This window comes from Methanomicrobiales archaeon (assembly GCA_030019205.1).
Lineage (GTDB): Archaea > Halobacteriota > Methanomicrobia > Methanomicrobiales > JACTUA01 > JASEFH01.
Map to the genome: position 1 here is coordinate 1 of JASEFH010000009.1, position 57,671 is coordinate 57,671.

Consider the following 57,671-nt stretch of genomic DNA (forward strand, 5'->3'; position numbering starts at 1 on the left):
TCTTCAGCAGCAGGATCTCGTCGGTGTTCGGCCTTCCTCCGATCTCATCATTGCTTTCGTAGAGATTGCTCAGGATTGGTCTGAATGACTCCCACTCGATCAACGATTCGAGCTCTGCAAGCCTGTCTCCCAGTCTCTGGATGCGCTTGTACTCCTCGTTCAGGGTGAAATCGGTGAAGGAATTCATTGTTCAGGAGATCGACGAGCTGAGATAAAGCTTTAACGGTTTGAGGTGGGGGTTTATCGCAATTCTCTTTTGGATGATCTCCCAGAGATCGTCATCAATTTCCTGGAATGCCATGACCCTCGCCCTTGTAGATCAGGGGTCTTATAATTTAGGGATGACCTCTATGTGTATCTGATTGTCGTGAAGGTCGTTGCGTCCCGGATCAGACGCAGATCTTCAAAGACGCTGATATTCAGACTCCAACTTAGTATCTATTGAACATAAAACATATAATACGAATTTTTAACACCGAACGTTGAACATAAGTAATACAGGAAAAATATTGTGTTGATATATGTATAAGCCTTAAGTCAATTGCCGCATGAATGAGTCCTCTCGGAAAAAATCGTGAAAACCTACTAAATATATCTGAAAAGTTACAGGCATCCATGTCGCTTCCCGATATTCAGAAACTATCTATTCAGGGACTATTGCTGGGAGCAGGTCTGGTTATTCTCGCTTATACAATATTGAATTCTGGAATTATCAATAATGTCCGGATAATCTTGGGCGCCAACATCTTACTGCTGCTAGCAGCATTTTGCTTTTCTATTGGCAATATCTTGATAAAAGTCTATCGATGGAAGTATCTCAGTTCGAAATACGATCTAGATCTCTCCTGGTACGAGTCAGCTTTAGTTAGCATTTCAAGTTTCTTCTTTGCGAATATTACACCAGGAAAAATTGGAGATGTCTATAAAGCCTATTTCATGAAAGAAAAATATTCATTATGTTATCCCGATGGTGCATCAATGCTTTTTTATGAGAGGTTCTTTGAACTGGCAATTCTATTCGTATTTGCTGCTTTGATGGTCTTTATAGAAATCCAGCAGTCATTATTAATAGTGTTAGGAGTCTCTTTATTATTGCTCGTAGCGTTGGGTCTTTTTTTTATGAAGGCAAGCAGTTTTGCAGATTTAATACAGAGATTAATTGTAAAAATCCCTTCATTCTCGAAAAATGAACTATGCCGGATCAATATACGGAAGCTGTCCATTGTGCCCGTAACTGCAGTATTTTTCATCACTCTAATCTCTCTTGTGTTCGAATTTCTCCGTCTCTGGTGTATCGCTCTTGCTTTTGGATTCTATATGCATCCCTTATCTGCAGCCACTTTTTTCAGCCTCTCGATTATTGCAGGATTGGTTTCTCAAATACCCCTAGGCATTGGAATCACCGAAGGATCACTGAGCTACCTCATCACCCAAACGGGTTGTGATACGGTGACTTCGATGGCGATTGTACTTACAGACAGACTGTTATCGATGTATTTTGCTCTCCTATTAGGTATAATTTTCTCGAGATTTTCTATGAAAGAGCTGAGAGAGGTGAAAAATGATCTCGATTGTAGTTCCCCTTTACAATGAGAGAGAGAACGTCCTAACCTACGACTCCTTACTGTTCCCTGTTATCGACTCGATCGCTGAAAGTGCGAGATTAGCTGTCGAATATGTTATGGTAGATGATGGGAGCCAGGATGACACTCTCCTGCAGCTGCAGATGATTGAAAGTATGCGAAAAGACGTGCGTGTCATTGCACATGGTACAAATAAAGGGATGGGTGCTGCAGTTCGAACTGGAATTAATCATTGTACTGGAAACCTCATCGTTACGATAGATTCCGATCTTACATTCAAGCCAGTGGAGATCGGTAAATTGATTGAGGCATACAATCGAACAGGAGCAGATTGTGTTTCTGGATCGCCATATTTGTTAAAAAATTCTGTAAAGGATGTATCCTTATTTAGGCTTATTTTAAGCTGTATAATTAATTCACTTTATAGAATGATGCTTGGCTCGAACATTACCAGCGTCAGCCCGATCTTTCGGCTTTATAAAAGAGAAGTGCTCTGTTCAATGGATATTGAGAGCAATGGATTTGATATTAATGCAGAGATCCTTGCGAAGTTAATTATAAATAACAAGAAAGTTGTTGAGATCCCGGTGGCACTTCATCGACGTGAAAGGGGGGAATCGAAAATTAATGTGAAGAGAGAGATTATCAATCATGTTAGGCTCTTGCTAAAAATTTTTAAGGTAAAATATTTGGGAGTCCGTTGGAGTTGACGATTCGTATCAACCTTACCTTAAAGTAAACATATGAATCCCCGTGTGGCTCCAGATCCTCCTGCTCTTATCCTGCAGCCATGCCAGTGCATCTCCCTCTGGATTCTGAGCAATAATATCCGCGGTTACAACATAGAAGACCTTATTGTTACCCTTTTTATGCTGGGATATCTGCTCCAGCTCGGCAGCAGAGGATGCTCCAAACTGGAGAGTGTTATCGCTGATATTGCTATAGTAGTAATCCAATGGAAGATGGATATAATCAGGGACAGTAATAACAATATCACCATCCCCTGTCATCGCGGCTAATTGATCGGAGAATCCTCTCCAGTCCTCTTTTTGATAAGTTGTATAATATCCTTGCAAATAGGGCAGATTGACGGCAACCAGACAAAGAATAAGCAGATAGACAGGGGTTTTATGAGAAAGAAAGCGCATAAAGAGGTATGAAAAATATGCAACGCCAATCAGGAACAATGGTAATAAGTATAGTAGATGGCGGGGTATGAAAGGCATTCGGTAGGACATAAGGATGCTCATCGCGAGAGGGACGCAAATAAAAATTAGTATAAAAGCTGCCTTTTTCTTATCTGAGGAAAACCAAAAAGTCAATCCCAAAATAAACAATAACATGAAAGCAACGGCAATTGCATTGTTAAATCCAGAAAATTGGCTAAACGTCTGCTGGATAACCAGCCAACCCTGATAGCCGAATGTAGGTGACGAAGCTGTCCGTTTTGCAAACAACGGAATGGCCACAAGGATTATTGGCAGAGTGAGGAGAAGAATCGTTGCTAGAGAAACTGCAAGATATCGGATGCGTTCCTGGATTTGTTTGGCACTAACCAGGAGTGCATGCATAAGAATCGCAGCTATCGCAAGGATCGTGTAAAAATGCAACCAGAACGATACAGCGGCAGCAATTCCAAACAGCATCCAGAGCCGATAATCCTCAAGCTCCATCGCTTTTATGTAAAAAAGTGCCGCAAGAATCACGAAAAATACAGAGATGGTGTATGCCCGTGCATCCTGGGAATAAAATATATGCATCGGAGAGAATGTCAACAATATTGCTGCAATTAATCCTGTGGATTTATCTGCGAGCTCCTTTCCGAGACTGTAGGTTAGCGGTATTGTCAGAACTCCAAATAGAGCAGGAACAAACCGAAGAACGAACTCTGAATCCCCGAAAATGAGCATTAAGTGTTCTATCCAGTAAAAGAGTGGGGGGTTGAACTCCCCACCAGCAGCGATCTGCCAGATTTCTGCAGGGGATTGGCGTGCAAAATTCAGCGTTGCCGCTTCGTCCAGCCACAGCGAGTTGTAATCGAGGTGATAAAATCTCAGGAACGCACCAATCAGGGTCAACACGAAGAGGGCCTGGAGATACCGATCAGCTTTAACTTGGGCAATAATACTGGTTCCCCAGCTTGGCGTGGACGTTGGTGTCTCAGGCGGCGGCATCTCCTCATTCTGTTTTTCAATCCTTTTCACATGGGTCCTTTGTCGCTTTCCCGTATACGATTTGCCCATTCCGATCGAATTATTATTTAAAAAGTCAGTATAAAAGGTCTATGAAATGACAATTTGAGAATACAATCGCATCCTTATGACCGCTCAAACGCGGATAATTATGAATATTTCAGAATGAACCCCCGGTAGATCTCCACCGCCTTCTCCAGTTGATGTACGGCCACCCGCTCGTCCACCGCATGGAGCGTGGCGAGCTCCCCCGGCCCGTACTCCACCACCGAAAAACCGGCTTCTCGGAGGAACTTGGCATCGCTGGCGGCCCATTGCACGATCGGGACGGCCCTCTCCGCATACACGCGCTCGATCTCCGCCGACAGGACAGCGACGATGGGAGCGTCGGGCGCGGTGAATACCGGCTCCGCGCAGTCCATCACGGTGACCGTGGCACGCGGCGCATGCCGCGCGACATACTCCATGAGATCCCGTACCGAACAGCCGAACGGCACGCGCATGTCCAGCTCCAGGCTGCAGTGCTGGGCGACAACATTCGCCTTCTCTCCGCCCTCTATCCGCCCGGGATTGAAGGTGACTCTCCGCATGACATCCTTCACACCGAAGATTCCCTCCAGCACCCGCGACGACTGGTCGACGATGCCAGCGAGTTGGGGCGGACCCTCGAACTCCTTTGCATGGATTACCTTCACGCGCTCCAGTAGCGCAAATGCCTCCATCACCGCCGATATCCCCACCCGCGGATACAGCGATCCGTGGCCCGGCTCCCCGGCAAACTCCAGGTTCAGGCGGCACAGCCCTTTCTGCCCGATCACCGGGCTCAGGGGCGGAGTCGGCTCCGCGATCAGGCAGTCAGCGGGAGGGAGCAGATTCTTCCGGAGCAGCTGGCGGATGCCGTACTTTCCCCCGCTCTCCTCGTCACAGACGAACGCGACGTTCGCCTTCGGCTCCCGCCCCGCATCCAGAACGGTCTTCAGGGCATGCAGGAGCGCAGCGCAGCCCCCCTTCATGTCGCTCGCACCCCGCCCCCAGACGAACCCCTCGTGCAGGCAACCGGCATACGGGTCGAACTTCCACCCGTCCCGCAGGGCCGGAACCACATCCACATGCCCGCACAGCAGGAGTCTGTTCTGGGGCGAGACCGCGATCAGATTGTCGCGCCCGCCCGAGTTCCGGATCACCGTGCTCTGGATTCCCAGGGCATCCAGGTAGCCGCAGATGTACTCGATCACCTCCGCGGTCCTCCCCGGAGGATTCTCGCTTTCTATCTGGATCAGATCCGAGCAGAGGCGCGCCACATCCATGCCGATCCACCGTCAGGCAGCTCTCTTAGCCAGGAAACTCTCGAATAGGTTGGCAAGCGAAGCGCCTTTGTACAGGCTTTTAATAAACGATTTGTCGAAGAACTCATCGATGGCATCGATGAAGAACCGCGCCGGTATGGGCTGCGTGCTGTCCGGATCGATCACCAGACGGAAACTGCGGTAGCCCCCGCTGCTCTCGCGGTCGTATACAAGCTGCCATACCATAGGCAGGGACTCGAACATCTCCTCATCATTTTCCTTCAGCCAGTTGATGAACTCGGGGAAATACGCCCGCTCCCCTTTCTTCTCCTCGTCGATGCGCCACCGCAGGTATTCCCTCGACATCTCGTTCTTGATCGACATGAAGTTGAACGCCTGCACCCCCAGGGTATAGTCCAGGTGCGCCAGCGAGTCCATCAAGAAAAAATGCAGCACCGGATGAAAATCGCTGGGACTCTCCAGCATGAGGGATTTCTCGTAGAGGTGCCGCAGCGCGTTGAAATATTCGTTAACGATTTGCATACACTCCCGTAGGAGTCGGCTTGATAAAACCGTTGCTGTGCGCCGGGGCTCGGATAGTGGAAGAGCGCCGCTACCGGAAAAACGGCGCTCTCCTCGCGGTCGCCGTGCGGAAGAGCTCCTCGAGCTCCGCGCCCCGCCTGCCGCGTACGTCCACCAGGTTATCGTTGCGCAGGAGACAGGGTTTGAGTTTCCCGTCCGAGGTGACGCGCAGGCGGTTGCAGAAGGAGCAGAACTCGGTGTTGTGCAGTGGCCGCACCACCTCCACCTCCGCACCGTCGAGGCAGTACTTCTTGCGGTGGTGCATCCGCCGGGTTAGAATCTCACGCGAACGGTTCGCCAGATCGCTTTCGATGGCATCGATGTTGCCGTGCAGCTTGCAGTCGTTGAACTCCATCAGCTCGATCAGCTGGAGGATGAGATCGCGGTTGCCCCGCACGAACGCCAGAAAGTCCGGGATCTCGTCCTCGTTCATCCCCTCGATGAGAACCATGTTCAGCTTTACCGGTGCCAATCGGGCGTCGAGCGCAGCGTCTATACCCTCGAGCACCTGCGAGAGGCAGTCCCTGCCCGTGATCTCTCGGTAGCGATCTGGATTCAGGCTGTCCAGGCTGATGTTCACCCGCGAGAGCCCGCCCTCCTTCAGCTCGTGGGCGCGGTCAGCGAGAAGCGTCGCGTTGGTGGTCATGGACGACTCCATCGTCTCCGGAACAGATTCGATGATCTCGACAAGATCCTGCCGGAGGAGCGGTTCGCCGCCGGTGAACTTGACACTTTTTATGCCCAGACCTGCAGCTACGCGCAAAATCTCTCCGATCTCGTCGGCAGCGAGCTCGGACGCGGGGGAGACTTCCCCTTCTGCGTGGCAGTATATGCATTGGAGGTTGCACCTCTGCGTGAGGCTGACGCGCAGGTTCGTCACAGGCCTGTTGTAGGAATCTCTGAGCACCGTAGCCTTCTCCTGGTGAATGGATGGGGAACGAAAGTGCCATGCCGGCGAATCGCATGCCAGCTCAGCACCAGCCCACCTGTCAATACACGTCGGTCGTATGAGAGCATAAACCGTTGTATCGGAACGAAGAACCGTCAAACACGCGTGCCCTCTCCGAAGGCGGTTTGAGGCCGATACAGCTCCGGTGCCCCTCGGGTTCCGCCCCACCGGATACGGGCAGGGAACACGTGGAGGGCAGGGGCTGCCATATCGTCAGGCGCCGTGAGACCGGAAGGGATGCTGCCTCCGAAAAATAACACGGATATGCTGACCCGGTCTTGACGGGGGATATGGGCGAGGCAACTCGCGGTGCCCCGGTGATCTCCCCTCCGATGCGGCGCATCGCTGGTGCATTCCCCCATGCTGAAGATGGGCGCAGATCTGGTTTGAGAGCTACCGCCCGCTCGATGGCCGAAGGCATCCCGATCTTCTGCCTGCGTCGGGCAGCCGAGTCTGGCCACCTCGGGCCTACCGGCCGGAACGGAGGGGAGTGGGTGCACGGAGTCCGGGCGACCACCTGCCGGGGCAGACCCGCAATCAGGGTCCCGATCCCTGCATCCCGGATCCCTCCATGAATCCGTCCCCGACCGCCACGGGCAGACTCCAACCAATTTCCCGGGCGGCATCCGATTTCAGGTTGCCATCGATCGATTAGCATTTGAAGCCGCACGTCCTTCGAGGGCACCCCATGAAGGAGCTCGAGGGCTCGATCGAGATTGATGCGCAACCCGATACGGTCTGTCACTTTATGGCCGATTCCGATAAGATCAGGGCGAGATCCGGCGAGACCCGGGAGTTTCCGTAAGCGGGTCCGCAGATAGGGAGTCCGAACCCTCTTTTCGATCCGGGAGAGACGGGAAGACGGATATACACCCTGCACTCATCGCCACGAGTGGCTCGGGCCCGTATATGTGTGTTCCGCAGAGTCTCCGGGGACTTCTTCGAGGCCTGCGAGGTGCGATGGCTCATCGAACCGAATCTCTCCACGGCACCCGGTTCTGACTCCGGGCAGGATCGAGCTCCAGGGCGGGCTGATCGGATGACTGCTGGAAATTGGTGAATAGCCGCGATCCCTGGAAAACACTCGCGAGATGCTGTGCAGTTTCCAAAAACAGGGGGAGAGCAGCACACCCGGAGCTCGGATCCCCGTCCCGCGTGACGGTCCAGGCGATCCGGCAATCGATCGGACTTCACGCCCCCCCAATCGCAGAGAGGGGCTTGTGGGTGCTTGCGCGGGATCGATCCGAATGGTTCAATGCCGCACCATCCATCCCAGTCGTGGCAGCCCGAGCCGGTTTTACCGGAGACGTCCCGGGAGATTGGGCTGCCGGTGCAGCCCTTCTGGCCAAACCATACACATGTACCGAAAGGTGCGGCGATCTGTCGTGGCCGGCATGTGGTCGCATGAGAGGAATTCGGCTGACCGGGATCGGACACCACCGGCGCGGACGAGACCGCGACACATCTCTCTTGAGGTCTCTTACCGGGCTGACCGCCAGGCCATCGTGTTGCATTTACTCGATCCGAGCGGGGGCAGGAGAAACCTCCTTCTTCCGGATAGGGAATGAACCGCCACAGTTCGAACCGGATTCCTGGAAGGCGGCAGGGGCAGGACGATGCTTTCCCCGGTGCGTGGGAGAGCCCGTGCTGGGTGAGTGGAGACCCCCCGCCCGGTGCAGGGGGCTGAAAGGAAGAGAATGGCGGGATGACCGTTAACCTGGATCTTCCGGGCGAATATGTCAGGAGAGGTAGGCGCGGAAGGGCGGTCGCTGGATGCCTTCTGCCGCATCCAGAAGCGGATCCGTGGATCGGTGAAGAGGTGTGGAGAGGGGCGCAGCCGTTGATGGGGAAAGCTCCAGCGCGGGTCGATCAGAGCGGGATGCCGTGCGTGGGGCGGTGCGGATCTCTTCACGGAGGCGGCGGACGCACCCCGTCCAGACTCCGACTCCCCGGCATACTGGGCGGGGCGAACGGGGAGGGGAGTGCATCCCCCTCCAACTCCCCCGTTAAGAGCGACAGGATGAGGGTCGGAGAGGGTGAAATCGGTTGCGTTCCGGGAGAACACTGAATCGCACCTCCCCCTTTGCTTCTTCTTACACTGCAGAGGCTCGGTTCGACAAGTGGCGGGAGGGGTTATCCCAACTCCCGAGGTATCCCTGCCGCAGCAGAGCGGTCGAACCAGAATTCGGCGGTTTCTCACGAGGCGGATTTGCCGTCCCCGTCGGACGCTGCTTTGGGAGTCAGCGGCATCTGGCACCGTTCCACTGCGTCGCTCCGAACCGGAAGCGAGGACTATGGCGACAGCCTGTCCCCCGAACTCTGACGCAGGGACGGGTAATGGTATCGCGATCTCACGCTTCGGCGTCTTCTCGGCCGCGGAAATTCTTCGCGACGATGTAGACCTCGGCACTCCCCTTTCGGGATGCGGCGGGGCGAAAGATCCTGACCGAGAGGAAGTGCTTCTTCACCTCGGAGTGGAGCTCGTCGAAGAGCGCCCCCTGGAAAGACTTGACCACGAAGTTGCCCCCACGCTTGAGCGTGCTTCGCGCGAACCGGAGAGCCGCGAGACCCAGATCGATCGCCCGGGCCTGATCGTAGCTCTCGTTTCCCGAGAGCTTCGGGGCGGCGTCGCTCACGACTACGTTCGCCACGCCGATCTCGGATGCCACCCGCTGCTGGACCTTCGGATCGGTGAAATCCCCGGCGATGGTGACCACCCCCTCCACGGGCGCGATAGGATTCCGATCCACGCCGACCACCTTCCCCTGCGTCATAGTCCGCAGCTCCTGCAGCCAGCTCCCCGGAGCCGCGCCCAGGTCTACGACGCTATCATCAGGGCGGATGACGTGGAATCTCCTCTGGATCTCCTCAAGTTTGTATACGGCACGGGAGCGGTAGCCCTCCCGCTTCGCTTTCCTGTAAAACCTATCGGTTGACCAAGGGCGACTCATCGCAACGGGTCCACTCCTTCAGCCGGGTCGGTAAGAGCCCTCCACTATAATTAAAAATATGCTTATATAGTTAATAATAGAGTTTGTTTAGGGAATAACAATGTTCAACGCCACAATTGACGCAGATACATTTCGCGAGGCGATTGATGCGATCGCAGCTCTTGTGACCGAGTGTCGCCTGCATGCCGATCCCAACGGGCTCCGGATGCGGGCCGTCGACACGGCAAACGTGGCCATGGTCTCCATGGAGCTGAGGAAAGATGCCTTTGCCCAGTACGCAGCCAACGCCGAGGAACTGGGCATGGATATCGCCAAGATGAAGAATATCCTCTCCATGATGGGCAAGGGCGATATGCTGACGATGCAGCTGGGAGATACTGGGCACAAGCTGGAGATCGTGTTTCGGAACTACAAGTACTCCATCACGCTCCTCGATCCGAACACCATCCGTAAGGATCCCAACCCGCCGACGATTGAACTTCCCGGCTTCGCCGTTCTCACGGGAGAGGCGCTCAATTCGGCCATCAAGGCGGCGACGGTCGTCTCCGACAAGATTGCCCTGGGCATCGACCCGAAGAGGGAGACCTTCTACATGGTGGCCGAAGGGGACATCGATCACATCCGGCTCGAGCTCGGCAGAGACGAGCTGAAGATGCTCACGGCGGTGGAGGCCCGCTCGCTCTTCTCCCTCGACTACCTGAAGGATATGGGAAAGGTCATGAGCCGTGCGGCGGAGGTCGAGGTGCACCTGGGAATCGACCACCCCGTTCGGTTCGCCTTCGATATCGCCGAAGGGAAAGGCCATGTGGAGTACCTCCTTGCCCCGCGCATCGAGGCTGATTGATGAAGATCGAGCTGGATCTAAAAGACCTCGCCAAATACCCTTTCTTAAAAGAGTCCCAGGATTTCATGGGCACCTTCTCTCTCCAGGCCTTTCTGGAGAGCGATATCGGGAAGAACGCCCTGGAGCGCGCCGTGGAGCGGGTGATCGCCGCGCTCGCCCCGCGGCAGGAGGGGGATGAGAGCAGTTCCGTCTCGTCGGACGAGATGAGCGTACGCCGGGAGGTGGCCGCATACGCGCTGGCCCGCGTGCTCGTCTCCTGCAGCGGGGACCGCTTCCTCATGGATCGTCTCGCCCGCTACGAGGCATCGAGGGCAGCCGCATTCCTGGAGCTGGATGAAGCCGTCGGACGGGGACGGAGCGCTCCCGGCGTGCGGGACTACGTCGCCGGGAGCCTGGGTCTGGATCTCAATGCCACGGATATGCCGGTCACCCAGTATGTAGAGCTGGTCCCGCCCCTGCGCGACGACCGCTGGCGTCTTGTGAACCGCGATGTTCACCATGGGCGGGTGCATCTGGAGAGTGGAGACATCGAGATCCTGCTGCGCGAACGGATCTTCAGCCTCATCCGCCGCCAGCTGCCCCTCCGGGTGCCGGATACCCTCTGCGCCTCGCTCGCTCCCCAGCTCTCCCGAATCACCGCCGCGAACCAGCAGCAGCTGCTTCGGGAATTCGGAGATGTGGACGAAGGAGTCTTCCCCCCCTGCATGAAGGCGTTGATGCATGCGATAACAACCGGCGCCAACCTGCCCCATACGGGCAGATTCGCCCTGACCGCATTCCTCCACACGATCGGGATGAGCACGCCCCAGATCGTGGAGATCTACTGCAGGGCGCCGGACTTCGACCTCCAGAAGACCCAGTACCAGGTGGAGCATATATCCGGCCGAAGCGGAACCGAATATACGCCCCCTTCCTGCGCCACCATGCGGACCTACGGCATCTGCGTTGCCAGAGACGATCTCTGCGGTCACGTCAACCATCCGCTGACCTACTACAAGGTGAGGAAGAAAGAGAGGAAGGAGACCGATCAGGCGGCTTTGTGACTGACGACGTAGCCTGCAACGCTCATCGTGACGACAAACAGCGCAAGTGCGACGATGTAGAAGTAGCCGATGCTCTGGTCCGTGAAGGTGCCGGGAAGGAGACTGGGAAGCGCCAGCAGTGCGATGAACACTGCCAGGCTGGCAACGCCGGTGATGATATCGATGAGACGCGCATCCATACCCTCTACTATCGGACTGCCAACAGATATATTATGGTGATTGCGTAAGGTTCACCCCCCCAACCTTTCGTTAGGAAGGGTGCTAAGGATCGCATGGTTTTCCGGGAGATCAGCAAGCTCGTTTCCGATGACCGATTGTCCCTCGAGTACCTCTGGAAGAAACGGGGAAAAATCGCGTGTCCTTCCTGTTCCCCGCCCGGGTCCTGCTATCACCAGCGATGGAGACTCCGGTACAATGCGTGCAAACGAGACGCCTGGCCTCTCCCGGGAACGAGATTCTCCCTCCCAGCGGCTCTCCCTGGTCAGGTTATTCGAGTTAGCCGTCTCTGCGAGGAAAAGCCTCCCGGGAAGTGCATCTGAGTTCCAGGACGGCCCTGAAAGCTACGACATCCTCCGGAGAGCCCTGGTGGAGGACCTGGCCCGGAGCGATGCGATTCTCAAGGGGGACTCGAAGCCGATGCGGCCTGCTTCGGAGGAAAGCGGAACGGGAAGAGAGGCAGAGGGGGGAGGAACAAGATTATTGTGTATGGGATCCTGGAGCGGGGAGGACCGGTCTCCGTGAGTATCGTACAGGACATTTCAGCGGATAGTCTCATGACCGGGACGGTGAAACGGATACGGCGAGGATCCATCGTCTCTACCGATCCAGGGCGGGGATCCGATTCCCCCATGTTCTGTGGCTACAGGCATCTCAAGATCGATCATCGGTAGACGTTCAAACGGGGAAAGGTCTACATCAACGGGATCGAGGGATTCCGGTCCTTCGCGAAGGAACGGCTGATCGAGTATCACGGGATATCGAGAGAGAAGTCTCTCTACTACATCAATGAGATGGAATGGCGGTACAACAACGGAGGCCAAATTTATGTGAGGACCTGATCGATTTGATGCTTGACGAATAACAGTTGGTGGGGAAGTTATCCAAGCACCCAAGAATAATTATCCGGCGCCATGCACAGTCCCATCCCTGCGACAGTTTGCGTTCCGCAGCTTCTCTCCTGCCCGATGGATTGAGTATGGAATTCAAGACAGCTGACCGGAGATGGGCCACCAGTCCACAGGGAGAATCATACGCGATCTATTCCAGCAGGTGCGGACACCGGCAGACACGGGATCGCATCCCGAGTACACTGCTTCGAAGATCGCACAGATAATGCCCCTCCCTGACGCACTCCTACACGGGATGGAAGACATTGCGGACAGCAACGATTGCCCCCCGCGGAGGCGTCATGCCTATCCGCGACAGCGCGACCGAAGCGTTGCCAGCTCCACCGCCTCGGAGCGGTTCGCTTCCTGCCAGTATGACACCATCCTTATCTGGTGGATATCCTCCGACACAGTGCTGGAACCGGCCTGAATTTTTGCAGAACGTGAATTCCAATGACGATATCCGTATCCTCGCTTCCGACGCCGCTCGGGGGCGGATCGCATGGCTCGACCCGCATGACGGATGGCCTGCCAAGGGGTGAAAAAAGCCTCGATGGTCCCGAGCATCGCAGTCGTGGATACGCTGCCGGAAATACCGTGGCAGGGATTTATGCACCGGTGCCGCGCTCAAAGTCGTCCTCGAAGCGGACGATGTCTTCTTCGGCGATATGCTCACCGTTCTGGACCTCGATGATCTCGAGGGGGATCATCCCCGCGTTCTCCAGGCGATGGCGGACGCCCGCCGGGACGAAGGTGGACTCGTTCGGCCGCAGGAAATACTCCCTCCCGTCCAGTGTCACCCGGGCCATGCCCGAGACGACCACCCAGTGCTCGCTCCTGTGGTGGTGGAGCTGGAGGGAGATGCGGCGCTTCGGGAGGATGGTGATCCTTTTTATTCGGTAGCCGTTCCCGTTCTCGAGCACCGTGTAGGAGCCCCAGGGGCGGTAGACCGTGGTGTGGATCTCCGCCCGTTCGTCACCGTCTTCCTTCAGCTTCTGGACGATCGTCCCGACCGCCTGGGCCTCGGATCGCGGACAGACCAGCAGGGCGTCTTTGGTGTCCATGATCACCAAGTCGGAGACCCCGATCGTGGCGATGAGGCGGTCGCTGACGATGAAGTTCCCCCGCGAGCGGATGGACAGGCACTCGCCGCGGATCGCGTTGCCGTCGGCGTCCTTCTCGCTCAGGCGGTAGAGGGTGTCGAAGCTGCCCACATCGCTCCAGGCGGCGGTAAAGGGAACCACCGCCGCCCGATCCGTCCTCTCCATGATGCCGTAGTCAACCGAGATCTTCGGCGAGCGGCGGAAGGCCTCTTCAGGTGTATCGCTCTCAAAAGCTGCCACGACATCGGCGGCGTGCCGCCGGCACTCCTCCAGAAAGATCCCAGAGTCGAAGACGAACATCCCGCTGTTCCAGACGTAACCATCCCGCACGTACCGCTCCGCCGTGGCGCGGTCCGGCTTCTCCACGAAGGCGTCGACCGAAAACCCCGGCCCGACGGGGCTGCCCGGACGGATGTAGCCGTAACCGGTCTGAGGCGAGTCGGGCTTCACGCCGAAGACGACCAGCCGCTCCCGTGCCAGCTCTTCGGCAGCCCGGATTGCGTCCCTGTAGCCTTCGTCCGCTGTGATGAAGTGATCGGAAGGGAGGATCGCCACCTGCCCGCTCTCGTCCTCTTCGGCGATCCGCGAGATGCCGTAGTAGATGGCGGGCAGCGTGTTCTTTGCCTCGGGCTCCTCCAGGATGGTGCAGCGATCGCAGAGCGCGCCCAGTTGATCCCGCACCAGAAACTTGTGCACGCGGTTGGTGACGATCGTGATCTCCTCGGGCTCCGAGAAGAGGAGGGCCCGCTGCACGGTCTTCTGGAAGAGGGACTCGTTCTGGAAGAGCGGAATGAACTGCTTGGGAAAGAGAGTCCGCGAGAGCGGGAAGAGGCGGGTCCCGCTGCCGCCGGCGAGAATGAGAGTCTTCAAACCTTCCACCCTATAGATCTCTTTTCAGGATTCTGCATCCGGTGCTGATAATCTTTCCAGTTCGATCGGGCATATCGTGAGAATACCCGACAATACAGAAGATAGCATGCATTCTTGGCAGAGTACTTGAACCCCGGCACAGTTCCGGCAGCTGTCGGGCTGATGCTCCGCAGAGCAGATGCTGCGGAAGCCCTCTTCGGCGGATTTTGTGCTATCTCGTGGATATTTTCTCGCATTCGAGCGCGGAGAATCGTGCGATAGGCCTTCAGGAGTAGGGGAAAGAAGAATTTCCGGACTATCTCACGAAGGGGAGACGGCCCTATCCTGCAACGATACCGGCCATCTCGGAGCAAGGACTTGCTTCGATAGGATTTCAACGGAGCCGTTCTGCAGCGTATCCTGCGCACGACGGGTAGGCTTCTGTTTGTACAGTCGCTGCAATCGGGCTACGCTCCGGTCAACCATTCCTCACGGCGCTGCGAGAACTGCTCCTATCCGAATGCGAGATCCATTCGGGATGGCCGCAACGGCGATCATCAGGATGGTTCTGCGATCCTCTGTCGGCTGCGTCCCCTGACCCCGCTCTCCGAAACGCTCCCGGCACGCCATCATGCCCTGAAGGATGACCGCACTGCCGCTATCCGAAAGGAGTCGGTCCGCTGCATCACCGATGCCAAGGCGATTCCCGCGAACGGGGGAGATATCGGCTTTGAAGGCTGTAAGAAGATAACCGGGACCACCTCATCGCAGCAGTCGATCCACAGGGTCTCTCCCAGCCCTGTCTGGTTACCCGGCAAAACATCCACGATTCTCGTCTCCTTGAATCAACGGTTGCAGGATGTATGATTCTCGGAACCACGGAGAAGCCGGCAGTGATTTCGGCCGATGCGGCGGATGATTCTCACGAGATCCGTCTGTCCAAGCGGAAACGGGGGATCATGGACAACATTCCGGTGAATCTTCGATGCCGGAACCATCCGAAGCGAGGACGACCCGTCTGGTTCTATCGAGACCTTTACCAGAAACGAGGGGCGATTGAACGATTCTTCAGCGGGATTGAGGATTTCAAGAGAATGGTTCCTCGATACGAACGCTATGTGCATTCATTCCCGGGGTTTATATATACGCCCTGTGCGATCCTGATCGGGAGATTCTTGGGATGACCTCTGGGTAAGGATATTCGAGTGTACCACTGCACAATCTCACCGGTTTGCCTGCCCCCTCCCGTGCCGGTCCTAGGGGGTCTTCCGGCGGAGGGACTTCACCCATCCCCCAGCCTGAACCCCTGCCCTTCGCCTCTCCCCCGGTACGGGAATGACCGAAAAGGTGCGTATCCCCGCTGGAACAGCTGGATCAGCAGCATGAATCCGTGAAAAGAGATACCGAACCTATACGGCCCTCATCGGAAATGGTCGCTCTCATGATTTACTGCCCGTAACTCTCCTCTTCGGTGTGGTCACCCAGAATCCTCGATCCTCACTGTAGTAAATGCGATCCCCCGGGTGCTTGACCGCTTCGGCCTCTTCGCGGTTCCTGTAGTAGGTCCTCGTGTCCTGGACTTCGTGTCTCTTTCTTGGCTCTTGGATCGTATTCAGCATTTTGCGGGCCAGATCCACGATCCCTTCTCCCTCCTTCACCTGAATCCGCTTTCCCGTGTCCACCAGATACATCTCCCCACCTTCACCCTTCCCCTGGATTCGCAGCGCCGAACGTGCAAACACCGTGTTCCTTCCGACGGATATCGTCACCGTCACCCAAAGATCTTCAAAAGGCGATTTTCCCGTATTCATATAAGAGATTCAATGGAAGCGGCGGATCTATAAAATTCTTTCCCTCGCATTTGTCTTCTGGCAAAATATAATGAATTCGGTCTCTGCATTGCGATCTAAAAACGTATGGGTATTTCCGTTCATGACGGATTGGTGTGGGCCGTACTGCGCTCCGGCAACCGATGCAGAAAGCGTAAGTGCCGGAATATGATCACGATCTGGCAGCCTTATCTCCATACTCGGTCTGCTGCACTCCGTCCCGCAGCCTCTGCGCCGTTCGGGTTCGCTCCTGTGCTGCCGGATCACGTCCGTAGTCTCATTCCATCCGTACCGGGATGATACTGCCGCAGTCCTCCTCCCGCTCGACTCCTGCACCATGGCGGAAACGGCAGGGGGGTTGGAGGGTGCGTGCTTATCCTGCCTTCCATACGGCGAGTCGGATTCTGGGCGATTCCCCCCGGCGGCAGGAAGGGCTATCGCGGAGGGTGAATGGCTCAAGAGACCTGCTCTTTCCTAACACCCGAAGATCGTCCTGCATTCCGGCGCTGGTCTGGCAGGGGAGTCCGGGGCATGGGATCGACTCCCGGGCATGCCGGAGGCGGCACTGGGTTCGAAAATCCAGGCAGATCTAGCGTCATCGGACCCCGGGATCTCGTGATGCCTGCAGACGCTCCTCGGCGACCTTTGCATGCAGAGATCGGAATCGCTCAACTGCCGGGATTCGGTGCTGGTGGTCTCTTCTCTCAAGGGTGCTCCGAAGAAAGGGTGAGCGGATAGGATAATGGGGCACCGGGCGGGAGCGATGTATCACGTATCACGTCCGCTGATCGAGTAATTTCTTCCCGCGGGGAACTCGAACCGCGGAGTGACGCTCACTCTCTGACCCAGGCGGATATCCCGGAGGCGGAAAATCCTGCACCCGGTCTCGGATGCACCTGCGTTCCCCCAGGAGGGAGCACTAGGGGATGCAGCAGGCTAAACGAGACTTGCCTGCCGCTGCGCTGCGAACCAATCGACCGTCCTGGCGAGCCCTTCCTTCAGCGGATACCGCGGCCTCCAGCCCAATCGCTCTCTCGCCCTTGCGATGTCGGCGTAGGAGTCGCGGATGTCGCCGGGGCGGGCAGCGCCATGGACGGGCTCGAGATCGGTCCCGAGAATCTCCTGGATCATCCGCGCCAGATCGTTCACGGACAGCGGGGTGCCGCCGGCGATGTTGAAGATTCCCGTGGCATCCGACTCCATTGCAGCGATGTTCGCCCGCACCACGTCCTGCACGAAGACGAAGTCCCTCGTCTGGCTCCCCTCGCCGTGGATCAGGGGCGGCTCACCGGCGAGGAGGCAGGCGGTGAACTTCGGGATCACGGCGGCGTACTCGGAGGCTGGGTCCTGACGGGGCCCGTATACGTTGAAATAGCGGAGGCAGACCGTCCGGAGTCCGAAGAGAGCGGAGAATGCACTGGCGTAGTATTCGCCGGTCGCCTTCTGGGCTGCGTACGGCGAGAGAGGATTCGGGAGCATCCCCTCGTGTTTTGGGAGGGTCGGGTCGTCGCCGTAGACGGCGGACGAAGAGGCGAGCACCACCTTCGGGACGCCGGCGTCCCGGGCGGCGACGAGCACGTTCAGGGTGCCGGTCGCGTTCACCGCATGGGTGGCGATGGGATCGGCTACAGAGCGCGGCACACTCGCGATCGCCGCCTGATGAAAGATGCAGTCAGTCCCCCGGAAGACATCCTGGAGGAGGTGGAGATCGGTGACGCTCCCTTCGATGAAGCGAACCCGATCCCCGTCGAGGAGGTGGCGAATATTTGCCTCCTTCCCGGACGAGAGATCATCGAGGATGATCACGTCTCCTCTCTCCCGAAGGGCCTCGGAGAGGTGCGAACCGATGAAGCCGGCACCTCCGGTTACTACGAATTGCATGGGATACTCCTGCAGCTAGCAGATCAAGGCGTCCCGGAGATAATAACGTATTGATACTGGGACGTCTCCAAACGGAAAGGGGGAGCACTCCGCTCACGAGCCATGAATTTATTGCGGGGATCCCCCTCAAGCTTTTTAACCTAGCACGATAAGAGTAGATTCCACATGGAAGAACCGAGTCAGTGTGCGCAGAGCCGGGTCGGAGCGGTGAGCCAGCGGGGGATTCCGCTGGATCTGGCAGGCACATACATCTGGACCATCTGCACGCTCATGGTCGTCTACATCCCTGTCCTGAGCGCCACGCCTCTGCGCCTCCTCTTCGGGCTCCCACTTGTCCTCTTCGTCCCGGGCTACGCCCTGATCGCGGCCCTCTTCCCGAGGAAGGGCGACCTCGACGGCATCGAACGTGTGGCTCTCTCCTTCGGGCTCTCCATCGCGGTGGTACCCCTGATCGGCCTGGGGCTGAACTATACGCCCTTCGGGATCCGCTTGGATCCGATCCTGGCGTCCCTGGTGGCGTTCACGGTCGCGATGGCGGCAGTCGCCCAGTACCGGCGGCATCTGCTGGGTCCGGAGGAGCGCTACGAGGTTTCGTCCGGCGCGATGCTGGCCGCCATGCGGGACGGTTTCGGCGGCAAGGGGGGGACCCGCACGGACCGCGTTCTCTCGGTTGTCCTCGTCGCCTCCGTCGTGGTCGCGATCGGCACTCTCACGTATGTGGTGCTGGTGCCCAGGGAAGGGGAGCATTTCACCGAGTTCTACATCCTGGGGGAGGGGGGGAAGGCGACGGGATACCCGACAGCCTTCTCCGCGGGCACACCGCAGAAAGTGATCATCGGCATCGGGAACCACGAGTACCGCACCGTCAACTACACCGTGGAGACCTACCTGCTGGAGAGCCGGTTCGACGAGCGCACCAACCTGACCACGATGGAAGATTCGCGGCGCCTGGACCGGTTCAGCCTGGCGGTCCCCCATAACGCGACAGAGGAGCGGCTCTACACCTTCACGGCACCCGATCCCCGCTACAACCGCATCGAGTTCCTGCTCTTCAACGAGAGCGTTCCCGATGGTGCGATGCCGTTGGCGGAGCGGCTCAACAGCAGCTACCGGGACCTGCACCTCTGGATCGACGTTACCTGAACTCATCTCAAAGAAACTATTTTTTGCATCCCGTAGAGAGCTCGCAGCGCTTCCCGGCGGCCCTGCAGGTTCGGCGAGGCCAGGGATTCCTGCCGATACGGGGGAATCATCCCGCTCTCCTGAGGTATCGAGGTTCGGAGAGGCTGCAGGGTCTTCTGAATGCATGCCGCAGATGGGATTTTCTGTCACAGTTTAATCGCGTTCATATCCCTGGAAGGTAGGGACGGCTTCTGAAACCTGGAGAAGTCCCATCATCCGGGGGATCGGGGAGACAGGCAAGGAACGTTTTATCCAAGCTTGGAAGAGGGCTCCGTCGAAATCCCCCCGAGGTTGACGGCTCTCCGGTCTTCTCAGGGAAGGGGTCGCACTCCTCTCCCACGTCGGGCGATAGAGAGGTTTCTCCTCGGTATTCACCCTCCAGGCCTATCGAACCAGTCCCCTCCCCTCGGAGAGGGGGGGCCGTTCCGGGCCGCGGGGAGGGGAGAGTTGGGTTCGACCCTCTCCCCCTGCGATAGCCCCGGTATCCTGGGAGACTCAAGTGTACCAGAGAGTGAACGACATTAACCTTATACCCGTATACCTCGTGATCCATGAGATTGACGAAAGTCTCAAAGAGCGTTTCGAGATACGACTGTTCTCCCTGCAGACATCCCGGATCGGTGCTTATGACCCTGAGCCCCGAGCGGGGAGGATCGATGCGAGCGCGTGTACCCGCCCCTGCAGCCAGCAGTATCGGCTTCTCAAAATATTTTATGGGACAGCGGGAGGATTTGCAGCTCCCGCCGGCGCCGCACCCGCACCCCCGTCCGGGAGCAGCCGGTACCTCGCGTCCAGCCTTCCCAGCACCTGGAGCGAGTAGTAGCGGAAGAAGGTCTCGAACGGAACGCGGATCAGCAGCACCGCCGGGATCGCCAGAATGAGGAAGGGGATCAGCAGGATGAGGAGAATCGTGTAAAATGGGATCGACAGGGCGAGCACCAGCAGCAGCCCGATCACCAGGAAGGGGAGGGCGATCACCAGGAGAGCGAGCAGGATCAAAATGAACATCAGGATCCCGGCCCCGATGGCGAGCAGGACCTTCGCCGCCACGTAGACGAGCGCCTGCTGCCACTCGCGGCGGAGGAGCGGCGCGAGCCGGCGCCAGGCATCGAGCACTCCGACGTCGTCGCGGATCATGATCGGGACGGCGAAATCGACGGTGAGCATCAGCACCAGAGAGAGCGGGATCAGGAGGACGACGAAGAAGAGGATGAGCAGGAGGAGCGCCGGGAGCAGGGCGGCATTCGGCATCCCAGTGGCGGCGAATAGGGGGAAGAGGAGGATCAGGGCGAGCGCCCCGATGACCAGGAGCAGCAGGAGGGAGAGCCCCGCCTCGAAACCGAAGAGCCGCAGCCCCTTCCTCCATCGGTTCTTCGCATAGGGCAGGATCAGCACCCGCCCGCTCGTTAGGCTGTCCACAAAGACGAACTGCATCACGCCGCGGATCAGCCAGAAGATCAGCCCGAGCGCGATCACGATGGCGACGATAAGCAGGATGAACGGCAGATACGGCATCAGGAATTCGGCCGCGCCCGGCGGTATATCCCTCTCGGACAGATTGTACTGGACCGGAGAAGAGATGGAGCCTCCTGCCGTGAAGAGGGCGATCACCGCGAGCCGCATCCAGATCCCGATCTGCGGCGGCCAGAGCAGTCGCTTTGCATGCTCGATCGCGGTGCCGATCTCGGAGACTCCGTAGTAACCGTCCGTCATACGAACAGATGAGAGGGATGCAGGTATTTATAGGATCCGAGTTGACCGGCACGATAAACAGTATTGCCACCGTAAAAACGCCCGAATGGATCAGCACTTTAATGAGAGTCCATCGCAAAAGATGTAACCAATGATCCCCCTCCTGATCGATCTCGGCGGAAGAAGGGTTGTCGTCTTCGGAGGGGGCGATGTGAGCCTGCGGAAGGCTGCATTCTTCTGCAGGGAGGCGGACGTGGTGGTGGTGAGCCGTTCGTTTGTGCCGGATCTCAGGAGCCTCGCCGTGGAGATGCGTGAGCTGGATCTCGCGGCGGCGTCCGATGCGATGCTGGAGGAGATCCTGGCCGGGGCGTTCCTGGCGGTGGCAGCGACGGACGATCCCGCCGTCAACAACCGCATCGGGCGGATCTGTCGCCAGCTCGGCATTCACTTCAACAATGCCGAGGGGGAGAGCGGAGACGTAATCGTGCCGTCTGTCGTGAAGGGCGAGAACTTCGCCATCGCCATCACCACCTTCGGACGCTCGCCCGCCATCGCCCGCTACCTGCGGATGGCGCTCGAGGAGACCTATCCCATGCTCGACGATATGATACGCCTCCAGGAGGATCTGCGGCGGGAGCTCCGCCGGGTCGAGCCCTCCCGCACGCGGCGTTCTGAAGTGCTCTGGGAGGTGTTGCGGGACAGGGAGGTCTGGGAGGCGATATCCCGCGGGCACGATGCCGCCTGGAGGGTGGTGCGGGGGAGGTACCTTCATGACTGACGCGCCGCTCCTCGCCCCCCTGGCGATCGCGACCATCTCCCACCACACGGCGAAGGGCGAGGAGCTCGAGGCCTGCCGCTTCCCCGACGAGATCGCGTTCCTGCAGGCGGCCGGAGAGCATTTCCGCGGAGTGCTCCTCCTCCAGACCTGCAACCGCGTGGAGGTGCTGGTGCAGGGGGACGCCGCCCGGCTCTCCGCCTACCTCTCCGGGCAGGGGAAGGGGGGTTTCTCCTGCCTCTCCGGGCGCAGCGTGCTCGTCCACCTGCTGGAACTCGCCGCCGGTATCGACTCCATGATCGTAGGGGAGGACCAGATCCTGGGGCAGATGAAGACCGCCCTTGCCACCGCCCGCCAGGCCGGTACGGCATCCCCCCTCATCGAGCTCTGCATCGACAAGGCGGTCCATGTCGGGATCCAGGTGAGGAGGCGCACCCAGATCAACCGGGGGGCGGTATCCATCGGATCGGCGGCGGTGCTGCTGGCCGAACAGCAGCTCGGGAGCCTGGAACGCCGCCACATCCTCGTCGTCGGCAGCGGGGAGATGGGCATGCTGGTCGCCCAGGCCCTCGCCGCCAAGCGGCTGACCGCCATCTACGTGGCGAACCGCACCTACGAGCGTGCGGTCATCCTGGCCGAGAAGATCGGGGGGAGGGCCGTGAACTTAAAAGACCTCTACCACTACATCGCCCTCTCCGACGTCGTCATCTCCTGCACATCCGCCCCGCATCCCATCATCCGCAGGGACGAACTTGCCGAGGCGATGAAGGGGAGGGTATGGCCCTCGGATCGCACTGCGCACCCGCTGATCCTGATCGACATCGCCCAGCCGCGGGACGTGGAGGAGGGGGCGGAGCGGATCGAGGGGGTGCGCCTCTTTAATATCGACAGCCTCCGCTCCATCAGCGACAGCAACCTCCTCTCCCGACGGCAGGAGGCGGAGAAGGCGCGGGAGTTCATCGAGGAGGAGACGTCCGAGTTCGTGCGGCTGGTCAACCGCGCCGCCTCCGACCACGTGCTCGCGGATCTCTACCGCTGGGCCGAGACGATTCGCATCCGCGAACGGGACCGAGCGCTCGCCCGTCTGGGGGCGAACGACGACCGGCGGGTCGCTGGCGTGGTGGACGATCTCTCGAGGGTGCTCGTGAAGAAGCTCCTCTCGGATGCGACGATTGCCATCCGCACGAGTTCGGAATGCGGAGATCTGCAGGGAGCCGAGGCCCTGGTACGGGCTATCACCCAGGGAGAGAAAGTATGTTTCCGGAGAGAAGACTGAGAAGGCTGCGCCGGAAGGGGATCTGCGAGATCCTGTCCGAGAATACAGTGTCCAGAAAAGACCTGATCGCCCCGCTCTTCGTCGACGAACGGGCGGAGGAGCCGGTCGGAATCGGCTCCATGCCGGGCCAGATGCGCTACCCGATCGACGATACCGCGGAACGGGCTCGCGAACTGTGGGAGAAGGGGATCCGGAGCATCCTGCTCTTCGGTATCCCCGCGGAGAAGGACGCGGAGGGATCCTCTGCCTGGACGGAGGACGGCGTGGTGCAGCAGGCAGTGCGGAGAATCCGGAGAAACGTGCCGGAGATGGTGATCTGCACCGACGTATGTGCCTGCGAGTACACGGACCACGGGCACTGCGGGATCGTGGGCGATACCCATTGCGGACCGGATCTCCTGAACGATCCCTCTCTTGCGGTGATGGAGCGGATCGCGGTGAGCCACGCCCGGGCCGGGGCCGACATCGTCGCCCCCTCCTGCATGCTGGACGGGATGGTGCTCTCGATCCGGCGGGCCCTCGATGCCGCCGCGCGGGAGGATGTACTGATCATGTCCTACTCCACCAAGTTCGCCAGCGCCTTCTACGGCCCGTTCCGGGAAGCGGCGGAGAGCGGCTACGCCTTCGGGGATCGGCGTAGCTACCAGCTGAACCCGGCGAACGCGAACGAGGCCCTGCGGGAGTCCGAAGAGGACGCGATGGAGGGCGCCGACATCCTGATGGTGAAGCCGGCCGGGTTCTATCTGGACGTGCTCGCCGGGGTGAAGACCCTCGGTCTTCCGGTTGCCGCATACCAGGTGAGCGGGGAGTACGCGATGATCCGCGCGGCGGCGGAGCGGGGCTGGCTCGACGAGAAGGCCGCCGTGCTGGAGACCCTCACCTGCCTCAAACGGGCGGGCGCCGACCTGATCGTCACCTACTTTGCCGATGAGGCTGCGGGGTGGATACCGTGAAGAGCGCCGACCTCTTCGAGGAGGCGAGAACACTGATGCCGGGCGGAGTGAGCAGCCCGGTGCGGGCGATCCGCCCCCATCCCTTCTACGCTGTGCGGGGCCAGGGCTCTCGGATCGTCACCGTGGAGGGGGAAGAGCTGATCGACTGCTGCATGGGCTACGGACCCCTCATCCTGGGGCACGCCCATCCGCTGGTGAGAGACGCGATCGCACGGCAGCTGGAGCGGGGCTGGCTCTACGGCACCCCGACGCCGCTGGAACTCGAGCTCGCGCGACGGGTCGTCGCCGACCACCCCGCGGTGGAGATGGTGCGGTTCGTCTCCACGGGAGCGGAGGCGACCATGGCGGCGATCCGCCTCGCCCGCGGTTACACGGGGAGGCAGGACATCGTCAAGATCGAGGGCGGGTTCCACGGCGCCCACGATGCGGTACTGGTGAAGGCGGGATCGGGGGCGACCACGCTCGGCATTCCGGACTCCGCGGGCGTCCTCCCCGACCTCGTCCGCCACACCCTCCAGGTGCCCTTCAACGACGCGGAGACGCTTGCAGAACAGCTCCAGAAGAATCCGGACACCGCCTGCCTGATCCTGGAGCCTGTCATGGGGAATATTGGCCCCGTCCTCCCCGAACCGGGCTACCTGGAGGAGGTGAGGAGCATCACCCGCGAGGCGGACGTGCTTCTGATCTTCGACGAGGTGATCACGGGCTACCGCCTGGGTATCGGCGGTGCCCAGGCGCGCTACAGGGTGCGGCCGGATCTCGCCACCTTCGGCAAGATCCTGGGCGGCGGGCTTCCCATCGGTGCGTTCGGCGGACGGCGGGAGATCATGGAGCTCGTGGCTCCGGAGGGCCCCGTCTACCAGGCGGGGACCTTCAGCGGCAACCCTCTCTCCCTCGCCGCCGGCACGGCAACCCTGCAGTACCTCCACGCTCACCCCGAGATCTACCGCAGCCTGGAGACATCGGTGCGGGCGATCGGCGAGTCCGTCCGCGGGGACGGATCTTTCGTCTCCATCGGCTCCCTGTTCCAGTACTTCTTCCGCGGGAGCCCCCCGAAGAACTACCGCGAGGTGAAGGAATGCGATACGGAGGCGTTCGGCCGCCTCTGGAGGGGCATGCTCTCGCGCGGCGTCTTCCTCCCCCCCTCCCAGTTCGAGACGAACTTCCTCTCCGCGGCGCACACCGAGCAGGACATCGAAGCGATAGGAGCGGCGTACCGCCAATGTCTCTGAGACTGGGTACGCGGGGCAGCCGCCTCGCGCTGGTGCAGACCGAGAAGGTGGCGCGGGCGCTCGCCGATCGGGGGATCGAGGTGGAGACGGTGATCGTCCGCACCCAGGGCGACGTGGCGGCGGGTGTCCCCCTCCACGAGATCGGGGGGCAGGGTGTCTTCGTGCGGGCGCTCGACGAGGCGATCCTGGACGGCGAGATCGACGCGGCGGTTCACAGCATGAAGGACATACCTGCCAGACGCCCCGAGGGGGTGGTGACGGCCGCAATCCTGGCCCGCGACTCGCCGGCCGACTACCTCATCTTCGAGGGCGACCTCGACGACGTGCAGGTGGTGGGGACATCCAGCACCCGCCGGCGGGCGCAGCTCCTGCGTCACGACCCCTCGCTCACCATCCGCCCCCTGCGGGGGAACGTGGACACCCGCCTCCGCCGCCTCGCCCTCGGGGACTTCGATGCCATCGTGCTCGCCGAAGCCGGGCTGGAGCGGATGGAGATCGAGGCAAACGGCATGCGCCTGCCGGTCACCCAATTCGTCCCCTCCGCCAACCAGGGGACGATCGGCGTGGTCGCCCGGGACGATCCGGCACTCATCAGCCAGCTGCGCCCGCTGGACGACACCGCGACCCGCGTGGAGATCGGCGTCGAGCGGGCGGTGATGGAGGAGCTCGGCGGGGGATGCTTCACCCCGAACGGGATCTTCTGCAGCAACGGGAGGCTGATCGCCGAGGTGCTCTCCCTGGATGGGGAGCGGACGGAGCGGATCGATCAGAGGATCAGCACGCTGAAGGAAGCGCGGGAGTGCGGGCGGATGCTGCGGGAGAAGGCGTCGGACCTGATCGCCGACGCCGCACGGCAACTGAGGCTGACGGAATGACGGGCAGAGTCTACCTGGTCGGAGCCGGCCCGGGGGTGCCGGGGCTCCTCACCCTCCGCGCCCGGCAGGTGATCGATGCGGCGGACGTGATCCTCTACGACCAGCTGGCCGGAGAGATCCTCCGCACGCTCCCCGAGCATGCGGAGCGGATCGACTGCGGGAAGTACGGGGGGCGGCACACCCTGGAGCAGGATGAGATCGAGGCGATCCTGGTGGACCGGGCGCGCGCGGGGCGGACCGTCGTGCGGTTGAAGGGCGGGGACCCTTTCCTCTTCGGGCGGGGTGGCGAGGAGCTGGAGGTGCTCCGGGCTCACGGGATACCGGTGGAGGTCGTTCCCGGCGTGACGAGCGCGATCGCGGTGCCCGGCTGCGTCGGGATCCCGGTCACCCACCGCAGGTGCGCCTCCACCGTCATCTTCGTGACGGGACACGAGGATCCAACAAAGGCGGAGTCCGGGATCGACTGGGCGGCGCTCGCGAAGACGCGGGGGACGATTGTGATCCTGATGGGCGTGAAGAACCTGGAGGGCATCGCGAAGACTCTGCAGGGTCACGGCATGGATCGGGAGACGCCGGTCGCGATCGTCGAGCGCGGGCTCTCGGAGGGGCAGCGGGTGACTGTGGGTGTCCTCGGGGACATCGCCGTGCGGGCACGGACCGCAGGAGTCCGACCGCCGGCCATCATCGTGATCGGGGATGTGGTGCAGCTCTACCGGGGCGAGAACCTCTATAGCGAAGAGCTCCAGGATTGAAGGATCCGGGGCATCCCCTTCTCTATCCTTTGAAAGACATTGCACAGCGGCGGGAGGGCTTGGTGGTGTATCTCTTGCAATCCTGCCGCCCCGAGCTCCGATCAGAATCATGTATACGGATTCTCCTGGGGTATCATACCGGCGGGGGAATAGGGGGAGGGGGTGCGCCCCCCCCCGGTGCGATAGGGTCTGTAGGAGAGAGTGCGGCGGAGACCCTTGTTCGAATCCGACATTGATGTTCGGGGGTATTTGAGGCGACACCGAGCACCCCCTGCCAGGATTATCGCACCGAAAGGAGAGAGGGAGAAGAAGCCCAGCTCTCATCCCTACCTGGGTTGTCGAGGCATTCTCGAATCTCGGGGATGCAGAAGGGAATTGGGTATACGGATTTCCACCCGGCCATCGTACTGGCAGAGGTGGGGGCACTTGGGGGAGGGGGCACCGCCCCCTCCACCCTTATTGCGATAGGCCTGGATGGAGCAGAAGATCGGTTGGGCATCTAGTGTCTGAATTCTGCTATGCTGGGATTGGCGGAGGCATCCTGGAGCACCCGCACCAATGTTATCGCACTGCAAGCACGGCTTGGGTGCGAAATCACGCACTGTCTATTCTGCCTAACCGATCGAGCACCCGGAAGAGCCGGCTTCCGGTATACGGATTATCCAGGATCTCGCTATGCAGGGAGGATGGGAGCACGGGGGAGGTGATGTCATCCTCTCCCCCCGCTAATGCGATAGGGCCTGAGTGAACAGAAAGATCGGATGGCTATCTCGCGCGGCCGACCAGAATCGTGGCCATACCGCCACCGTAAAAATCGGTATCCCCTTTTCCGAGGTGCGATGGGGCTGGTGCGCGGACCTGGGGATCGGACCGACGTTCTGCGCAGTTGTGGCTATTACAGGGATACTTCTCCATTCAGGACAGGTCAGGCATCCCGGAGCAGGCTTCTATCGTGCTGCAGGGGATGGGGACTGGGGAGGAGATGCGCCTCCTCCAAGCAGCGATAGGGCGTAACCCGGAGAGCGAGGAATTCGAAGATAAGAATAATACGACGATCAACCCAGGTTATTATTAACACAACCAAATTTTCGTAAGGTGTGATATGGGTCTTCCAGGCGGACCGACACAGGATGAGATCATGGCGGTCGCCCTCCAGAAACTGGGACTCCGACCGACCGATCGGGTGGCTGACATCGGCTGCGGGACCGGAAAGGTCTCCATGGCGATTGCGCGGCAGGCAGAGCGGGTATACGCGATCGACCGCCGGGAGGAGGCGATCGCCGAAGCGCGGGGGGCGGCAGCGGGTGCGGGCGTCTCGAATATCGACTTCCTGCCGGGCGAAGCCCGGCAGATCCTCGGCGGACTGGGGGAGCTCGATGCCGCCTTCGTGGGCGGGTCCCGGGACCTTCCCGAAGTGCTCGGCATCCTCGCACGGCAGGTGAAGGGCACGATCGTGGTGAACGCGGTCCTCGTGAACACGCTTGCGACGGCGATCTCGACCATGCGGGCGCTCGGCATCTTCCGCGAGGCGGTTCTGGTGCAGGTGGCGCGCTCCCGAGAGGTCGGCGGCGAGATCATGTTCCGCCCCATCGACCCCGTTTACATCGTCGTGGGGGGTGCGGCATGCTCGTAGGGCTGGGCCTGGGGCCGGGCGATCCCGAGCTCCTCACGCTCCGCGCAGTCCGCCTGCTGCGGGAGGCGGACGCGGTCTTCGTCCCGGGGCGCATCGCCCGCGATCTGGTCGCCCCCTACCGCGATGCAGAGATCCTCTCCTTCCCCATGACCGAGGACGAGGCGGCGATCCGGAAAGTCATCGAGGAGCATGCAGACCGCATCGCACCCCATGCGGAGCGGGGTCTCGCGGTCTTCGGGCTCCTGGGGGATCCGAATCTCTTCTCCACCTACGGGCGGCTCGTGCAGGTGATCCGGGAGAAGCACCCGCAGATCCCGTGCACGTCCGAGCCCGGAGTGAGTGCCATCACCGCCTGGACCGCCGCGGCGGGAATCTCCCTCTCGGAGGGGTTCGAGGTCTCTGATGGCAGCGAGCCCCGCTGCCGGATCCTTCTTAAAGTGCGGAACCCGCGGGAGGACGCGGAGAGGCTCAAACGCCTGGGCTACAGCGAGTTCATCCTGCTGGAGCGGATGTACATGCCCGACGCCCGCATCTACCCGGGAACGGCGCTGCCCGAGAAGAGCGATTACATGAGCATCCTGGTGGCGAGGCGATGACGAAGGTCTACTTCGTGGGCGCCGGACCCGGGGATCCCGACCTGATCACGGTGAAAGGCCGCAGGCTGCTCGAACGGGCAGATGTCCTCATCTACACCGGATCCCTGGTGAACCCGGCCCTCGTCGCCCTCTCGGGCGCACCCCTGAAGATGAACAGCCACGGTATGCACCTCCCCGAACTTCTGGAGGCGATGGCGTCGAACGCCCTTGCCGGGCGGACCGTCGTCCGCCTCCATTCCGGCGACCCCTCGCTCTACGGGGCGATCGTGGAGCAGATCGACGGGCTCGCGGAGCGGGGCGTGGACGTGGAGATTGTGCCCGGCGTCTCCTCCCTCTTCGCTGCGGCGGCGGCTCTGAAAACCCAGCTGACGCTGCGGGGCGTCTCCGATACCCTGATCGTGACCCGCCCGCGGGGCAGGACGCTGGGGGATGACGCCCTTGCCGAGCTCTCACGCCACGGCGCGACGATGGTCGTCTTCCTGGGAGCCGATAAACTGCAGGAGGTGGTGTCTGCGGTGGAGTATCCGCCGGAGACGCCCGTGGCGGTCGTCTACCACGCCTCCTGGGATGACGAGCGGGTGGTGAAGGGAACGCTCGCCAACATCGTGGAGAGGGCCCGCTCGGCCGGCATCGAACGGACGGCCCTGATCGTCATCGGGGGCGTCGTGGAACCGGATGGATATGCCAGGTCGGTGCTCTACGCATGACCGGCACTGTCGTCATCACCATGCCGCACGCTCTCGGGAACGGGGAGCTGATCGCCCGCACCCTGGGGGCGGACCTGGTGCCCTACTCGGGAGACGCCTTCCGCGACGCCTTCTCACGCTACCGCCGGATCGTTGCGCTCATGGCCGCCGGGATCGCGGTGCGGCAGCTGGCCCCTCTGATACAGAGCAAGTGGGAGGATCCGGCGGTGGTCGTCGTCAGCCCGGACCTCGCCCATGCCATCCCCATCCTCGGCGGGCACCATGGCGGGAACGCCCTCGCCAGGGAGCTTCAGGCCTGCCTCGGGATCCAGGCGGTGATCACCACGGCAACCGAGGCTGCGGGCAGGGAGTCGGTCGAGGGGATCGCTGCCCGCGAGGGTTGCACCGTCCTGAATCGAACCTCCACCCGGGCAGCGAACGCCGCGATGCTGGAGGGTGACGTGCCGCTCTACGCGATCCCGGGTCCGGGGGTGGTGATCGCGGGCCCTTCCGTATCGATTCTGCTGCGGGGAGGCGAGTACGTGGTCGGAATCGGCTGCCGCCGGGGCGTGTCCCGCGACGAGGTGCTGTCTGCCCTCTCGAAGGGTCTGCGGGACGCCGGGATCGGTCCGGATTCCGTGCTTGCGTATGCCACGACAGAGCGGAAGCGGGGGGAGTCCGCTCTCTCCGAGGCCGTCTCCGCCCTCTCGGGAAACCTGGTCTTCCTGCAGGACGCGCAGATTAATGCCCAGCCGCCCGGCACCCCGTCCGCCGCCGCGCGGCTGGGACTGCAGGGCGTGGCCGAACCCTGCGCCCGGGCGCTCTCAGGGAGAAAGGAGATCGTCATGGCGAAGAGAGCCTACGGGAGGGTGACCGTTGCCGTCGCCCGATGAGTCCTGCGGCCGTCTCTGCATTGTGGGGACCGGGCCGGGGGATATCGCCTGCATGACCGAAAGAGCGCGGAGGGCGATCGCGGACGCCGAGTACGTCATCGGGAACGGCCGCTACCTGGACCTGATCGAAGACCTGATCGCGGGCAAGACTGTCCTGCGGAGCGGCATGGGGCGGGAGGTCGAGCGGGCGGAGACGGCGGCAGAGCTGGCGGCGGAGCACCGCGTCGCCCTGGTGAGCGGCGGAGATCCGGGCATCTACGGCATGGCGTCCATCGTCCTCGAGGTGATCGAGCGGCGGGGACTGGACGTGGCGGTGGAGGTGGTTCCCGGGGTAACTGCGGCCCAGGCAGCCGCATCGCTCCTGGGATCGCCCCTCTCGGGCGACCACGTCACGCTCAGCCTCTCCGATCTCCTCACACCCTGGGCGGTGATCGAGAAGAGGCTGGATCTCGCCTTCTCGATGAGGGTGCCGGTAGTCATCTACAACCCAAAGAGCCGGGGGCGGGCGGAGCACTGCGCGCGGGCGCTGGAGATAGCCCGCGCGCACCTACCCCCGCAGACGCCGGTCGGGATCGTGCGGAACGCCTATCGCCCCGAAGAGCGGGTCGTCGTCACGACGCTGGAAGAGATTGCAGACTTTCTGAAGGACGTGGACATGCACTCCACCCTGATCGTCGGCGGGGAGGAGAGCAGGATCTGGAGGAGCGGTTCGGATGCACGGGGAATCATCACGCCGCGGGGATACCACCGCAAATACGTATACTGATCCGGGGGCCGTCACCGAGGAGGCGTACGGCATCTCGAGGAAGAGCCGTCAGATCGCGCGGGAGCGGGTCGGGGACAGCGGTCCCGAGGACCGCATCCGCCAGCGCTGCGCCATCGCCGTCGGGGACTTCGACATGGCGGACTTGATGAGGTTCGCGAACCGCCCGGTGCAGGCGGGACTGCGGGCGCTCGCCGGTGGGGCTCCCATTGTCACGGACATCCGCATGGTGCAGGCTGGCATCCAGAAGAAGGGGCACACCAGCCGCATCCTCTGCGCCCTCGATCACGGCGAGGAGATCGCCCGGGAGAGCGGCATCACACGCACGTCCGCCGGGTTCCTGGCGCTGCGCCGTCGCCTGGACGGAGCGATCGTCGTGATCGGGAACGCGCCTTCCGCCCTGCTCACGATCTGCAGCCTGATCGGGGAGGGCGTTCGGCCGGCGCTCGTAATCGGGACCCCCGTCGGGTTCGTGAACGCCGCCGAGAGCAAGGAGGCGCTGCGGAGCCTGGATGTCCCTTCCATCTCCTGCGAGGGGACGCGGGGCGGCACCCCGGTGGCAGTCGCCGCCCTGAACGAACTGATCACCCTCCGCATCGAGGAGCAGGATGCTGCGGGATCCGGTAACGGGATTTGAGTACCCGGAGACCTGGGCGGCGGCCTGCCGGGACCCGCAGCGCCGTGCGCTCGTGGCGGCGGGGCTCGCCGTGCTCACGGCATCCGGGGCCGCGCTCCGGCGGGGCTTCACCACCGGGACGACGGCAGCCGCAGCGGCCAAGGCGGCGGTTCTCTCGCTGGCAGGCGGCGAACCCGCGTCCGTCGATCTTACTCTGCCCTGCGGGATCGCGGTTTCCATACCCGTGACGGCCCGGCAGGGACGTGCGACCGCACGCAAGGATCCCGGTGACTACCCGGAAGACGCGACAGCGGGTGCGGAGTTCGTGGCGGCCGCCAAACGGATATCCGGAGGAATCGAGATCGACGCCGGCGAGGGGATCGGGCGGTGGATGCGGGACACCCCGCGGGCGCGGCGGGGGGAGCCTGCGATCAGCCGCACCGCTCTGGAGAGTATCGAGCGCGCGGTCGCCGAAGCGGTGGAGGCGGCCGGGCTCGCAGGAGCGCGGGTGGAGCTCTCCGTCCCGCAGGGTCGGCGGATCGCTCGGCAGACCCTCAACCCCCGCATCGGGATCGAGGGCGGCATCTCCATCCTGGGCACCACGGGGCTCGTTGAGCCCTGGGACGACCACCTCGTGGAGTCGGTGATCGAGCGGATCGAACGATCGCGGCGGGTGGTGCTGGCGACCGGCCGCACGGGCCTCCGCTATGCCCGACTGCTCTTCCCCGCCCACGAGGTGGTGCTGGTCGGCAGCCGGATCGGAGCGGCGCTGGATGCGGCAAAGGGGGACGTCGTCCTCTGCGGCCTCCCCGGGCTGATCCTGCGGTTCATCGATCCCGGTATTCTGGAGGGAACGGGCTGCGCGACCGTCGAGGAGCTCGTCCTCTCCCCCTCATGGGAAGCGGCGCGAGAGAGGGCGCTCGGGGCGTACAGAGAGCGGTATCCATGGGTTCGGGTCGTCCTGCTCGCGCGGGAGGGGCGCATTCTAGGGGAGAGCGGATGCTGATCGTCGGTGTCGGCTGCGGGCCGGGGATGATAACAGAGCAGGCGATCGCCGTCCTGCGGACCGCACGGCGCGTCTACGGCTCCGAACGGGCGATCGCGCTCGCCAGCGCCCACCTGCCCGAAGGGTGCGACGTGCGGGTGATCGAGGACTACCGGCGCCTGAAGGACCTCCCGCAGGACGCGGTGGTCCTGTCCACAGGGGACCCGATGCTCGCCGGGCTCGGCTATCTCCCGGGCACGGTCGTCCCGGGCATCTCCTCGATGCAGGTCGCCTTCGCCCGCCTCCGCATCCCGCTCGCCCGCGCCGCCATCATCGCCGCCCACGGGAGAGATCATGCACGGGCGATCGAAGAGGCGCGGAACGAGGTTCTCCGGGGTCGGGTCGCCTTCATCGTCGCCGACCCGGCCTTCCCGGTCGCGCCGCTGGCATCCGCCCTTCCTCCCGGGACGCGGGTCGCCCTCTGCGAGAATCTGGGATACCCGGAGGAGCGGATAGCACTGGGTACGGCGGAGGAGCCGCCCGAACCGCGGGCGGACCTCTTCGTCGTTGTGGCCGGTTCCTTCTGATGCCCCGTCAGGGCACCCGGTAGATGGTGAGCGAGTCGGTGCCCGGCTCCCCCGGGGAGACGCCCTCGGTGAGGAGCACGCGGTCGCCCGCATGCACCAGCCCGGACTGTTTCAGGAACTGGATGATCAGGTCGTGCCACGGCTCCCTCCCGGTGTGGATCAGGAACGGGTAGACGCCATAGGATAGGTTGAGGAACCTCTGCGTCTCCTCGCTCCGGGAGAAGGCGAGGATCCAGGCGTCCGGCTTGAACCGGGAGATCCGCCGGGGGGTGCCGCCGGTGCGGGTGGGGGTCACCACGAACCGAATCCCGAGAGCATGCATCGCCTCGATCACGTTCAAGGAGACCACATCGCCGACCGTGATCCCCTGCCGCCCCATCCCGCTGCGGAAGTAGCCCTCCAGATCACATGGCCCGAGCGCGGACGATCGGTACGCCTCGGCGGATCGGGCGATCGCCGCCATCGTCGCCACCGTCTCCACGGGGTACCTCCCGACCGAGGTCTCCTCCGAGAGCATGACAGCGTCGGTGCCGTCCAGGATCGCGGTTGCCACGTCCGTCACCTCCGCGCGAGTCGGTCGGATGTTCTCGGTCATCGACTCGAGCATCTGGGTGGCGGTGATCACCGGCTTTCCCAGGATGTTCGCCTGGCGGATGATCCGCTTCTGCACCCCGGGCACGTCCTGCAGCGGAATCTGGACGCCGAGGTCCCCCCGGGCGATCATCACCCCGTCCGCCTCCCGCAGGAGCGCGTCCAGGTTCTCCAGCGCCTCGTGGCGCTCGATCTTCGCCACGACGCGGATCGACTTCCCGAGATCGGCAGCGATCTCGCGGGCCCGCCGGATGTCTGCGGCATCCTCGATGAAGGAGATGGAGAAGGTGTCGAGCCCCTCCCCGAGCCCGAAGCGGAGGCACTCGATGTCCCGCGGGGTGAGCGCCCCGATCCGGGGGAAGTCACCGACCAGATTCATCCCCTTCCGCGAGAAGAGGTGCCCCCCGATCAGCACCTCGCAGACCACGTCCATTCCCGTCACCTCCAGCACCCGCAGCTGCAGGAATCCGTCTGCCAGATAGACGATGCTGCCCGGGGAGACGATCTCGGGAAAGGCCTCGAAGTCGACCGGGATGCGGTTCGTATCGCCGAGCAGCGGCTCCGTCGTGAGGATCACCCGATCCCCCTTCCGCAGGAGGATCGGCTCGGACGCGAGCCTTCCGATGCGGATCTTGGGGCCGGGGAGATCGGCGAGGATGGTGAACGGCAGTCTATCCGCCTCGGCAGCGGTGCGGATGGTACGGATATAGCCGCGGTGATCGTCGAAGCTGCCGTGGGAGAGGTTCAGGCGCGCCACGTTCATGCCGCTCCGCAGCATCCCGCGCAGCACCGGAAGGCTGGAGGAGGCAGGGCCGATCGTGCAGACGATCTTGGTCTTGTGGTCGGGGAGCTCCATGGATACCATCTCACGCAATGGCCCTATCTTCGGAGGAGACTCGGCTTCCCCCTTTAAATCCGTTTCGCCGTGCCGCTGCCATGCCGGAGCGGAAGCGCGGGCTCGCATCAGCAGGTTTATCAATCAAAACTTATAAAATAAATTTGAGTTAAATCAAAATAACCTGATTTGGGTGATGCGATGCACATCATGGAAGGATACCTGCCAGGTATATGGTCGCTGTTCTGGTTTCTGGTCTCGATGCCGTTCCTCCTCTACGGCATGTACCAGGTGAAGAAGGTGTTCCGCGACAGGCGCGAAGCCCTGCCCCTGCTGGCAGTGGCCGGAGCGTTCGTCTTCGTGCTCTCCTCGCTCAAACTGCCGTCGATCACGGGCAGCTGCTCTCATCCTACCGGCACGGGTCTCGCCGCGATCCTCTTCGGGCCGGCCGCCGCCTCCATCCTGGGCGTCATCGTCCTCCTCTACCAGGCGCTCTTCCTGGCCCACGGCGGCCTCTCCACCCTCGGCGCCAATGTCTTCTCCATGGGCATCGCCGGGCCGCTGGCAGCATACGGGATCTACCGCGCCGGCAGGCGGCTGAACCTGAACACCTATGCAACGGTCTTCCTGGCCGCCGCCATCGCAGATCTCTCCACGTACGTGGTGACCTCCCTGCAGCTGGCGCTCGCCTTCCCCGCCGGGGCGGGAGGTGTCTGGGCTTCCTTCGTCGCCTTCGGCTCCATCTTCGCCATCACCCAGGTACCTCTCGCCATCCTGGAGGGCGTGGTGACCGGGCTCATCTTCAAGTATATCATCGACCTCCGCCCCGACATCCTGGTCCGCCTGAACGTCCTGCCCGCCCAGGCTGTCGCGAGAGTGAAGGAGGCGAGGGCATGAAGAGGAAGGGCGAACTGATCGCAGCGCTCGCGATCGTCATCATGGCGATCGTATTCCTCTATCAGAACGCCCAGATCCAGGCGAATCTGGCGGAAGGCGAGGAAGCCTGGGGCGGCGCGGACGGGAGCGCAGCTGAGCTGCTGGAAGAGCAGGGCTACGTCCCCTGGATGCAGCCGATCTGGGAGCCGCCGAGCGGAGAGATCGAGAGCCTCCTCTTCAGTCTTCAGGCCGCGATCGGGGCCGGCATCATCGGCTACTTCTTCGGCTACAACCGCGGGAAGAGACAGGGTGAGTGAGGTCTGGCAGTCCGGGAGAAGATGGGCTTTTTGCGTCTTGGCGGCAAAGAGTGATCTGCAGGAGAGACGATGACCGAGACGATCCTCGACGATTTCGCCAACACCAATGCCCTCTCCTCCGTAGATCCCCGGCTGAAGGTGGCGCTTTCCATCGGCGCCATCCTGATCAGCGTATCGTCGACGAGCCCCGTCGCCCCGGCATTCGTCGCGGCGACGATGGGGCTCGCTACCGTCCTGCTGGCGAAAATACCGCTCTCCTTCTACCTGCGGGCCCTTCTGGCGCCCCTGCTCTTCATCGTCACAGGCGGCGCCGTGATCCTGTTCGTAACGGGCAGCGGCGATCCCCTCTTCTCCGTGCCACTCTCCGTCGTCACCCTGACGGCGACGCGAGATGCGGCGAACCTCACGATCCTCGTGGCGGCACGGGCGCTCGGAGGCATCTGCTCGCTCTTCTTCATCGCGCTCACCACCCCCCTGATCGAGATATTCTCGCTTCTGCGGTCGGCAGGGCTCCCGCGGGAGTTCGTAGACCTATCCATGCTCGTCTACCGCTCCATCTTCGTCCTGATCGGGGAAGCGATCGCGATCGGCAACGCCCAGGTCATGCGGCAGGGCTACACGACATTCCGCAACTCGATATCTGCCCTCTCCATGCTCGGCTCGATGCTCTTCGTACGGGCGTGGGAGAGGGGCGAAGATCTCATTCTCGCGATGGACGCCCGCTGCTACGACGGAAGGCTGGAACTCCTGGAGAACGAGCGGAGGATCTCGATCCGGGGCACCCTGCTGGTGATCGGGTACTTGGCAGGCGCCGCCGCCCTGATGGTCGGAACCGCGTCGCTGGAAGTGCTGTAGGAGACCGATCATGGATGCCGCGATAGAGTTTCTGGATGTCCACTACGCCTACCCCAACCGCCCGGAGGCGCTGCGGGGCGTGAACGCCGCCATCGGAACGGGGAAGAAGATCGCCGTTGTCGGTCCGAATGGTGCAGGTAAGACTACGCTGCTGTTGATGTGCAACGGAACGCTCCGCCCGAACCGCGGGGAGGTGCGGCTCTTCGGATCTCCTCTGCAGTACGACGGGCGATCGCTCCGGGAAGCGCGCCGCCGGGTGGGCATGGTCTTCCAGAACTCCGACGCCCAGCTCTTCGCGCCCACGGTCTACCAGGACGTCGCCTTCGGGCCCGTGAACCTCGGTCTCCCGCAGGAACATGTGAGGCGCCGGGTGGAAGACGCCCTGTACGCTGTGGGGCTCGGCGGGTACGAGAAGCGCCCTCCCCACCGCCTCTCGGGGGGCGAGAAGAAGCGCGCGGCCATCGCCGGCGTCCTGGCGATGGAGCCGGATATCCTCATCTTCGACGAGCCCACGAGCTCCCTGGATCCCGCAGGTGCCGCAGAGACGATGGATCTGCTGGACGAGCTCCATGAACGCGGCACCCTGGTTGTCATCTCCACGCACGACGTCGAGCTAGCCTACCGCTGGGCGGACGATGTGATCCTGATGGCCGAGGGGACCGTGCTTCGGCGCGCACCGCCCGGGGTGCTCTTCGCCGACCCGGAACTGGTGCGGCGCGCCCGTCTCACCATGCCGCAGCTCCTGGAGCTCCACTCGGCCCTGACGGCTCGGGGCCTGCTGGACGGCGGCGATCCCCCCTCCGGCGTGCTGGAGATGGTGCAGAACATCGAACGCGCGGCGGGCCGCGGTGCCGCTGGAGAGCGGGGCGCGATCTACCTCATGGATGCGAAGGCCTGTGACGGCGGTACGGTGCACCGGATGCTCGCGAGCGGGCAGATCTGCGCTATCGGCGCCATGGGCACCCATGCGAAGCAGCGCCTCGAGCAGGAGCGGATCGTCCCGCAGTTCACGCACGACGTGATCGACCGATGCCTGATGGAGGCGATCCTGGGGCGGAGCACCCTCATCGTCACCTCCGGGGGAATGCTGCAGCGCGTCCAGCAGCGGGTGGAGGCGTTCTGCGAGAGGAGCCGCCTGCGGGTGTCCGCGATCCTCCTCGAGGCGACGGTTCCACCCGGCAACCCGCGGACGCAGGATGATAGCGCATGAACACGTACGGATCGATCGGGATGATCCGCATTCCGCGCATCGTCGTCGCCGGAACCCACAGCGGCTGCGGCAAGACCACGGTGGCGAGCGGACTGATGGCCGCCCTCGCAGCCCGCGGGCTGCACGTCCAGCCCTTCAAGGTGGGGCCGGACTTCATCGATCCCACGCACCACACAGCCATCTGCGGCCGCCATTCGAGGAACCTGGATCCTTACATGATGGGGCGGAAGGGTGTGGAGGAGACGTTCGCTGCAGCGGTTCGGGGTGCCGATATTGCGGTCATCGAGGGCGTGATGGGGCTCTACGACGGCATGGACGGCTCCGAGACCTCCAGCACCGCGGAGGTGGCGAAGATTCTGCAGGCGCCGGTGGTGCTAGTAATCGACGCACGCGGCATGTCGAGGTCGATCCATGCGGTGGTGCGGGGTTATGCGGGGTTCGATCCCGCAACGCGGATCGCCGGCGTCATCCTGAACCGGGTGGGAAGCGAACGCCATCGGAGGTCGATCGAACCTGCACTGGAGATACCCGCCCTCGGCTGGATCCCCCGCCGGACGGATCTGTCGGTGCAGAGCCGCCACCTCGGACTTGCCATGGCCCACGAGAGCGGCAAAATGAGCCTCTTCGGGCGCATCATAGAGGAGACCTGCGATCTGGAGGGGATCGTGAAGGTGGCCGGAACGGCGCCCCCGCTCCCCGGGACGGATCTGTCCGCCCCTCTCCCCGAACCGGACGTCCAGATCGGGGTTGCCCGGGACGAGGCGTTCTGCTTCTACTACCCGGACAACCTTGAGCGGCTTGCCGCTGCCGGTGCCGGGGTGCGGTTCTTCAGCCCGATCCGTGACTCCCTGCCCGCGGTGGATCTGATCTACCTCGGCGGGGGATACCCGGAGCTCCATGCAGCCGCCCTCGAGCGATCGCCCTGCACGAAGGAGATCCGGAAGGCGGCGGACGGCGGCATGCCCATCTACGGGGAGTGCGGTGGACTGCTCTACCTCACCGGCGGGCTCGATGCGGAGAGGTTCTACCGCTTCGGCGGCATTCTCCCCGCCCATTCGGTGATGGAGGATCGGATCCAGGGACTCGGCTACGTCGAGGCCTCGGTCCGGCAGGGCACGGATCTCCTGCCGTCCGATCTCGCCTACCGCGGCCACGAGTTCCACTACTCCCGCGTGGAGTGCGGCAGGGACGCACGGTTCGCGGTGTCGCTCCAGCGGGGAACCGGGATAGAGAGGGGCCGCGACGGGCTGTTCGTGGATTCCGTCATGGGCTGCTATACCCACGCCTACTTCTCCACAGACTTCGCAGAAGCACTCGTCGCTGCGGCACGGCGGTTCCAGCGAAGGTAGCGGAATCCCGTCTGAAACGGCGGCACGGCTGACATATCCCATCTGCGGTAGACCCCGTGACTGCCCCCGGCATCTCACACGGTACGGCGATGGCGCATTATTCGGGCCGATATCCTGTCAGTTTCGAACCGGAGCGGTATGAGTTGAGCATGATCATGACGACGGCAGATAGCTTTTTATATGATAGTACTATATGGGGGGCGCAGGGCGTTGAAAATCCGGATACGGAGATGGTACACCGAATGGGAGGGGATGAAGATGGCACAACGATCCAGGGAGGATAAACCCAGGAGGGGTCTTGCTTCCGCGGACAAAGAGACCCGAACGCGGGTGGCGAGGGCCGGGGGCAGGGCTCCGCACGCAGAGCGGGGCCTCGAGGCCGCCAGCAAGGAGACCCGGATTCGGGTAGCGCAGGCCGGGGGGAAGGCGCCGCACGCGGCGCGGGGGCTGCAGGCGGCTCCCCCGGAGACGCGGGAGCGAGTGGCCCGGGCCGGGGGACGGGCGCCGCACGAGGAGCGTGGACTGCAGGCGGCATCGGCGGAGACCCGTGAACGGGTGGCGCAGCTCGGCGGGCGTGCTTCCCACGGCGGAGGGCGGACTGCCCGGGGACGGCAGTTCATCAGCTACGACGAGAGCGCCGGGCAGTGCCGGGACCGGAGCGGGCGGTTCGTGGAGTGCCCGCCGGAGCTGAAACCGTCCAGTACGGCAGAAGCCCTCGGGAAGGAATGGACTATCCGCAGAGAGTGAATCACGGTTAATCCGCAATTTTGGCGATGCGGGCGGCTGCAGAGGCTTCGGTCGCCCTGCCGGCCCCTCCAGCCCTGGAAGCGCAACAGAAAATCTAAAATGCATTCCGCGGCGACATATCTCTGCTGGGAGACGGGGGATATGCACCCCGCTCCGGCGATGCCTGCGGGGATCCGCATGGGAGCGGTGGCGATTGCGCGCAGGGATCCTGCGGCGAGGCACAAATGCATTACCTGGAGAATGCTTCATGATCGATAAGTTGCTGGAAGGAAACACCCGCTTCATGGAAGAAGAGTTTCAGAGTCACAGGGATTGCTACGCTGAACTCGCAAAAGGGCAGAGCCCGACAGTGCTCTGGATCGGCTGCTCGGACTCCCGCGTCATCCCCGAACGGATCACCAGAGCGAAGCCCGGGGAGATCTTCGTGCACCGCAACATCGGCAACATCATCCCCAACAATGACTGGAGCTTTGCCACGGTCCTGGAGTATGCCATCAATCACCTGAAGGTCAAGGACATCGTCGTCTGCGGCCATTCGGACTGCGGTGCGATGAAGGCGCTCGACAAGGAGACGCAGGACACCTACATACCCCTCTGGCTGAACAATGCCCGGCGGGCACGGCTCAACGTGGATGCCGCGATGGGCGCGGTCGTCACCGCGAAGGATGCCCGCGAGCGGAAGAAGAACATCGAGCTGGAGAACATCCGGCTGCAGATGGAGCACCTCCGCAACTATCCGCTCGTGCGGAAGGCGGAAGAAGAGGGCAGGATCGGTCTGCACGGCCTGTACTACGACATGGAGAGCGGAAAGCTCTCGAAGATACTCTAACCGCGGGTTAACCGCTTTTCCACCTCCTTTTGTATCAGTGGCCAGGAGATCCTGCCGATGGGGGTCAGCCGGCCGTTCACCATCACGATCGGTAGCGGAGGGTGGTGCTTCTCGATGATCTCCCGAACGGCGTCGGGCACGCCCTCGTCGAGATTTGTGAACTTCACCTGCACGCGATCGCCATAGGCTCCGCGCATGCACGACTCGAGCGCTTTGCAGGCGTCGATCAGCGTGCCGTCGGGGTGGCAGTCGGAGAGCTCGCATGTACGACTCTCGTCGCAGGGAAACGGGCCGCAGGTTGCCGATTGAAAACCGACGATCTCGATCACGATATCAGGCTTCATGCAGGTACTCTACGCGGCGGATTGCCTTTTAGCTTCCCCTGGACGGATGCCGAAGAATGCCGCATTGTTCCGGGTCTGGTGCGGATCTCCCGTGTTTCGGGAGTTCCGTGCACGTTCGAGCCTGACCATGCCGCATTCGGTGTTTAAGACAATATGCGGATTTATTTTTCCAATATGGGCCCATATTGGAGCGCAATTATAACCGCATGGTATTTACCTATGCAATGGATTAAGTATTTATTGTTTAAGAATGATATCTGGCTGGATAGGTAGTTCTGGACAGGCATGCCTTCGGCATCGATACGGTGGACGAGGAACAGGGGTCCGAACAGGGAGGGGCAGTTTTGTGGGATCTTTTTAAGAAAAGGGATATTTCGAAGTGGGTCAGGGAAGGGGACGTCTTCGCCGAGCAGGGTAAATACCGTGACGCTCTCCAGTCCTACGACCGGGCGCTGGAGGTGGATCCGAACGAGCCGGAGACGCTCTTCAAGAAAGGGCTGGTCTACAAGGAGCAGGGGAAGTATATCGAGGCCATTGAGTTCTTCGACAGGGCGCTCGTAAGGGATCCGAAGAACGCCCAGATATGGTACCAGAAAGGGGTGGCGCTCGGGAACATGGAGAGGATCGAGGATGCCCTGAAGTGCTTCGACCGCATCCTGGAGATCGATCCCAAGTATGCCGTGATCGCCTGGTACCACAAAGGGCTGACTCTTGGCAAACTGGGTCGTTACGAGGAGGCGATCCAGTCCTACGACGTTGTGCTCGAGATGGACCCCAAGTACGCCATCGCCTGGTACAGCCGTGGGATCATCCTGGAGTACATGGGTCGGTACGAGGAGGCGCTCGAGTGTTTCAACAAAGCCCTGGAGATGTACAAGAAGAGTGCCGATCTCTGGTATCACAAGGGTATGACGCTCGTGAAGCTCGACCGGCAGGGAGATGCCCTCCATGCATTCGACACGGCGCTCAAGCTCGATCCCCTCCATGTGAAGGCATACCTGGGCAAGGGATCCATTCTCGAGGAGAAGGGGCAGTACGACGAATCCATCGCCCTCTACGATCGTGTCCTCCGCATGGATCAGCGTAATGCTAAGGCCTGGTACCAGAAGGGAACCAGCCTCCAGAAGCTCGGACGGCCCGGCGAGGCGATCGAATGCTTCAACAAGGCGCTGGAGATCGTGCCCGGCAACGTCATCGTCCTCCTGAGCAAGGGGGTCGTACTGGCATCGCTAGGACAGTACCGGGCTGCCCTGATCTGCTTTGACGAGGCGCTCGCCATCCAGGACATTCCTGAAGTGCGCAATATCCGCGATGCGGTGGCAGAAGAGCTCACCGCGCAGGATACTCAGGCCGCATGACCCCTATTAACGGGTCTGCGGCGCCGCCAGGTGTCCTGGTCCCCCGTGAGTTTGATCGAGGGGCAATCTGCTGATGTATTAATCGGCCCGAATATTTCCCCCCGTCTTTCAATCGGTAGTGAGGAACGGGCATACCGGTATGGGTTTCATTCCCCCACACCGATGCCTGCCGACTATATTCCTTTTCCTGTTCGGCCGGATTCCCATGCGGCGGCATTCTCTTGACGCAGTCGTGATTTGAGTCCCCCCTGCAGAAAGGGCTCCCTCCGATGTACTCTCGTTCCGCTGTGAAAGAGATCCTCTGTAAAGATACAGAATCTCTGCGTACTCGCGAGAATATATTCGATACTGACCAGAACCGGATGCGCTTCCCGGGTTTCTCTACCTGTGCCCATTCCTATCGCTATTATGTGGGCTCTGTTGCGGGCGAGGAGCGCACCCCTCCCTCCTTCCCCGCCAGTACGATATCCTGCGGAAAGGAAGTATGGATGGCCCATATTCGACATCTTCAGCATCCTCCTGCCCCAGGATAGATTTATCCCCCAGAGGCCAGTGCGGACTGAGCCGGTTAAGCCCCCCAGATAGGCTAGCGGTACATACGGAGTGCATATCGATGGTCTCTCCGGGTATCCTGCTCCGCCAATCCAGGCTTTTCTACAGTCAGGACGGCGGCGATTCCACCCGCACCTTGCTCCGAATCTCCGACAGGATGGAGAGAAAGCCTCCCCCTGACCTGATCCTCCCCTCGGTCAATAGGCCACAGAATAGATGACAGAGTACCGAAAAACCGGGGATAGTCGCCGAGAGGAGCCCGACCCGTTGTTGCCCAAGCATGAAATGCAGCGCGCATCGCCGCCGGGCATACCGTCTGGTCGTACGCAGGCGCCGAACCGAGCGCATCGGTGCACTACCGTTAAGAACTCGAGACCACCATGTACTATGGTAATTCATGAAGGCAGTCCTGGGTCTTGAAGACGGTACCTACTGTGTCGGGAACGGGTTCGGCGTCGAGGGATGCGCTTCAGGGGAGCTGGTTTTTACAACGCAGATGAGCGGTTACATGGAGGCATTGACGGATCCCAGCTATTGCGGCCAGATCCTGATGTTCACCTACCCCCTGATCGGCAACTACGGTGTGGATTTTGAGAACTTCCAGAGCCGGAGAGTGCATGCGATGGGGTGCGTCGTCCGCGACCTCTGCTCCGCACCCGTGCGTCTGCCGTCGATTCCCGCCTATTTCCTCGAGAACGACCTGCTCGGCATCAGCGGTGTCGATACCCGCATGCTCACCATCCGCCTGCGGGAACACGGTACCATGCGGGCGACGCTTCTCGTGGGCGACGACGACGGGGCGGAGGCGGTGGAGCGGGCCCGCCGTGCGCCGCAGATCTCCGACTGCGAGGTGATACCTCAGGTCACCTGCTCCGCCCCCTATCATCTCCCCGGGCCCGGAAAGAGGATTGCCGTCTTGGACCTCGGGATCAAGCGGAACATGATCTTCAGCCTCCAGCAGCGGGGGGCCGACCTCCATATCTTTCCGGCGGACGCGGTATACGGCGAGGTGGCCGCCTGCGAACCGCAGGCTCTCTTCATCAGCAACGGACCGGGGGACCCGCGGCGCGCTGTTCGGGCGATCGAGTGCGTCCGGCAGGCGATCGGGGAACTGCCGATCTTCGGGATCTGCATGGGCATCCAGGTGACGGGGCTGGCCCTGGGCGCCGAGACCTACAAGCTGAAGTTCGGGCACCGCGGCGCCAACCAGCCGGTGCGCCACAACCTCGACGGGCGGATCTTCATCACCACCCAGAACCACGGATTCTGCGTTGATCCGGATACGCTCCCCGAAGGCTGCGTCATCTCCCATACCAACGTCAACGACGGCACGATGGAAGGTTTTTCGCTACCGGACCTGGACATCTCCTGCGTCCAGTTCCACCCCGAAGCCCATGGCGGACCTCGGGATACGGAAACTCACTACTTCGAGGATATGTTCCGGAGGATCCCCTGATGCCCCGCAAACCGCACATCAAAAAAGTGCTCCTGATCGGCTCGGGGCCGATCCAGATCGGCCAGGCGGCCGAGTTCGACTTCTCCGGTTCGCAGGCCTGTCGCGCCCTGCGGGAGGAGGGGGTAAAAGTTGTCCTGGTGAACTCCAATCCCGCGACGATCCAGACCGATCCGGAGATGGCGGACGTGATCTATCTCGAACCGATCCGCCCCGAGATCGTGGCGAAGATCATCGAGAAAGAACGCCCCGACGGCATCCTCTCTGGTATGGGGGGGCAGACGGGATTGAACATGACCGCGGAACTGGCGGAGCGTGGGGCGCTCCAGGGCATGGAGATCCTGGGCACCCCGCTCGAGGCGATCTACCGCGGCGAGGATCGCCAGCAGTTCAAGGATCTGATGGAGAGCATCGGCGAACCGGTCCCGAAGAGTATGATCCTCCGCTCCCTGGACCAGCTCGACGAGGCACTCGCGAAAGTCGGGCTGCCCGCGATCATCCGCCCGGCATATACTCTCGGCGGCAGTGGCGGGGGGATTGCCAATACCGTGGACGAGCTCAGACGGATCGTGGAACTCGGCCTCTCCCGCTCACGGATTCACCAGGTTCTCATCGAGGAGAGCGTGATCGGCTGGAAGGAGATCGAGTTCGAGGTGATGCGGGACGCCGCCGACACCTGCATCACGGTCTGCGGGATGGAGAACGTCGACGCGATGGGGATCCACACCGGAGAGAGCGTCGTCGTCGCCCCCATCCAGACTCTGCGGGACGACGAGTTTCAGACCCTCCGCAGCGCTGCCATCAAGATCATCCGAGCACTCGGTGTGCAGGGCGGCTGCAACATCCAGTTCGCCTACCGGGACGGGGACTACCGCGTGATCGAGGTGAATCCGCGTGTATCCCGGTCATCCGCCCTCGCATCCAAGGCTACCGGTTACCCGATCGCCCGCGTCGCCGCCAAGATCGCGATCGGGCTTCATCTGGACGAGATCACGAATACCGTCACCGGTTGCACGCCGGCATCGTTCGAGCCAGCCATCGATTACGTTGTGGTGAAGGTCCCCCGCTGGCCCTTCGACAAGTTCCGCAAGGCCGATCGGACGCTCACCACCGCGATGAAGAGCACGGGGGAGGTGATGGCGATCGGAAGGACTCTCGAGGAGGCCTTCAAAAAGGCGCTGCGGTCCCTCGACACGGACGTGACACGCCACACCAGCCCGGCCGAGATCCGCATGATCCTATCCCAGCCCACCGACGAGCGGTTCGCCACCCTTTTTGACGCCATCCGCGAGGGCTTCTCGATCGAGGAGATCGCCAGCCTCACCCACATCGACCCTTTCTTCCTCCAGAAGATCAAAAACATCGTCGATATGGAGAATCGTCTCCGCGAATCGCGGGATCCCGGGCTGATCCGAACCGCGAAGGAGTACGGATTCTCCAATGCGGAGATCGTGCAACTCTCGGGAGTCTCCTGGGAGGAGGTGGAGCGGATCAGCGGACTTCCCACCTTCAAGATGGTGGATACCTGTGCGGCGGAGTTCCCGGCGAGGACGCCGTACTTCTACTCCACCTGGGACGCCGCCTGCGAGATCGAGCCGAGCGACCGCCAGAAGGTGCTGATCCTGGGTTCCGGACCCATCCGCATCGGCCAGGGGATCGAGTTCGACTACTGCACGGTTCACGCGGTCCAGGCACTCCGGGAGGAAGGCGTCGAGGTGCACATCGTCAACAACAACCCCGAGACCGTCTCCACCGACTTCGATACGTCCGACCGCCTCTTCTTCGAGCCCATGCAGCTCGAAGACGTGGTGAACATCCTCAAGAAGGACTACTACTCCGGCGTGATGGTGCAGTTCGGGGGGCAGAACTCGATCAATCTGGCCGTGCCCCTGGAGAGGGAGATCGCCCGCCTCGGTCTTGCCACCCGCATCCTGGGCACCAGCCCCGACGCGATGGACGTAGCCGAGGACCGGGATCGGTTCAGCGTCTTCTTGGCGAGCCTCGGCATACCGAGCCCGCCCAACAGTTCCGCTTACTCCGAGGCCCAGGCTAGGGAGATCGCCGAACGGATCGGGTATCCCGTGCTGGTGCGGCCGAGCTACGTGCTCGGCGGACGCGCAATGGAGATCGTGCACGATGCCGTGGAGCTCGAGTCCTATATCAAAGAGGCGGTGCGGGTGAGCCGCAGGCATCCGGTGCTCATCGATCGCTTCCTGAGCGACGCCGTCGAGATCGACGTGGACGCCGTCTGTGACGGCAGGGAGGTGCTGATCGGAGGGATCATGGAGCACATTGAGGAGGCGGGCGTCCACTCCGGCGACTCCGCGTGCGTGATACCGCCGCAGTCCCTCACGTCCTCCCAGGTGGAGCGGCTGCGGGACTACACGCAGAAGATCGCCCTCGGGCTCGGGGTGGTCGGCCTGATCAATATCCAGTACGCCATCAAAGATGACACCGTATACGTGCTGGAGGCGAACCCGCGGGCCAGCCGCACGGTGCCCTTCGTCTCCAAGGCGACCGGAATCCCTCTGGCTAAGGTCGCCGCCAAGGTGATGCTGGGCAGGCGGATCGCGGATCTCGGATACCACGAGCAGCCCATCCGCCACGTAGCGGTGAAGGAGGTGGTTCTCCCCTTCAACAAGCTGCCCGGCGTGGACACTGTTCTCGGCCCCGAGATGAAGAGCACGGGCGAGGTGATGGGTATCGACTACGGATTCGGCAGAGCCTTCTACAAGGCCTGCATCAGCGCCGACAATGCGCTCCCGGTCGAGGGGAATGTATTCCTCTCGATCGCCGGCGACCAGAAGGACGAGGTGGCGCCCATCGCGCGGAAGCTGCGAGAGCTGGGACTCTCGCTCTACGGAACCAGCGGAACGATCGAGTTCCTGAACTCGATCGGGATCGAGGCCCATATGGTTCGGAAGGTGCAGGAAGGCTCCCCCAACGTGATCGACATGGTGCGGAGAGGGGAGATCCAGCTGATCATCAACACACCGGCCGACAAGCAGTCCCGCCAGGATCACTACCAGATCATGCGGACGGCGGTCGACTTCTCCATCCCGTACATCACCACGGTCCAGGCGGCGCGGGCGGCGGCGATGGCAATAGATGCCATCAAGAAGGAGAAGATCACGATCGAGCCGCTCAACCACTATCTCGGGCTGTCCTAGGCCCCCTGCAGCCTCTTTTAAAAAGGTGAGATACCGGTTCTCTAGTAGTAGTGGATGTCCAGCACTTTGGAGTTGTCGATCATCCAGAGGGCTCCCCGGGCGTCGTGGCGGTTATCGAGCACGAAGGCCTGGACGCTCCGAATCGCATCGAGCGATTCTGTGTAGTACTTCAGCTTCGCCTTCATCTGTTCCCGCTTCACGATATCCTTCAGCGCCTCGTCGTCGTCGCTGTAGGATTCCGTCCGAAGTTTCTTCGTCAGGTTCTTGATGTCGCCGTCGATCCTCTGGATCTCGCCGCTCATGAATGCGACCGTCGCATTCAGCTTCTCCAGGCAGTGCACCAGCCGCACCGCCTCGTTCACCCGCGTATACCGGAGCGTTCCGTTGCCCACGGGGCGGACCAGAGGCTGAAGGGCGCGGGTCTCGTTGGGGCACTCCCCCAGGAAGGCCGGGTGCTCCGGTTCGATGAAGAGGTATTTCCTCGCCCGGTGTTCATAGTACGGGAAGGAGGCTTCGGAGGTCGCGTAAATCCGGATTCCCACCCCGGAGCGGTCGATCTCCGGGAAGTAGAGCATCGCCACGTCGTAGCCCTCAGACGCCAGCAACCCCAGGAGGAGCAGGGTCTTCTCATGGCGGGTCCCTCTTGCGTCGCCGATCACCTCGATGGGATACCGCGGGGCCCGCGCCTCGCCGGCATCGGGCGGTATCTGCTGCACGAACTGCATCGCGAGCTCCACGTACTCGTCCTGGTTGAGGTTTCCTCTTCTGCTGATCTGCTGCAGGCTGTCGGAGATGGCAGCGTAGAGTTCATCCTGCGTGGGATCCTCGATCATCGCGACGTAATAGTCGCAGAGGGCTTCCGGGTCACCTGCATCCGTGAGGTTCTGGATGCCGCCCCTATGGGCGGCGCGGGCGCCCTCGTATACGGACATGTTCACGGGAATCGAGATCACATAGCCGTCTTTCCGGAAGAGGACGCTCAGACTGCGGTAATCGTACGTGGTATTGGCTGAAGGCGCGATCCGGGGCGCGGTGTACCCGGTATCAGACTGCCCATCCGACGGTGTGACTTCCCCCATCTCCGCACTGCCCGGCGTGGGAGCAACGGATTGCGCGGACTCTTCTGGCACGCCGCCCAGGTCGCTCCGGGCGGCGATGCAGCCGCACAGGAGCAATGCGGCTACGATGAACGCGATGGCCAGGGCGTATTCCAAACTACCGGTGCGTTTCATGAGCCTCACGTCACCTTGCCTGAATGATCCGCAATAAATGTTTTGGTGATGCGAAATGTCTGCCCGCCGGGACGCGGTCGCATCGATGAAGAATCTTTAATAATGGCCCGGATTCTTGCTAGAAATTAGATAGCGAGAGCATCGTGCGTAAAACCATCATCCCGCGGAGATTTTAAGGGCAGATCCCGGTGTGCGGTCCCGATCGTCCGTTACCTTTATATCGGATTCTGCAGTATTATCCGATTCTGTTGCGCTGAGCGCGGGGTGCTGGAGTGAGGGGGTGCAGCATGCGTATCCGTCGGGCCTGCCCGCCCGCATGACCATCCTTTAAATCTCAAAAGACTCAGGTATTAGGGTAAGAATGATCTGACGTCCCTGTGCGCTGGAGAGTTCTGGATAACGGCAGTCGATGCAGGCTGCTCTCCCAAGACGGAGGACATGGAATGGGAAATGGTACTGTGGTGCTTGCATACTCCGGAGGTCTGGATACCTCGATATGCATTCCGCTCCTCAAGGAGCACTATTCGTACGAACGCGTTGTCACGGCGGTTGTGGATGTGGGTCAGCCAAAGAGCGATATCGACCTGGCAGAGAAGAAGGGAAGGGCACTCGCCGACGATCATTACACGATCGATGCCCGAGAAGATTTCGTCAACGGGCACGTCTTCCCCTCCATTCGGGCGAACGGCTGCTACGAGGGCTATCCTCTGGGCACCGCTCTGGCACGCCCTCTTATCGCCGGCAAGATCGTCGATCTGGCCAGGGATGTCGGAGCCGATGCCATCGCCCATGGCTGCACCGGCAAAGGAAACGACCAGCTCCGCTTCGACTTCATCATCCGGAGCGCCGGGTTCCGCCTGATCGCCCCTGTCCGCGAACTCAATCTCACCCGTGACTGGGAGATCGAATACGCACGGAAGCACAATATCCCGTGCCAGGCGGTGAAAGAGAACCCCTACAGCATCGACGAGAACTGCTGGAACCGCTCCATCGAGGGGGGGAGGCTGGAGGATCCCGCCTTCCATCCTCCCGAGGAGATCTACCGCTGGACCGCGTCCGTCGCCAATTCGCCCGACACTCCCGAGGTGGTCAGTATCGGCTTTTCGGATGGTGTGCCCGTCTCGCTCAATGGCGAGCGGTTGAAGGGCATCGACCTGGTGCAGCGGATGAACGCGATCGCCGGAAGGCACGGTGTGGGGCGGAACGACATGATCGAGGACCGAATCCTGGGGCTGAAGGCCCGCGAGGTGTACGAGCACCCTGCGGCAACCGCCCTGATCACCGCTCACCGCGATCTCGAAGGGCTCGTGCTCACCCGCCAGGAGCTCGCCTTCAAGGCGATCGTGGACGAGCGCTGGTCGGAGCTCGCCTACATGGGTCTCGTCCACGAACCGCTGTTCGATGCCCTCAACGCCTTCATCGACAAGACGCAGGAGCGGGTGACCGGCATCGTGGATCTGCAGCTCTTCAAGGGGCAAGCCCGCCCGATAGGCCGCTCGTCTCCATTCGCCCTCTACGCCGGCGACCTGGTCTCGTTCGACAGCACTGCCCTCGATCAGTGCACAGCCGAGGGGTTCTCGCGCTACTTCGGGCTCCAGGCTCAGCTGCTCCAGCAGGTGCGGCGGAGAGCGCGCAAAGAATAGAATGGGATGAATCATCCCCGGCTTTTTCCAGCTTCTTACCAAGGGCTGCATGGGTTTCAGGATCAGCCGTTCGATTCCGCCTTTCCTCCATCGACCGCATCCTGGCGGTGCCGGTTCGGGCGGAGGAACGCGGCCGCCGATAAATTCGGCGGTATCAACCGAGCCCGCCCCCGATGGAGCAGAGGCTCGCACGTATGCGCCGGTAAAGGCTGACCAGCGCCCTCCCGGTCCCCGGGGAAGATGAACAGGTTCTAGGTCTGCCGGTGGCCCAGCACGGATACTCGGGGCATCGGATCAATCCCGCAGGATACGCTCGAGATATTGTTCCCGCATCAGAAATAACGGCTCCGTGCAAACGGCAAACGGAGACGAGGATACGGAACAGTCCACATACGGACTCTCCATTCGAGGATATCGAACTAGAGGACATAGGGCTCACGAACAGTATTGCCCTCGATCCTCCCCCCGGGTTATCGTGCTGGCGGGATGGGGCATTGGTCCGCTGGTTCCCGCTTCGACGCCATCGCAGGGACGGGCGAGGAGCCCTCACCAGTGCGATATACCTGAATCGGGCAACCGTGGCGCGAATCGACGCTCTATGCACATCAGCCCGGCTTGAACTTCTCCTTCTCAGGGTGTTGCAGGAGGGGGATTCATCCTTTTCGGTGCGACATGGCTTGTAGGAGGCAGAATCGGGGGATTTCTGAAGGAGAGCGGGCAGACGTAGGCGCAACCCAGCGGAAGAATGCACGAGTATTCAAAACCGGGAGGCAGTCGCGAGAGCGATGGGCGGTCTCGCCTCCGATGGTATTCGCCAGGCTGCAGGGGCTTCTGCAGCCCGGAAACCGCTCGGTCCCTTTCTAATCCCGGGAGCCGGGAGAATCCGCCCTCCCCTGCCGCGGGAGTGCCGCCGTCCCGAAGAAGATGGCGGTGTTCCGCTCTCTACGCGGAGTCTAGAGCACCTTCTTTCCCGCGTTCTTGCCCGGCGTGCACTCGAACACCTCTTTCACCGAGAGCACGAGGAGGGACTTGGCCGGGTACGCCTCGTTCTTCGCCTTCATGGTCGCCTTCATCTTCTCATAGCGGGCACCGCTCGTCTCCACGCGAACGTCGCCTTTCACCTGGAAGCAGCGCTTGCTGTCGGGGTCCCAGAAGAAGATCGCCATCTTCGGGTTCTCTTTCACGTTGGCAAGCGTCTTGACCATGTAGTTGTCCCCCACCCAGATCGTCTCGTCGTCGGCGATCTGCACGAAGGCGATCGGCGCCACGTTCGGCACCCCCTCTCTGGATGCTGTGGCGACGGGGAAGATCTTGTTCTTCGCAAACACGGCTTTTATCTCATCAGTCAGTGTTACCATTCTCTTCACCTCATCCGTGCGTTCTGCTGACCCTATCCGGTCAAATTCCGGCGAAGTGTCAATGGTTAATAATCGTTCACTCTATTTATGGGTATTGGCCGAAACCATTTTCTTCCGCGGTGCCGATATATTCCCGGAAGAGCAGGGGAGGAGCGCGGTGCTCGCCGCTGCGGTTAATTAGAAAGGTATAAAGGAGTACAGGAAAGACCAATCACTATGTGTGCGCGATTTTTTGGGCGTTTTTTCAAACCCAGGCCCCATATCGTCAAGAGCCCGCCTCCCCCCTCCATCGCCCACGGGGCGGGCATGAATATCCCCGAGTACCGGGTAAAGCCCTATTTTATCTGCGCTTCCGTGGAGATGGGTAACACCACCACCAAGTGCATCCTGACCGGCACGAACCTGGAGACCGGCCAGAGCTACGTCATCAACAAGACCGTGGGGATGAGCCGGGACATCCGCAAGCCGAAACCGGGCGAGGAGATCTTTGGAGAGACGCTGGACGGCACACAGATTACGCGGGAGTCAGTGACCGAGCTCATTCGGGACACACTGGTGAAGTGCCACCGGGACGCGAATCTCTCGATCCAGGACGACCTGGACTTCGTGGTGCGGAGCACCGGGGTGGTGGCGGAGATGGAGACGCCTGACCAGGTGGGCGAGTTCGTGATCGCGCTCGCGAACGGCTGCCTGCTGGCCGGGGTCCCGCCCCGCAAGATGACGCCGCCGATGTCCAAGGACAATCTGCCGAAGAGGCTGCAGCCCTACAGCTACGCCGACAAGGTGGTCTTCGTCGGCGCCGTGGCCGGAGTAATCCCGCCGCTCGGGAGCACGGGCGTGGAGATGGTGGCGAACGAGATGGAGGGGGAGCTTGCGATGGCCGGAATCAAGGAGGGGGCGAAGTGGACCCCCGTGGACTTCCGGAACCCCTGCGTGACCATCGATTTCGGGACTACACTCGACGGGCGCATCACCAGCGACGTCCCCCCGGATGCGGAGAATCCATTTGCCAAGACGATCGGTAACTTCTGCGGTCTGGCAGGGGCGATCCCCGACGCCATCGTGCGAGGGACCGGTCTCGTGGAGAAGCAGAAGGGCACTGCCCTGGATCTCCTGGGGGAGAGGAGTGTGGAAGGCGGTCTGGCGCGGCGAAAGAGCGCGCTGGTGGAGGAGTACGTGGAGCGCTGCCATGCGCATATCGACATCCGTACGGTGCCCCCGGACCGGAGGAAGTTCGGGCGGGTGCCCGTCTATGCCGACGTGGCAGAGAAGAGTGGCGTCACTCTGATCGGCTGCGACTGTGGTGTCAACGGGAGTGATATCGGGAAGCTGGAGGAGATTGGAGCCGATATCCAGGAGAATCACGACATCGGGCTGCTCACCGCCGTCGTGGATTCCGTCTGCGCGAGAATGGCCCTCAGGCTGGTGGATGTGGCCGTTCATCAGGGGCTCGTCCCGCCGAACGCCTCGATCGGTTTCACGGGGAGGGCCGCCATCTCCGGACGGAAACCGGAGTACATCCTGGAGGGTATCGCGGAGCGGAATCTCTTCGAGAACCCCGGCGATCACCTTGTCTTCGTGGACGATGGGCTGGCGCGGGGCGCCGCTGTCATGGGGCGGTGCATGCTATCCCTGGGCAAGCCGAAGAATCCTCTGGGCGGGGTGCGGGGCGGACGATGCATCATGGCACGAAGGATAAATGTAGGCAAATGAGGTATATTCATGGAAGAAACGGAACTGTTCGATGTGCTCATCCCGCCGGGCGTCCCCCGGACGATCATTCGGGATGTGATCGAGAAGTACGACGTGGAGCTGGTGGAGCGCTCCAGGCCGATCCGGATCGGGATCATGCAGGGCGAAGAACGGAACCTGCTCGCCTTCCGCGGACGGCGGGAGGTGGTGGAGGAGGTCGAGCGTTATATGCTGGAACGCCTCCGCACGTTCATCGAGGGGGAGGAGAGTCCCCGGTAGGCAGCGGCGTGCCCAGGATGAGACTGACGAGGAGCGCCTTCTGTGCATGCAGCCGGTTCTCCGCCTGCTGCCAGACGACGCTTCGATCCCCCTCGATCACCGCATCCGTGATCTCCTCCCCGCGGTGTGCGGGAAGGCAGTGCAGCACGACAACATCCGCCCGCGCAAGCCCGATCAGCGCCTCGTCCACCGTGTAGCCCCGGAATGCCGCCATCCGCGTCTGCCGCTCCGCCTCTTCTCCCATCGAGACCCAGACGTCCGTGTAGATCGCATCCGCCCCGGCAACGGCGGTTTCGGGCGACTCGACCACCGTCACTCTCCCTCCGCGATCCCGCGCCTGCCGCACGACCGCCTCCTGCGGCTGATAACCTGCCGGGCTGGCGACTGCCACCTCCATCCCCGTGAGGGCGGAGGCCAGGATGAGTGAGTGGCAGACATTGTTCCCATCCCCCACCCAGGCGATCCGCCGCCCCTCCACCGATCCGAAGCACTCCTCGAGGGTCATGATGTCCGCCAGAATCTGGCAGGGGTGCTCCCGGTCCGAGAGACCGTTGATCACGGGGACGCTCGACCATCTCGCGTACTCCTCCAAGGTGCTGTGCAGGTAGGTGCGGATCATCACCGCCGATACATAGCGCGAGAAGACCCGCGCCGTATCCCGGATCTCCTCACCCCGCCCGAGCTGAAGGTCGCGGGGGTTCAGGAAGAGGGCGTGTCCGCCCAGCTCGTGCATCCCCACCTCGAACGAGAGCCTGGTTCTGGTCGAGGCCTTCTCGAAGAGCATCGCGAGCGTGTGCCCCCTGAGGATCCCGTTCCGCCTGCCGGCGCACCGGTCCCGTTTCATGCGGTGCGCCGCATCCAGCAGATCCCGCAGTTCGACGGCGGTCAGATCCAGGATGGAGAGAAAATCGCGCTTCATCGCAACTCCTGCATGTGGCTGCAACGCTTTGCCAGAAGGGCTGCCGTTCCGATATCCTTGCGGTGGTAGACCCGCCCCCGCACCGATGAAGCGGCGGTTTCTGCAATGCTCTCGGCCTCTTCAAGGGAGTCTCCGATGCCCACGAAGGCCAGGGTGCGCGATGTCTGGGTATAGATCCGACCATCCTTCTCCTCCGCACTGGCGTAGTACAGACGGGCGGGCCCGTAATCGCCAAGCACGAGGGGCTCATTCGCCCGAGGGGCCTCAGGGTAGCCCTCCGGCACGATATACTTGCAGACCGTCGCTTTCTTCGCGAAATCGACATCGTTGGACGAGAGCGTGCCGGCGAGCATGTGGCAGAGGATCTCGACGAAGCTGGAGCAGAGGATGGAGAGCACGTTCATCGCCTCCGGGTCCCCGAACCGGGCGTTGAACTCGATCACCTTCGGACCTTCCCGGGTGCACATGAACTGTCCGTAGAGGATGCCCCGGAAGGGGTAGCCTTCCGCCGCAAGCGCCTGCACCGCATCGTTCATGATGCAAATGGCCCGATCCCGATCCGCCTCCGACACGAACGGGAGACAGTGGTCCGGCAGGGAGTAGGATCCCATTCCGCCGGTATTGGGGCCGCGGTCTCCCTCGTACGCCCGCTTATGGTCCTGGACGAGCGGCATCGGGACGAGGTGGATTCCGTCCACGAACGCCTGCAGGGTGAACTCCTCCCCCTGCAGACGCTCCTCCAGCACCACGTCCCCCCCGAGCTGCCGGACGTAGGCGATGGCACCCTCGGCATCGAAATGCTCGCCCATGATCCGCACGCCCTTGCCGCCGGTGAGCCCGATGGGTTTGACCGCCAAAGGGCCTTCATGTTCCCGGATAAAGGCCGCCGCCCCCTCGGCGTCGTGGAAGATCCGGTACTGCGGACACCCGTCGATGCCGTGGCGGGTCATCATGGCCCGACAGAATGCCTTGTCCGTCTCGAGTCGCGCCGCCAGGCTCGACGGGCCCACGCAGGGAATCCCCGCTTCCTCGAGCACGTCCACGATCCCCGCCTCAAGCGGGGCCTCCGGGCCGATGATGGCGGCATCGGCCCCGGCATTCCGTGCGAATTCGGCCACTCTGCGTGTGTTCGTCTCCTTTTCGATGAGCACACGCTCTGCCAGCCGTGCAATCCCGGGATTCCTTCTGGCCATCGCGGATAGGATGGATACTTCAGGGTTGCGGGATAGCGCCTCCGCTATCGCGTGCTCTCTGCCTCCGCCACCCACAACCAGGATCTTCATGGAACTGGATCACCGCACCCCTTACATGTTCGTTTTCGGACTGGAGTCGATATGTCAGGGCCGCTCTGGCGTCTGATCGCGGGTGCGATCCGCTCTGTTCCATCGCCGGATTGGTGAGGCAGCCTGCGGCAGCACATATACAGAGTGTTTGCTATGAGGAGAGTAAAAAGTTCTTCGATTGAGGAATGCATGGGCGCCAGCGCCCGCAGATGCCAGGATGGACTGCATGACGGCGCCCCGTCTCCCCGGTGCGCCCCTCGCGGGATCGGTGCAGTGTCCGCGCATACCCCGATGCGGGCGGCGCAGAATCCGGTGGACGCAATCGCGGCGGAGATGGAGGGCGCACCACCCAATCTTAGCGGCAGCCACATGGGACGATCCGTCTCGGCACGATACTGCTTGCGTCCTCCCATGGGAGGCCTGTGATGGATCAGAACGGTCTGAAATCCCCGAATAGCCCTGCCGCACCCTCTGGAGGAGGGATCTCTTTCCTGATTGTCTTCCGCTCCTGCATGCGATGCCCATGCGGGGATGCTGGAAACGGACCCCCGGTCCACGTACAACAATTCCCCCCACCTCCCTCCAACCCAGGCTTATCGCAACGACTGGGGGCAGGGGTTATGGCGGGGAGAGGGGGAGGACGCACCCCCTCTTGACCCACTCCCCCTGCCGGTGCGATAGTCCCCGAACGACCAGAACGATCAGCCAGAACCGTTTCTGAACTGACAGCATCTCGGACGGCACGGTGTTGGGCCGCAGAGGATGAGCAGGGGTGGGGCTTCGCTTCCCGATGCGAGCTCGTTCACCCGGGAACGTTCGGGATCCACAGGACTGACAGGAGAATCCGGTCCGAGTACCCAGGCCTCTCCCATTCTCGGCCCGGTGCTGATGGAGGCCTCCCGCGCATCCTCCCATGATGAGTGCGGCAACTCCTCCCGTGCACGCAGGAGACGGATCGCAGGATCCGCCATGACGCAGGATCGGGATGTGTCCGCAATGAGGAAGGAGTTCCTCTTCCCTACCCCCGCGTCACGCTGTCCAGCGCTATCCCGGGAAGCCCATCCGAAGCCAGATCCTCGCCGTGC

General features: G+C 61.8%; 49 protein-coding genes. 32 read left to right on the forward strand and 17 right to left on the reverse strand.

Features of this window, described 5'->3' with window-relative positions:
* The coding region (locus QMC96_06495) for an IS5/IS1182 family transposase (protein MDI6876402.1) at positions 1-187 on the reverse strand (187 nt) is incomplete at its 3' end.
* Positions 188-552: 365 nt separating this feature from the next.
* On the opposite strand from QMC96_06495, the gene QMC96_06500 reads away from it, so the two are divergent.
* Together QMC96_06500 and QMC96_06505 are read left to right on the forward strand one after the other, a co-directional pair.
* Complete coding sequence (locus tag QMC96_06500; GenBank protein MDI6876403.1) at positions 553-1,593, forward strand: lysylphosphatidylglycerol synthase transmembrane domain-containing protein; 1,041 nt, start codon at positions 553-555, stop codon at positions 1,591-1,593.
* A complete protein-coding gene (locus QMC96_06505; protein MDI6876404.1) occupies positions 1,562-2,293 on the forward strand; it encodes a glycosyltransferase in 732 nt (243 codons plus the stop codon). Before QMC96_06500 ends, QMC96_06505 begins: the two co-directional genes overlap by 32 nt.
* 15 nt (positions 2,294-2,308) lie before the next feature.
* On the opposite strand, the gene QMC96_06510 is transcribed toward QMC96_06505, so the two are convergent.
* The 5 genes from QMC96_06510 to QMC96_06530 all read right to left on the reverse strand — a co-directional run bounded on the left by QMC96_06510 (position 2,309) and on the right by QMC96_06530 (position 9,543).
* Positions 2,309-3,787: a glycosyltransferase family 39 protein gene (locus QMC96_06510; GenBank protein MDI6876405.1), complete on the reverse strand. Its 1,479-nt coding sequence runs from the start codon at positions 3,785-3,787 to the stop codon at positions 2,309-2,311.
* 137 nt (positions 3,788-3,924) lie between these two features.
* Positions 3,925-5,082: an ArgE/DapE family deacylase gene (locus QMC96_06515; protein MDI6876406.1), complete on the reverse strand. Its 1,158-nt coding sequence runs from the start codon at positions 5,080-5,082 to the stop codon at positions 3,925-3,927.
* 12 nt (positions 5,083-5,094) lie between these two features.
* Positions 5,095-5,604 (reverse strand): hypothetical protein, encoded by a 510-nt coding sequence (locus QMC96_06520; GenBank protein MDI6876407.1) that lies wholly within the window; start codon positions 5,602-5,604, stop codon positions 5,095-5,097.
* 70 nt (positions 5,605-5,674) lie between these two features.
* The gene (gene moaA / locus QMC96_06525) at positions 5,675-6,550 is read right to left on the reverse strand and encodes a GTP 3',8-cyclase MoaA (protein MDI6876408.1); all 876 of its coding nucleotides are present in this window, start codon (positions 6,548-6,550) and stop codon (positions 5,675-5,677) included.
* A 2,393-nt stretch (positions 6,551-8,943) separates the two neighbouring features.
* Positions 8,944-9,543: an RlmE family RNA methyltransferase gene (locus tag QMC96_06530; GenBank protein ID MDI6876409.1), complete on the reverse strand. Its 600-nt coding sequence runs from the start codon at positions 9,541-9,543 to the stop codon at positions 8,944-8,946.
* Positions 9,544-9,643: 100 nt separating this feature from the next.
* On the opposite strand from QMC96_06530, the gene QMC96_06535 reads away from it, so the two are divergent.
* Together QMC96_06535 and QMC96_06540 are read left to right on the forward strand one after the other, a co-directional pair.
* Positions 9,644-10,387: a DNA polymerase sliding clamp gene (locus tag QMC96_06535; GenBank protein MDI6876410.1), complete on the forward strand. Its 744-nt coding sequence runs from the start codon at positions 9,644-9,646 to the stop codon at positions 10,385-10,387.
* Positions 10,387-11,430, forward strand: a complete 1,044-nt coding sequence (locus tag QMC96_06540) for a DNA primase large subunit PriL (GenBank protein MDI6876411.1) — start codon at positions 10,387-10,389, stop codon at positions 11,428-11,430. The genes QMC96_06535 and QMC96_06540 overlap by 1 nt, the downstream gene beginning before the upstream one ends.
* On the opposite strand, the gene QMC96_06545 is transcribed toward QMC96_06540, so the two are convergent.
* The 4 genes from QMC96_06545 to QMC96_06560 form a co-directional block, all read right to left on the reverse strand.
* Entirely contained in the window at positions 11,415-11,609 is a 195-nt protein-coding gene (locus QMC96_06545) for a hypothetical protein (protein MDI6876412.1), read from the reverse strand. The two genes, QMC96_06540 and QMC96_06545, sit on opposite strands and share 16 nt — an antisense overlap.
* Before the next feature lie 1,535 nt (positions 11,610-13,144).
* Positions 13,145-14,509, reverse strand: a complete 1,365-nt coding sequence (locus QMC96_06550; protein ID MDI6876413.1) for a mannose-1-phosphate guanylyltransferase/mannose-6-phosphate isomerase — start codon at positions 14,507-14,509, stop codon at positions 13,145-13,147.
* A gap of 1,418 nt (positions 14,510-15,927) precedes the next feature.
* Positions 15,928-16,299, reverse strand: a complete 372-nt coding sequence (locus tag QMC96_06555) for a hypothetical protein (GenBank protein MDI6876414.1) — start codon at positions 16,297-16,299, stop codon at positions 15,928-15,930.
* A gap of 954 nt (positions 16,300-17,253) precedes the next feature.
* Positions 17,254-18,198, reverse strand: a complete 945-nt coding sequence (locus QMC96_06560; GenBank protein MDI6876415.1) for an SDR family oxidoreductase — start codon at positions 18,196-18,198, stop codon at positions 17,254-17,256.
* Positions 18,199-18,363: 165 nt separating this feature from the next.
* On the opposite strand from QMC96_06560, the gene QMC96_06565 reads away from it, so the two are divergent.
* Positions 18,364-19,341, forward strand: coding sequence for a DUF1616 domain-containing protein (locus QMC96_06565; GenBank protein MDI6876416.1), 978 nt, complete (start codon positions 18,364-18,366; stop codon positions 19,339-19,341).
* A 750-nt stretch (positions 19,342-20,091) separates the two neighbouring features.
* Here the strand turns inward: QMC96_06565 and QMC96_06570 are convergent.
* Positions 20,092-21,093 (reverse strand): hypothetical protein, encoded by a 1,002-nt coding sequence (locus QMC96_06570; protein MDI6876417.1) that lies wholly within the window; start codon positions 21,091-21,093, stop codon positions 20,092-20,094.
* Positions 21,094-21,223: 130 nt separating this feature from the next.
* On the opposite strand from QMC96_06570, the gene QMC96_06575 reads away from it, so the two are divergent.
* The 14 genes from QMC96_06575 to QMC96_06640 all read left to right on the forward strand — a co-directional run bounded on the left by QMC96_06575 (position 21,224) and on the right by QMC96_06640 (position 33,694).
* Positions 21,224-21,850 (forward strand): bifunctional precorrin-2 dehydrogenase/sirohydrochlorin ferrochelatase, encoded by a 627-nt coding sequence (locus tag QMC96_06575; GenBank protein ID MDI6876418.1) that lies wholly within the window; start codon positions 21,224-21,226, stop codon positions 21,848-21,850.
* Complete coding sequence (gene hemA, locus QMC96_06580) at positions 21,843-23,123, forward strand: glutamyl-tRNA reductase (GenBank protein MDI6876419.1); 1,281 nt, start codon at positions 21,843-21,845, stop codon at positions 23,121-23,123. The genes QMC96_06575 and hemA overlap by 8 nt, the downstream gene beginning before the upstream one ends.
* Positions 23,102-24,076, forward strand: coding sequence for a porphobilinogen synthase (hemB, locus tag QMC96_06585; protein ID MDI6876420.1), 975 nt, complete (start codon positions 23,102-23,104; stop codon positions 24,074-24,076). The genes hemA and hemB overlap by 22 nt, the downstream gene beginning before the upstream one ends.
* Positions 24,073-25,308 (forward strand): glutamate-1-semialdehyde 2,1-aminomutase, encoded by a 1,236-nt coding sequence (gene hemL, locus QMC96_06590; GenBank protein MDI6876421.1) that lies wholly within the window; start codon positions 24,073-24,075, stop codon positions 25,306-25,308. Before hemB ends, hemL begins: the two co-directional genes overlap by 4 nt.
* A complete protein-coding gene (hemC, locus tag QMC96_06595; protein ID MDI6876422.1) occupies positions 25,299-26,183 on the forward strand; it encodes a hydroxymethylbilane synthase in 885 nt (294 codons plus the stop codon). The genes hemL and hemC overlap by 10 nt, the downstream gene beginning before the upstream one ends.
* Positions 26,180-26,935 carry a uroporphyrinogen-III C-methyltransferase gene (gene cobA / locus QMC96_06600; protein MDI6876423.1) on the forward strand — a complete coding sequence of 252 codons (756 nt, stop codon included), beginning with the start codon at positions 26,180-26,182 and terminating at the stop codon, positions 26,933-26,935. Before hemC ends, cobA begins: the two co-directional genes overlap by 4 nt.
* Before the next feature lie 1,102 nt (positions 26,936-28,037).
* Positions 28,038-28,568, forward strand: coding sequence for a precorrin-6Y C5,15-methyltransferase (decarboxylating) subunit CbiT (cbiT, locus tag QMC96_06605; protein ID MDI6876424.1), 531 nt, complete (start codon positions 28,038-28,040; stop codon positions 28,566-28,568).
* Complete coding sequence (locus tag QMC96_06610; protein MDI6876425.1) at positions 28,559-29,164, forward strand: cobalt-factor II C(20)-methyltransferase; 606 nt, start codon at positions 28,559-28,561, stop codon at positions 29,162-29,164. Before cbiT ends, QMC96_06610 begins: the two co-directional genes overlap by 10 nt.
* Complete coding sequence (gene cobM, locus QMC96_06615) at positions 29,161-29,871, forward strand: precorrin-4 C(11)-methyltransferase (protein ID MDI6876426.1); 711 nt, start codon at positions 29,161-29,163, stop codon at positions 29,869-29,871. The genes QMC96_06610 and cobM overlap by 4 nt, the downstream gene beginning before the upstream one ends.
* Positions 29,868-30,743 carry a cobalt-precorrin 5A hydrolase gene (cbiG, locus tag QMC96_06620; GenBank protein ID MDI6876427.1) on the forward strand — a complete coding sequence of 292 codons (876 nt, stop codon included), beginning with the start codon at positions 29,868-29,870 and terminating at the stop codon, positions 30,741-30,743. Before cobM ends, cbiG begins: the two co-directional genes overlap by 4 nt.
* Positions 30,727-31,509, forward strand: coding sequence for a precorrin-3B C(17)-methyltransferase (cobJ, locus tag QMC96_06625; GenBank protein MDI6876428.1), 783 nt, complete (start codon positions 30,727-30,729; stop codon positions 31,507-31,509). Before cbiG ends, cobJ begins: the two co-directional genes overlap by 17 nt.
* Positions 31,457-32,143 (forward strand): precorrin-8X methylmutase, encoded by a 687-nt coding sequence (locus tag QMC96_06630; GenBank protein ID MDI6876429.1) that lies wholly within the window; start codon positions 31,457-31,459, stop codon positions 32,141-32,143. Before cobJ ends, QMC96_06630 begins: the two co-directional genes overlap by 53 nt.
* Complete coding sequence (locus tag QMC96_06635; protein ID MDI6876430.1) at positions 32,118-33,128, forward strand: cobalt-precorrin-5B (C(1))-methyltransferase; 1,011 nt, start codon at positions 32,118-32,120, stop codon at positions 33,126-33,128. Before QMC96_06630 ends, QMC96_06635 begins: the two co-directional genes overlap by 26 nt.
* Complete coding sequence (locus QMC96_06640; protein ID MDI6876431.1) at positions 33,122-33,694, forward strand: cobalt-precorrin-7 (C(5))-methyltransferase; 573 nt, start codon at positions 33,122-33,124, stop codon at positions 33,692-33,694. Before QMC96_06635 ends, QMC96_06640 begins: the two co-directional genes overlap by 7 nt.
* A gap of 7 nt (positions 33,695-33,701) precedes the next feature.
* Here the strand turns inward: QMC96_06640 and pyk are convergent, their stop codons facing one another.
* Positions 33,702-35,150 (reverse strand): pyruvate kinase, encoded by a 1,449-nt coding sequence (gene pyk / locus QMC96_06645; GenBank protein MDI6876432.1) that lies wholly within the window; start codon positions 35,148-35,150, stop codon positions 33,702-33,704.
* A gap of 171 nt (positions 35,151-35,321) precedes the next feature.
* Here pyk and QMC96_06650 point away from each other — a divergent pair, with 171 nt between their 5' ends.
* The 7 genes from QMC96_06650 to QMC96_06680 all read left to right on the forward strand — a co-directional run bounded on the left by QMC96_06650 (position 35,322) and on the right by QMC96_06680 (position 41,303).
* On the forward strand, positions 35,322-36,017 hold the full coding sequence (locus QMC96_06650) for an energy-coupling factor ABC transporter permease (GenBank protein ID MDI6876433.1): 696 nt from the start codon (positions 35,322-35,324) through the stop codon (positions 36,015-36,017).
* A complete protein-coding gene (locus QMC96_06655; protein MDI6876434.1) occupies positions 36,014-36,313 on the forward strand; it encodes an energy-coupling factor ABC transporter substrate-binding protein in 300 nt (99 codons plus the stop codon). Before QMC96_06650 ends, QMC96_06655 begins: the two co-directional genes overlap by 4 nt.
* A 69-nt stretch (positions 36,314-36,382) precedes the next feature.
* Complete coding sequence (gene cbiQ / locus QMC96_06660; protein ID MDI6876435.1) at positions 36,383-37,168, forward strand: cobalt ECF transporter T component CbiQ; 786 nt, start codon at positions 36,383-36,385, stop codon at positions 37,166-37,168.
* Positions 37,169-37,178: 10 nt separating this feature from the next.
* Positions 37,179-38,378 carry an ATP-binding cassette domain-containing protein gene (locus tag QMC96_06665; protein MDI6876436.1) on the forward strand — a complete coding sequence of 400 codons (1,200 nt, stop codon included), beginning with the start codon at positions 37,179-37,181 and terminating at the stop codon, positions 38,376-38,378.
* On the forward strand, positions 38,375-39,727 hold the full coding sequence (locus QMC96_06670) for a cobyrinate a,c-diamide synthase (protein ID MDI6876437.1): 1,353 nt from the start codon (positions 38,375-38,377) through the stop codon (positions 39,725-39,727). Before QMC96_06665 ends, QMC96_06670 begins: the two co-directional genes overlap by 4 nt.
* A 258-nt stretch (positions 39,728-39,985) precedes the next feature.
* Positions 39,986-40,474 carry a hypothetical protein gene (locus QMC96_06675; GenBank protein ID MDI6876438.1) on the forward strand — a complete coding sequence of 163 codons (489 nt, stop codon included), beginning with the start codon at positions 39,986-39,988 and terminating at the stop codon, positions 40,472-40,474.
* A 247-nt stretch (positions 40,475-40,721) separates the two neighbouring features.
* Positions 40,722-41,303 carry a carbonic anhydrase gene (locus QMC96_06680; GenBank protein ID MDI6876439.1) on the forward strand — a complete coding sequence of 194 codons (582 nt, stop codon included), beginning with the start codon at positions 40,722-40,724 and terminating at the stop codon, positions 41,301-41,303.
* On the opposite strand, the gene QMC96_06685 is transcribed toward QMC96_06680, so the two are convergent.
* Complete coding sequence (locus QMC96_06685) at positions 41,300-41,647, reverse strand: hypothetical protein (protein MDI6876440.1); 348 nt, start codon at positions 41,645-41,647, stop codon at positions 41,300-41,302. The two genes, QMC96_06680 and QMC96_06685, sit on opposite strands and share 4 nt — an antisense overlap.
* A 305-nt stretch (positions 41,648-41,952) precedes the next feature.
* On the opposite strand from QMC96_06685, the gene QMC96_06690 reads away from it, so the two are divergent.
* The 3 genes from QMC96_06690 (at position 41,953) to carB (ending at position 48,180) form a co-directional block, all read left to right on the forward strand.
* Positions 41,953-43,005 carry a tetratricopeptide repeat protein gene (locus QMC96_06690; GenBank protein MDI6876441.1) on the forward strand — a complete coding sequence of 351 codons (1,053 nt, stop codon included), beginning with the start codon at positions 41,953-41,955 and terminating at the stop codon, positions 43,003-43,005.
* Positions 43,006-43,954: 949 nt separating this feature from the next.
* Positions 43,955-45,013, forward strand: coding sequence for a glutamine-hydrolyzing carbamoyl-phosphate synthase small subunit (gene carA, locus QMC96_06695; GenBank protein MDI6876442.1), 1,059 nt, complete (start codon positions 43,955-43,957; stop codon positions 45,011-45,013).
* Positions 45,013-48,180: a carbamoyl-phosphate synthase large subunit gene (carB, locus tag QMC96_06700; protein ID MDI6876443.1), complete on the forward strand. Its 3,168-nt coding sequence runs from the start codon at positions 45,013-45,015 to the stop codon at positions 48,178-48,180. Before carA ends, carB begins: the two co-directional genes overlap by 1 nt.
* Before the next feature lie 41 nt (positions 48,181-48,221).
* Here carB and QMC96_06705 read toward each other — a convergent pair whose 3' ends face one another.
* On the reverse strand, positions 48,222-49,421 hold the full coding sequence (locus QMC96_06705) for a hypothetical protein (protein ID MDI6876444.1): 1,200 nt from the start codon (positions 49,419-49,421) through the stop codon (positions 48,222-48,224).
* A gap of 434 nt (positions 49,422-49,855) precedes the next feature.
* Between QMC96_06705 and QMC96_06710 the strand changes: the two genes are divergently transcribed.
* Positions 49,856-51,055 carry an argininosuccinate synthase gene (locus QMC96_06710; GenBank protein ID MDI6876445.1) on the forward strand — a complete coding sequence of 400 codons (1,200 nt, stop codon included), beginning with the start codon at positions 49,856-49,858 and terminating at the stop codon, positions 51,053-51,055.
* A gap of 953 nt (positions 51,056-52,008) precedes the next feature.
* Here QMC96_06710 and QMC96_06715 read toward each other — a convergent pair.
* Complete coding sequence (locus QMC96_06715) at positions 52,009-52,413, reverse strand: pyridoxamine 5'-phosphate oxidase family protein (GenBank protein MDI6876446.1); 405 nt, start codon at positions 52,411-52,413, stop codon at positions 52,009-52,011.
* 216 nt (positions 52,414-52,629) lie between these two features.
* Here QMC96_06715 and QMC96_06720 point away from each other — a divergent pair, with 216 nt between their 5' ends.
* Positions 52,630-54,126, forward strand: a complete 1,497-nt coding sequence (locus tag QMC96_06720) for a methanogenesis marker 14 protein (protein ID MDI6876447.1) — start codon at positions 52,630-52,632, stop codon at positions 54,124-54,126.
* A gap of 9 nt (positions 54,127-54,135) precedes the next feature.
* Entirely contained in the window at positions 54,136-54,384 is a 249-nt protein-coding gene (locus QMC96_06725) for a hypothetical protein (protein ID MDI6876448.1), read from the forward strand.
* Here QMC96_06725 and argF read toward each other — a convergent pair.
* Both argF and purD read right to left on the reverse strand, forming a co-directional pair.
* Positions 54,356-55,303: an ornithine carbamoyltransferase gene (argF, locus tag QMC96_06730; GenBank protein ID MDI6876449.1), complete on the reverse strand. Its 948-nt coding sequence runs from the start codon at positions 55,301-55,303 to the stop codon at positions 54,356-54,358. The genes QMC96_06725 and argF overlap by 29 nt on opposite strands.
* Positions 55,300-56,586, reverse strand: coding sequence for a phosphoribosylamine--glycine ligase (gene purD, locus QMC96_06735; GenBank protein MDI6876450.1), 1,287 nt, complete (start codon positions 56,584-56,586; stop codon positions 55,300-55,302). Before purD ends, argF begins: the two co-directional genes overlap by 4 nt.
* Between the last annotated feature and the right edge of the window lie 1,085 nt (positions 56,587-57,671).

Excerpts from the sequence above, each read along its gene's own strand:
- argF (MDI6876449.1), bottom strand. The coding sequence starts at position 55,303 with ATGAAGCGCGATTTTCTCTCCATCCTGGATCTGACCGCCGTCGAACTG.
- cbiQ (MDI6876435.1), top strand. The coding sequence starts at position 36,383 with ATGACCGAGACGATCCTCGACGATTTCGCCAACACCAATGCCCTCTCC.
- carA (MDI6876442.1), top strand. The coding sequence starts at position 43,955 with ATGAAGGCAGTCCTGGGTCTTGAAGACGGTACCTACTGTGTCGGGAAC.
- QMC96_06685 (MDI6876440.1), bottom strand. The coding sequence starts at position 41,647 with ATGAAGCCTGATATCGTGATCGAGATCGTCGGTTTTCAATCGGCAACC.
- QMC96_06570 (MDI6876417.1), bottom strand. The coding sequence starts at position 21,093 with ATGACGGACGGTTACTACGGAGTCTCCGAGATCGGCACCGCGATCGAG.
- QMC96_06650 (MDI6876433.1), top strand. The coding sequence starts at position 35,322 with ATGCACATCATGGAAGGATACCTGCCAGGTATATGGTCGCTGTTCTGG.
- QMC96_06715 (MDI6876446.1), bottom strand. The coding sequence starts at position 52,413 with ATGGTAACACTGACTGATGAGATAAAAGCCGTGTTTGCGAAGAACAAG.
- pyk (MDI6876432.1), bottom strand. The coding sequence starts at position 35,150 with ATGGTATCCATGGAGCTCCCCGACCACAAGACCAAGATCGTCTGCACG.
- carB (MDI6876443.1), top strand. The coding sequence starts at position 45,013 with ATGCCCCGCAAACCGCACATCAAAAAAGTGCTCCTGATCGGCTCGGGG.
- QMC96_06640 (MDI6876431.1), top strand. The coding sequence starts at position 33,122 with ATGCTGATCGTCGGTGTCGGCTGCGGGCCGGGGATGATAACAGAGCAG.
- QMC96_06535 (MDI6876410.1), top strand. The coding sequence starts at position 9,644 with ATGTTCAACGCCACAATTGACGCAGATACATTTCGCGAGGCGATTGAT.
- QMC96_06720 (MDI6876447.1), top strand. The coding sequence starts at position 52,630 with ATGTGTGCGCGATTTTTTGGGCGTTTTTTCAAACCCAGGCCCCATATC.
- QMC96_06675 (MDI6876438.1), top strand. The coding sequence starts at position 39,986 with ATGGCACAACGATCCAGGGAGGATAAACCCAGGAGGGGTCTTGCTTCC.
- QMC96_06530 (MDI6876409.1), bottom strand. The coding sequence starts at position 9,543 with ATGAGTCGCCCTTGGTCAACCGATAGGTTTTACAGGAAAGCGAAGCGG.
- cbiG (MDI6876427.1), top strand. The coding sequence starts at position 29,868 with ATGACCGGCACTGTCGTCATCACCATGCCGCACGCTCTCGGGAACGGG.
- purD (MDI6876450.1), bottom strand. The coding sequence starts at position 56,586 with ATGAAGATCCTGGTTGTGGGTGGCGGAGGCAGAGAGCACGCGATAGCG.
- QMC96_06565 (MDI6876416.1), top strand. The coding sequence starts at position 18,364 with ATGGAAGAACCGAGTCAGTGTGCGCAGAGCCGGGTCGGAGCGGTGAGC.
- QMC96_06670 (MDI6876437.1), top strand. The coding sequence starts at position 38,375 with ATGAACACGTACGGATCGATCGGGATGATCCGCATTCCGCGCATCGTC.
- QMC96_06520 (MDI6876407.1), bottom strand. The coding sequence starts at position 5,604 with ATGCAAATCGTTAACGAATATTTCAACGCGCTGCGGCACCTCTACGAG.
- hemB (MDI6876420.1), top strand. The coding sequence starts at position 23,102 with ATGTTTCCGGAGAGAAGACTGAGAAGGCTGCGCCGGAAGGGGATCTGC.
- QMC96_06630 (MDI6876429.1), top strand. The coding sequence starts at position 31,457 with ATGCACGGGGAATCATCACGCCGCGGGGATACCACCGCAAATACGTAT.
- QMC96_06500 (MDI6876403.1), top strand. The coding sequence starts at position 553 with ATGAGTCCTCTCGGAAAAAATCGTGAAAACCTACTAAATATATCTGAA.
- QMC96_06710 (MDI6876445.1), top strand. The coding sequence starts at position 49,856 with ATGGGAAATGGTACTGTGGTGCTTGCATACTCCGGAGGTCTGGATACC.
- QMC96_06655 (MDI6876434.1), top strand. The coding sequence starts at position 36,014 with ATGAAGAGGAAGGGCGAACTGATCGCAGCGCTCGCGATCGTCATCATG.
- QMC96_06610 (MDI6876425.1), top strand. The coding sequence starts at position 28,559 with ATGCTCGTAGGGCTGGGCCTGGGGCCGGGCGATCCCGAGCTCCTCACG.
- QMC96_06560 (MDI6876415.1), bottom strand. The coding sequence starts at position 18,198 with ATGCAATTCGTAGTAACCGGAGGTGCCGGCTTCATCGGTTCGCACCTC.
- QMC96_06540 (MDI6876411.1), top strand. The coding sequence starts at position 10,387 with ATGAAGATCGAGCTGGATCTAAAAGACCTCGCCAAATACCCTTTCTTA.
- QMC96_06505 (MDI6876404.1), top strand. The coding sequence starts at position 1,562 with ATGATCTCGATTGTAGTTCCCCTTTACAATGAGAGAGAGAACGTCCTA.
- QMC96_06555 (MDI6876414.1), bottom strand. The coding sequence starts at position 16,299 with ATGAATACGGGAAAATCGCCTTTTGAAGATCTTTGGGTGACGGTGACG.
- QMC96_06515 (MDI6876406.1), bottom strand. The coding sequence starts at position 5,082 with ATGGATGTGGCGCGCCTCTGCTCGGATCTGATCCAGATAGAAAGCGAG.
- QMC96_06680 (MDI6876439.1), top strand. The coding sequence starts at position 40,722 with ATGATCGATAAGTTGCTGGAAGGAAACACCCGCTTCATGGAAGAAGAG.
- cobM (MDI6876426.1), top strand. The coding sequence starts at position 29,161 with ATGACGAAGGTCTACTTCGTGGGCGCCGGACCCGGGGATCCCGACCTG.
- hemA (MDI6876419.1), top strand. The coding sequence starts at position 21,843 with ATGACTGACGCGCCGCTCCTCGCCCCCCTGGCGATCGCGACCATCTCC.
- QMC96_06665 (MDI6876436.1), top strand. The coding sequence starts at position 37,179 with ATGGATGCCGCGATAGAGTTTCTGGATGTCCACTACGCCTACCCCAAC.
- QMC96_06545 (MDI6876412.1), bottom strand. The coding sequence starts at position 11,609 with ATGGATGCGCGTCTCATCGATATCATCACCGGCGTTGCCAGCCTGGCA.
- hemC (MDI6876422.1), top strand. The coding sequence starts at position 25,299 with ATGTCTCTGAGACTGGGTACGCGGGGCAGCCGCCTCGCGCTGGTGCAG.
- cbiT (MDI6876424.1), top strand. The coding sequence starts at position 28,038 with ATGGGTCTTCCAGGCGGACCGACACAGGATGAGATCATGGCGGTCGCC.
- QMC96_06725 (MDI6876448.1), top strand. The coding sequence starts at position 54,136 with ATGGAAGAAACGGAACTGTTCGATGTGCTCATCCCGCCGGGCGTCCCC.
- cobA (MDI6876423.1), top strand. The coding sequence starts at position 26,180 with ATGACGGGCAGAGTCTACCTGGTCGGAGCCGGCCCGGGGGTGCCGGGG.
- QMC96_06575 (MDI6876418.1), top strand. The coding sequence starts at position 21,224 with ATGATCCCCCTCCTGATCGATCTCGGCGGAAGAAGGGTTGTCGTCTTC.